A 57,671-nucleotide genomic window follows, 5' to 3' on the forward strand; every position below is an offset into this window, starting at 1 on the left:
AATCAACATCACCGCCGATGGATGTGCATTCTACAGCATTTCTAATCCCTTGCAACACCTTTTTCTATTATTTCATTTCAAGCGCATATTTTTTGGTCAAAAATGTGATTTTTGTCGATTATTAAAGCAATTTTAACCATCACTGTTTATTTTTCGTTAAAATAGGCTCACTTTCGCTGCCAAGCAAAATGAATAATGACAGCTTTTAAATACAAAATTTATTTAACTCTCTTGTCCTGTTTAATGATTTCTCAGGTACAGGCACAGCCGCAACTAAATCTCCCCGCAACCACATTGACGATTTTGAGCTATGTACGTTGGAATACTCCCAATCCCATTTCTTTATGCATTTTAAATAACAACCAATTATCCAATCATTTCATTCAAGTCAATCAGCAACTCAAGAGTGCATATCAAATTCAAGCGGTCAGTTTGTCTGAATTGAATAAGGTTATGTGCAATGCTGTTTTTTTCTCAACCTACACACCACGTGAAGAGCAAAATATTATAAATAACCTAAAAGATGCTCCTCTGACGTTCAGCTCCAACAATACCGAATGCGAATTAGGTAGCGCATTTTGCTTATATCAAAACAAAACGCGAACTTCCTTTAAGGTAAACTTGGCCAGCCTGTCCCAATCCGAAGCACGTGTAGATCCACGTGTTTTATTATTAGCAAAATCTACGGAGCCTTAAGTCAATGTTTCGTAAAAGCTCTAATACTTCCCTACAAAAAATTTTTAGTCAGTCTCAATTGCTGATTTTTGCTCTTACTCTTGGAATTTGTAGTTTAATTTTCGTGGTGATTTCCATCTACACCATGAATACCTACGCCAAGCAAAGCCTTAATATTTTTAGCGCAACCTTAAGTGAGCAAATTCAACCTGCTGTCATTTTCAATGATCCTATTACACTACAGCTAACACTGAACAATCATATTCAGCAATATCCAATTCGTGCTATTCAAGTCATCAACCTACAAGGGAAACCACTGGCCGAAGCATACAAACCTACACCTGAGTTTGCATGGATGGAAAATCTGTTTGATAAGGTCTTCTTTAAACACCCCGTGACACGCACCATCAAACATCAAAATAACCAGTATGGGACATTGATCATTTACGGTAGTGCCACTCAACTCATGAGCTTTTTCTTTCAACTCTTGATTTGTCTCTCCGCTGGGATTTTTGTCATCCTGTTAATTATGTTGTGGTTAGTACATTCTACATATCAAAAACTGATGCACTCAATTCAACCCATGGTCAATACCGTTGAAAGCCTTAATCTTGATACTCAATATCAAGCACGTCTTCCGTCATCCCCCATTTATGAATTTCGCGTCATCAGTGGTGCATTTAATAATTTATTAGACAAGGTGCAGCGCACCAATGAAAAACTACAAAGCGAAAACTCTCAGTTATCACATCAAGCATTGCATGATCAGTTAACCGAACTCCCGAATCGTCATTATTTTTACAATATTTTGTTCAATCAATTTGAGCACCCCGAGAAAAACCAGACGGCTCTTTTTTTTATCGACAACAATAACTTTAAAAACATTAATGATGTTTATGGGCACTTAGCAGGTGATGCCGTGCTCAAAGAAATGGCTCAACGCTTAAAAAAGAATGTTAGAAGCCACGATGTGGTAGCACGATTAGGTGGTGATGAGTTTGCAATTCTGCTCCGTAATATCAAACACTATGATCACCTAGAACTGATTTGTGAGCATTTAATCGAATGCAGTAAAGCACCATTATCTTTTGATCAACATCAGATTCATTTTAGTTTCAGTATTGGCGTTGCTTTTTCAAAATGTGCAACAACGCCTGAAGATTTGATTGCTGAAGCAGACAATGCCATGTATAAAGCCAAAAACTTAGCTCAAGGGTGGTACATCACACCTTGCCTAAATCCTGATCAGGAATTCTCATGTTAAAACATCTTTGTAAATTTATGCTCATCGCAGGTCTTATCACTGCTTTATCTGGTTGCCTGAGTTTAGGGCATCTCAACTATAAACAAGCACGTATGCTGAAAAAACAAGGCTTCACCTTGACTGAAGAAGGCTGGACACTGAGACTGCCTGAAAAATTATTGTTTGGTTTTGACCAATCTGATATTCAAGCCACTCAAAAACCTGCACTCGAAGCACTTTCTAAACAGTTGCAGCAGTATAATTTGAATAAAATTAAAGTGGTTGGACATACAGATAATATTGGTGACCCAAGCTACAACCAAACACTTTCGGAGAAACGCGCATCAACAGTTAGCCAGATTTTTATCGAAACAGGGTTTAAAACTCAAAATATTCAGAGCATGGGTCGCGGTGCATCACAACCTCTGGTAGAAAATAGCAGCGAGGAAAATCGAGCGCTGAATCGTCGCGTGAATATTATTATTATTCCATAAATATTTCTGTTTTATGTTTTATCTTGAGCCTTCGACATGAAGGCTTTTTTATCTATTGCACTAAATTGCAGGCATAAAAAAACCGCTTAACGCGGTATCTTTATCTCGACCATTTTAATAAATGGTCGGAGCAGTAGGATTCGAACCTACGACCCCCTGGTCCCAAACCAGGTGCACTACCAGGCTGTGCTATGCTCCGATTTCAACTTTTTAAAGTTGGGGTGAATGACGGGATTCGAACCCGCGACAACTGGAATCACAATCCAGGGCTCTACCAACTGAGCTACATCCACCATAACGTGTCGGTTCTTAATACCAAGCTACCTAATGGCGCGCCTGACAGGATTCGAACCTGTGACCATCCGCTTAGAAGGCGGATGCTCTATCCAACTGAGCTACAGGCGCATGACCAATAATACGAGGTATTATGGATAACCTTGCCTTGAAGAATTGGTCGGAGCAGTAGGATTCGAACCTACGACCCCCTGGTCCCAAACCAGGTGCACTACCAGGCTGTGCTATGCTCCGATTCATCTCAGCTTTTGTATCGAACATCTCGTTCGGTACGGTGTGCATTCTAGGCGTGACGCTTGATAACGTCAACACCTATATTTAAAAAAAATAAAAAAATCACGTCAAATGTATATTAATCAAGCGTTTCAGGCATTTTTTATACAAATTTTAACGTTTTAGCGATGCACTGAAATCTAACATACGATCTAAAGGTAATTTCGCACGCTCCGCAAGTGCAGGATCTACGAATATTTCCTGATCGCCACGCTGTAATACCTCTAAAATACCATCCAGCTCATTCATTGCCATCCATGGACAATGTGCACAAGAACGACAGGTTGCACCCTCTCCGGCTGTTGGTGCTTCAACCAAAATTTTGTTCGGTACAGCTTGTTGCATTTTGTAGAAAATCCCCCGATCGGTTGCCACAATCAGTCGTTCATTGGGTAGGGTTTGCGCAGCTTTAATCAGTTGTGAAGTACTTCCAACAGCATCAGCAACATCCACCACTGACTCAGGTGACTCAGGATGTACCAGCACCGCAGCATCAGGATAAAGCGCCTTCATTTTCGCAATGCCACGTGCACGGAATTCTTCATGCACAATACATGCACCATCCCAAAGCAACATGTCTGCGCCCGTTTTCTTTTGGATATAACGGCCTAAATGCTGATCAGGCGCCCAAATAATCTTTTCACCTAAACTGTCTAGATGCTCAATAATTTCAACCGCACAACTTGAAGTCACCACCCAATCGGCACGGGCTTTAACGGCTGCTGAAGTGTTGGCATAGACCACTACTGTATGGTCTGGATGGGCATCACAAAACTGACTGAATTCTTCAACAGGACAACCCAAATCTAAAGAACATGTAGCCTCTAAAGTGGGCATCAGAATGGTTTTATTCGGTGATAAAATTTTTGAGGTTTCACCCATAAATTTAACGCCCGCCACCACCAAGGTCGATGCTGGATGATCACGACCAAAGCGGGCCATTTCCAATGAATCGGATACACAGCCACCACTTAACTCGGCCAATTCCTGCACTTCAGGATCGCAATAGTAGTGCGCTACCAATACCGCATCGCGCTTTTTCAACTCTTCCAAGATTAAAGCAAATTTTTCTTGCTTCACTTCTTCACTGAGCTTTGAGTCTTTGGTTTCACCCAAACGGTCCAAATGCGCCTGCACAATTGATTTTGCGTCATTGGCAATTAAATTGGTCGCATTGTTCATCATTCATTCATCCCTTCATGCTTGTCGGCAAGCAAGTCCCGCACTTAATTTATTGGCCAAATGGCTTCTCGGCTTTTGACCAATCATTCAAAAGTCCTTATGGTAAAAAAAGCCTCCAAAGGAGGCTTTTTTTACACTTGTTAAGATTAAGAGCGATAATCCGCATTAATCTTTACATAGTCATAAGATAAGTCACAGGTATACACTGTGTCTTTCGCTGCCCCGCGTCCTAGATCTACACGAATGGTCATTTCAGCTTGTGACATTACACGAGCACCTTCCGCTTCCGTGTAATCGGCAGCTGCGCCACCATCCTTACAGATTTGCACATCATCTAACCAAACTTGGATTTTTTCAACATCTAAATTTTTAACCCCAGCATAACCAATCGCAGCCAAGATACGTCCCCAGTTCGGATCTGACGCAAAAATCGCAGTTTTAACCAAAGGTGAATGCGCAATACTATAAGCAATATCGCAGCATTCTTGCGTGTCATGACCACCTTCAACAGCAACCGTAATAAACTTAGTTGCACCTTCACCATCACGCACAATTAGTTGTGCAAGACGTTTCATCATACGTGTGAGTACATCTAGTACTACGGTATAGCGTGCATCTTGGGTTGAGCTAATTTCAACACCACCCGCTTGACCCGTAGCCGCAAAGATACAGGAGTCATTGGTTGAAGTATCACCGTCAATGGTAATTCGGTTGAACGAAACATTAACCGTTTCGCTCAACAGTTGCTGAACCAACTCGCGGCTGATAGGTGCATCGGTTGCAACATAGCCCAACATCGTTGCCATGTTGGGACGAATCATGCCTGCACCCTTAGAAATACCCGTCATGGTATACATGATGCCATCCAATTCAAATTGCTCAGATGCGCCTTTCGGTGTGGTGTCTGTGGTCATAATCCCGGTAGCAGCAGCACTCCAAGCATCAGCACTCAAACTATTTAATGCAGGCTGTAATCCATTTAACAAACGCTCCAACGGCAATTGTTCACCAATCACCCCTGTTGAAAACGGTAACACTTCCGTTGCTTGCACACCAGCAAGCTCAGCCAATTTTGCACAAGTACGTTCAGCATTCAGCATGCCTGTCTTGCCTGTACCAGCATTGGCATTGCCAGTGTTGATAATAAGGTAGCGCGGATTCGCCACTTGTAAGTGCGCTTTTGACACATGCACGGGCGCTGCACAGAACGCATTTTGAGTGAAAACACCCGCAACATTCGTTCCTTCAGCAAATTCGAAAATGACAAGATCACGTCGGTTCTGATAGCGCACATAAGCTTCAGCCGTTCCGATTCTCACCCCTTTCACCACGTGCATTTGTGGCATTGATACGTCACCTACTGGCATTTTAAACGTCCAATTCATTTGTTAGAAAAAACACAGCTTATTAGAATTTTCAGAAAAAATCGAGCAGAAGACTTTGTTTGCTTTAACTTTTCAATGCACACTCATTTTTGACATAAAAAAACCAATCCGAAGATTGGTTTTATGCAGTAGCATTTGATTAATTTGAAGCAAGCTGTGCTGAGCTAGACAAAAGCGCTTGTTTAGCATTTTCTTGGCTTACAGGAGAAAGCGCTGGGTTTGAAGCCACAATACGGTTCACCGTTGCTGCATTTACAGGAGCTATAGCAGCCGTTTGCAGAACCACTGGGCGTTGATTCGGGTTGGCAAAGGTATAACGAATCCCTGTACGCGGACTTTGTACCGTAATATTGCCATTGGCTTGTGCCGCAGGTGCTGTAGTTGCACCGCGCGCTTGTTGAACTTTAGCTGCGGTAGTGGTATCTGCAAATGCAAAAGTTGGAAGCGCTAAAGCTACAATCATGATTGGTTTTAATACTTTTTTCATTGTCTTTCCACTTTAGAGGTTTAGATGATGAGCAACTAAATAGCATTTAATGCCTAACACTGCAAATGCTATTCACATTATGCAACGCTTTAGCTGTAATCAGAATCGTATTTGGATTGATCTTAACGTCAATTTTCAGTCATGCCAATAAAAAGCAGAACCGAAGTTCTGCTTTTTCACTCGTTCACAGTTTAGATTTTACCGTGACACTGTTTGTATTTTAAGCCTGAACCACATGGGCAAGGCGCGTTACGACTCGCAGGTGCAGCAAACTCTTCTACTGGCTCGTACTGTGCATCTACTTCTGCGAAGTGGCTTTGATCATCGGCCAACAAACCATCAAAGTCTGCATGCGACAAGTTCAATTGCATTGCTTCAGCTTGAGCTTGCTTTTGAGCTTCCATTTCAGCCAGCTCTTCAGCCGTTGGCACATGTACGCGAGATAAATCAGTCACAACATCCGATTTGATAATCGCCAACATATTTACAAATAAGTTATACGCTTCTTTTTTGTATTCTTGCTCAGGATTTTTCTGTGCATAGCCACGTAAGTGAATGCCTTGACGTAAATAATCCATCGCCGCCAAGTGATCTTTCCAGTGACGATCCAGCGAGTTCAACATGAAGTGACGCTCCAGCATAACTGCTGTTTCATCGCCCATTTGCTCACGGCGGCTACGGTAGCGCTGTACCACTTCATCAGTAATACGCTCAACCAAAGACTCTTCATCTAAACGACGGTCATCTTCCAACCATTGGTTGATTGGCAAATCAATCGCAAGGTCTTCACGTAACGCTTTTTCAAGCCCATCAATATCCCATTGGTCATGAATTGACTCAGATGGGATATAGTTAGAAATCACGCCTTTCATCACATCACGTTGCATCTCTTCGATGTAATCTTGTAATGTGCTTTCAGCCAAAACTTCATCACGTTGCGAGTAAATAATTTTACGCTGTTCGTTGTTGACGTCATCGTATTTCAATAAGTTCTTACGAATATCGAAGTTACGTGCTTCAACTTTGCGCTGCGCATTTTCAATCGAACGTGACACCATTTTATGCTCAATGGCTTCGTCTTCTTGTAAGCCCATCGCACGCATCATGCCCACAACACGATCACCTGCAAAGATACGCATTAAGTCATCTTCAAGTGACAAGTAGAAACGTGACACACCAGGGTCACCCTGACGACCTGCACGACCACGAAGCTGGTTATCAATACGACGTGATTCGTGACGCTCAGAACCAATGATGTGTAAGCCACCAGAACTTAATACCATTTCATGGTTTTGTTCCCATTCGGCTTTTAAGCGCGCTTCATCTTCAGGGGTTGGGTTTTCAATTTTTGCCAGTAAAGCTTTCCAGTTACCACCGAGCAGAATGTCTGTACCACGACCTGCCATGTTGGTTGCAATAGTTACTGCACGCGGTGCACCCGCTTGCGCAATAATATCTGCTTCACGTTCGTGTTGTTTTGCGTTCAACACTTCATGCTGAATGCCTGCTTCTTTCAATTTATCCGAGAGAATCTCAGAGGCTTCAATGGTTGCTGTACCAATTAAAATTGGGGCTACACCAGACTCATGCACGCGTTGAATTTCTTGAATAATCGCATTGTATTTACCATTACGATTTAAATAGATTAAATCGTTTTGGTCGAGACGAACCATTGGACGGTGCGTCGGAATGATGACTACATCTAGACCATAAATTTCTTTCATTTCCGCAGCTTCAGTATCGGCAGTACCGGTCATACCCGAAAGCTTTTTGTATAGGCGGAAATAGTTCTGGAAGGTTGTAGTTGCAAGCGTTTGGTTTTCAGGCTGGATTTCTAAGCCCTCTTTTGCCTCAACTGCTTGGTGTAAACCTTCTGACCAGCGACGACCTGGCATTGTACGTCCTGTGTTTTCATCGACAATAATTACTTCACCATCATTGATGATGTAATGTACATTGCGTTGATACAAGTAATGCGCACGAATGGCAGCGGTAACATGATGAACCAAGTTCAAATTGGTTGATGAATACAGGCTTTCACCTTCAGCCAACAAGCCCATTTCAATCAGTTCATTTTCAACCGTTTCAAAACCAATTTCTGTCATTTCAACAGAACGTTGTTTTTCATCGATCCAGAAATGACCGCCATCCGCGACTTTTTCTTCTTTCTGCGCATGCAGTTTGGGTGGAATGCTGTTGATTGCAGCATACAACTGTGAAGAGTCATCACTTTGACCTGAAATAATCAAAGGCGTACGCGCTTCATCAATTAAGATCGAATCGACTTCATCGATGATGGCATAGATCAAACCACGTTGTTTTTTCTCAGCAAGCGAGAACACCATGTTGTCACGTAGATAGTCAAAGCCAAATTCGTTGTTGGTACCGTAGGTAATATCGGCACGATAGGCTTCAGCTTTCTCTGTTGGATCTTGCATGGAATAGATAATCCCGATGCTTAAACCCAAGAATTCAAAGAGCGGACGGTTTAATTCTGCATCACGCTGTGCCAAGTAGTCATTCACGGTAATGACGTGAACACCTTGAGCACTAATCGCGTTTAAATAACACGCCAAGGTACCCATCAGGGTTTTACCTTCACCTGTACGCATCTCTGCAATTTTACCTTCGTGTAAGGTAATACCACCGATCAACTGTACATCGTAATGACGCATGCCCATGACACGCTTAGCTGCTTCACGGCAGACGGCAAATGCTTCCGGGAGTAATTTATCGAGGCTTTCGCCCTTGTTATAACGTTGTTTAAATTCTTCAGTTTTTGCAGATAAGTCTGCATCGCCAAGAGCGGATATCGTCGGCTCGAGCGCATTAATCTTGTCTACGATTTTACGCATGCGTTTGAGTTCGCGCTCATTTTTGGTACCGAAGATTCCTCCGATCAGACTTGCCAACATGAATAGACTCTCTAAATCTTGCTTGTCAAATGAATATGTTTTCTTAGTCGTTATTATGGTGCTAGAAATTTGAAGTACAAGGGCTTTACACAAAACCATTTAAAAAATCTATTCATTGTTTCTAGCCCGTCGAATCTAAGGCAAACTAATGTAACAAATTTTAAACAGCCGATATAGAGATTTCATCCGAACTCATCAGGATTCAAGGTCTTTTTTAAAGTAGTGACTTTAATTGTTTACAGTTATTCAAGGTTTTGCTTTCAAGTGCTTGATTTTGCCGCAGCGCGGCTTTCACCCCATTATTGGACTGACTTGGATTCATGCTCTGTAGGAAACCCAAGAGTTGTTCATCATTGACCCGCATTGCGGTAAGAATCGGAACAAGCTGTACACAAGCAACTTGATAAATATTATTCGCATTCTGACCTCGAGCTAACTCCTGTTCGAGAGCCTGAGACAGTGCCACTTTCCGCTGTGTAAGGCTTTTTTGAGACGCTAGATATTGATCTGTAATTTGTTGTGGCGTTTGACGAGCAGTACTCACTTGGGCTTGTTTCAATTGCCCACCATTCTGCGCATGAGTTACTTCCAGTCCCCATAACACTAAAGTCAGGGCTATCCCTATTTTTTTCATTGTTGGAATGCTCAAGTTTTTATACTTTGTAGAATTACTTTAAAAACAACTATAAATCAATCATGAAAAGAATTGTAGCCAATCATATACGCGATCAATTCTATAGAGCGATACACTTCACAGAAGCAGAAAAAATCTCGTCTAAACACCGTTACCAAATATGCAAATAAGCGATCTCTAGAGCAACAATGAGGTCATCTTTGGCATCCCCAAATACAGAACACCTATCCGACCAATTATGAATATTTTGTATAAACAAATAATAAAACACTATTTTTCATGCAAAAGAAATTGCGCCATAGTGATGTTCATTCCATAGACATAAAGATAATTTGAGGTTCAACATGAGTTTACGTTTAGGCGACATCGCACCCAACTTTCAACAGGCTTCGAGCGAAGGCGAAATCGATTTTTATCAATTTTTAGGCGATAGCTGGGGAGTACTGTTTTCACATCCTGCTGACTACACGCCAGTATGTACCACCGAGCTTGGCTTTACCGCAAAACTCAAAGATGAATTTGAAAAACGTGGGGTAAAAGCCATTGCCCTCTCGGTCGATGATGTCGAATCGCATCATGGTTGGATTAAAGACATCAATGCAACCCAAAACACCACGGTGAACTTCCCGATCATTGCCGACCAAGACCGTAAAGTGTCTGAGTTATATGGTTTTATCCATCCCAATGCCAGTGAAACATTAACGGTTCGCTCTTTAGTGATTATCGACCCAAACAAAAAAGTCCGTTTGATTATTACCTACCCTGCATCAACTGGTCGTAATTTCCATGAAATCTTACGCGTGATTGACTCACTGCAACTGACCGATCACCACAAAGTTGCAACTCCTGCGAACTGGCAACAAGGTGAAGATGTGGTGATTGTGCCATCACTCAAAGATGAAGCTGAAATCGCACAACGCTTTCCGAAAGGTTATAAAGCAGTCACCCCGTATTTACGCCTGACTCCACAGCCTGAGCAAGGATAAAATATTCTGCTGTTGCAGCAGACAAGTGAAGCCCGATGTTTTGACCGAGCAGTCCCATTTAAAACAAAAAATGGGGGCACCAAACTCAAGGCAACCCAAAAGAGGAACCTAAACAATAAAAATACGTTCAGAGTCACCTTGTATGATCGTTTCAAACTCCAATGACGAGCCGGGTTTGAACTTTTGAAAGCCTGTCAATCGACAGGCTTTTTCCTGATTAAAGCAGGCACACATGACTCTTTAACAAAATCAAACTGTTAAAACTCAAATCTTCCGCTATAACAGTCAAAACAATACGATAAAAATGACTTTATGATCTATAACATTCACCATTTACATTGCGGCACCATGTGTCCAGTGTGTGCCCCACTCTTTGGTCAAAAAGGTTTTCAAGCTAAGGTCGTGTGCCATTGTCTTTTGGTTGAAACAGATCAAGGGCTGGTACTGATTGATACAGGCTTAGGCATACAGGACTATCTACACACCAAGCAGCGTTTGGGGCAGTTGGTGGCTCGAATTGGAAAAATTGAACAAAACTTAGAATTAACCGCTATTGCACAAATCCAAAAACTTGGCTTTAGCCCAAAGGATGTCAAACACATTTTGGTTTCACATCTGGATTTTGACCATGCGGGGGGTATTTCCGACTTTCCCAATGCAACAGTACATATCCTGTCTAACGAATATAATGCTGCACAAAACCTGAAGTCATTTAAAAATAAAGCCCGTTATAAAACACAACAATTTCAGCAGCATCGCCATTGGCACTTTATTGAGCCGATTCACGGTGACGCATGGTTTAATTTGACTCAAGCGCAAGGGTTTGACTTATTTGATAATGAGATTCTTTTGATTCCACTGTTTGGGCATACTGAAGGTCACTGTGGCATTGCCATTAAAACCCAACAGGGTTGGAAACTCTTCTGCGGGGATGCCTACTACTCCCACCTAGAGCTTAACCCTCAAAATAAACTTCGTAGCTTAAATACCTTGGAAGTATTTTTTGCCGAAGATAATGCACAGCGCTTAAGCAACCTGCATAAGATTCAAAAATTGGCACAGTCTGAACCAAGTATCGAAATCTTTTGTGCGCATGACCCTGTTGAACTTTCACACCATCAGAGCCTGATCCTATGACCAAATATCTTGTTATGCTTTCTCTGTGTATCAGTGTTTCTGGCTGTATGACTACGCCTGCGCTGCCCGAGACCGAGCGTCCACAACACTGGGGACAGTCGATCCAACCTGCGCATAATTTCTATCAAATCAGTGAAACTGTTTTTCGTAGTGAGCAACCCGATCAAGATTTAGTTCCGAGTTTAAAAGCACAAGAAATTGATGTGATTATTAATTTACGCTCACACAATCAAGACCTGAAAAAACTGTCCAACCAAGGGTTTGAATTGGTGCATATCCCGATTCATACATGGGCGATTGACCGAGAAGATTTATTAAAGGTGATGCAGCAAATTCAACATGCGGAGCAAAACCAGCAAAAAGTTTTACTGCATTGCTACCATGGCTCAGACCGTACAGGTGCGAGTGTGGCTATGTACCGCATTATCTTTCAAAACTGGTCTACCGCTGATGCCTTGGCTGAGATGAAACATGGCGGTTATGGTTTTCATCCAATTTGGCAAAATATTGAGCCATTATTCAGCCCTGAAAATATAAAATGGATTCAACAGCAACTGTTAAATCCATCTTAGTGAAGGCAATTGGTTTTAACCCGATCTTAACGTTTGTCGAGTGGCACCCAGTCAATCACCCATGCGGACTTCATACCCAGGCTCGCATCTGCAGTAATCTTCTTGCGGGCTGCATCGGCAGTATCACGGTCTTTAGATGGCCCCACCATAATCCGTACGCCTTTAGAGGTTGGACTTTTAGTGACCTTATAGCCCTTGGCACGAAGTTTCGCCGCCAGTGCATCCGCATTGGCTTCATTGGCAGCCAATGCCACCTGTACCATCCACTGCTTATCGCCATGTTCAAGCAAATCACGTGCTTTTTCAGCTTCCGCCTTTTTCTTGGCTTCATCAGCTTTACGCTTTTCATCTGCCTTACGTTTGTCTTCCGCTTTTTTCTCAGCATCGGCTTTACGTTCAGCTTCTTTTTTCGCTTCAGCCTTACGCTCGTCTTCTGCTTTACGTTTAGCCTCCGCTTCACGTTTAGCTTTATCTTCAAGCGCTTGCTTTTCTGCTAAGTTTTTTTGCTCAGCCAGTTTTTTTGCAGCCGCTGCTTTTTCAGCCTCAGTACGCGCTTGCAGCTTTTGCTGTTCCAGCTTCTTTAGCTCAGCGGCTTTATCCGCAGCAATTCGCTGTTGTTTGGCTTTTTCATCTTCGACCAATTCTGGTGGAATGTTATCCGAGCTTTGCTGTGCAGCATTACGGTGTGCATTCAAGGCAGCATATTCTTCTGCTGCTTTACGTGCAGCATCTGCTTCGGCTTGCTGTTGCATTGCTAAAAATTCGGCCGCACGAGCTTCTTGTTCAGCAACCGATTTTTCACGTGCTACACGTTGCTGTTCCAATAAACGCTTTTCTGTTTCGACATCAACCGTTAACGGCTGAAGTTGAACCAACTCACCTTCGGCATTGCGTTGCACATTTTGTGTGACTAGCTCTGGTGTTTTAATATTATTTTGATGTATTTCTTCTTTGCCTTTAAGCAGTAATGCCGCCAAAAGGACACCACCACCTAATAAAACAACGCCACCCATCCAACGTTGTTTGCTATTCATTGACATTCTTCCAAATACTCCCATACCGCTTCTAAGGTATGAAATGAACCACATACCAAAATCAGCTGATTATTCTTTGTTTCGTCGAGCGCTGATTTAAAAGCCAATTTCACACTGTCAAAGTGCTGCACATGTTGCCCTTGCAGCGCTTGATCCAATTGTTCAATTGGAGCTGCACGCGGGACCATTAATGCCGCAATTTTCCACGTTTGTATGGAGTCTTTCAATAACTCTGTGACAGATTTCACATCTTTATCTGCCAACATCGAGAAAACACTGACTACTTCAGTGTACTGTTTATTGTATTTTAGGAAATTTCGCAATTGATTTAATAAAAAAGCAACACCATGCGGGTTATGCCCTGCATCAAAAATCACCGTTTTGTTCTGTATTTGGCGAATTTCAAAACGACCTTGCAATTTTGCGTTTTGAATTCCTTCAGAAATAGCCGCTTGAGTGACCGTTAAACCACTCAATAAAACAGCAGCAACAGCTGTTGAAATATTTTCAACCGCCAATGTGCCGAGAGGTAAATTTAAAGTGGTGCCGCTAGATGCAAACATCCATGACTGACTATGCTCACTGCGTTGATAAAAATAGTCACGATTCACTGCATAAAGTTTTGCAGCACAAGCATCTGCTTTATTGATAATCGCTTGAGGGATTTGTTGTAAGCCGCCAAACACCACAGGAATATTGGGACGGATGATGCCTGCCTTTTCAAAGGCAATCTTTTCAATGGTATCGCCCAGCCAGTCAGTATGGTCTAAACCAATATTGGTGATCACCGCAACATCGGGTTCAATCACGTTGACCACATCTAAGCGACCGCCCAGACCGACTTCAAGCACCCAAACATCACATGCTTGGTCTTTAAAAATGACAAAAGCCGCGAGTGTGGTCGCCTCAAAGAACGAGAGGCTTAAATCACAATCACGGCGCGCTTGATCCACTTGTACAAAAGCATCGACCAAGCTTTGGTCATCGACCTCTACACCACGCAATTTGACCCGTTCATTAAAACGGTAAATATGTGGTGACTGATACAGTCCCACCTTATAGCCTTGCGCATTTAAAATGGCAGCCAGTGTGGTGGTGGTCGAACCTTTTCCATTGGTTCCAGCTACGGTTAAAACTTTGGCATCGGGACGCGTTACACCGAGCTTTTCAGCTACAGGAATTACGCGTTCCAATCCTAAATCAATCCCCGTAACGTGAACATGGCCCCAATAATCGAGCCATGTTTCTAAAGAGTCTGTTGCAAGTGGAGCTGTGTTCAAGACAAATTCATCAGTTTCGCGACAATACGATAAACTGTATCACGTAATGCGTGACGGTGAACAATTTGATCGATTACACCATGATCTAGCAAGTATTCCGCACGTTGGAACGGCTCTTCTAGCTTTTCACGCACAGTTTGTTCAATTACACGTTTACCTGCAAAACCAATCATCGCTTTCGGCTCTGCAATATGTACATCACCGAGCATTGCTAAAGATGCCGTTACACCGCCGTAAACTGGATGCGTCAACACCACCAAATAAGGTAAGCCAGCATCTTTCATTTTTTGGATGGCTGCTGAAGTACGCGCCATTTGCATCAAAGACAACATGCCTTCTTGCATACGCGCACCGCCTGAAGCAGCAAAGCAAATCAAAGGTTGTTTGTCCGCAATGGCTTTTTCAGCCGCTTGCACAAAACGGTCACCAACAACAGTACCCATTGAACCACCCATGAAGTCAAATTCAAAGGCACAGGCAATCAAAGGAATACCTTTGAGTAAACCTTGCATCACGACCAAGGCTTCAGTTTCACCCGTTTTGGTCTGTGCTTCACTCATACGCGCTGGATATGGCTTTGAGTCGACAAATTTCAACGGATCTTTGGCTTTAAATTCTTGTCCCAACTCTGTTTGCACTTGGTCAAAGAACCAATTCAAACGATCACGGGCTTTCATACGCAAATGTTCATCACACTGAGGGCAAACATACGCGTTAAATGACATTGCAGTACGTGTAACAAGTGCATGGCACTCAGGGCATTCAATCGTTGGTTCTGTAAACGTCGCCTTGAGTGAGGTTTGCTCATCAGGTACTTGAATACCGGGTACACCACGTTCAGTCCATGGCGTCGATGGGCTTAGGATTTTCCCTGATTTAACATCTTGACTCATACTAACTCATCGAGCGCTGCTCGAAGCTCCTTGACTTTATTAACCGTTTCAACCACGGCTTGTTCTGGTGCTAAGTTTGCAAATTGCTTAACAAAAGCACTCCCAACAATCACAGCATCAGCCACTCCGCCCATTGCTTTGGCAGATGTCGCATCACTGATCCCAAAACCAACACCGACAGGAATATCTGTTTCTGCTTTAATTTTCGCAATTCGGTTTGCAGCTTCAGCAACGTCTAAAGTTGCTGCACCTGTGACCCCTTTTAAAGACACGTAATAGATGAAACCACTCGCCTGTTTCACCACATGTTTAATGCGTTCGTCCGTTGACGTTGGCGCTAGTAAAAAGATTTGATCCATATCAAATTGCTTCAATACAACATCAAGCTCTGCTGCTTCTTCTGGTGGTAAGTCCACCAGTAGAATGCCATCGACACCACATGCATGCGCAGTCGATACAAACTTTTCATAACCAATCACTTCAACTGGATTCAGATAGCCCATCAATACGACTGGGGTCTCTTGATCCTTTTGACGGAACTCTTTGACCATATTCAAAGCATCTAAGGTATTGGTGCCACCTGCCAATGCACGTTCTGCAGCAAGGGCAATCACAGGACCATCTGCCATAGGGTCTGAAAATGGAAGACCGAGTTCAATCACATCTACACCCGCCTCGACCATCTGATGTAACAAAGGAACTGTTACCTGTGGATGAGGGTCACCAGCCATAACATAAGAAACCAAAGCTTTACGCTGTTGAGATTTAAGCTGTCCAAAACGAGTGGCTAAACGTGACATAGGGTTGTGCTTTCCTTAACTTGTTTAAAATTAAAACTACTGAGGAGTTGGCTTTGTAAAAATACAAGACGCTGCATTGTAACGCTATTTTTTACTCATTGAATAGAGCACATCGCGTTCGCGTTCCAATTCATTTTTCGTCAAATATTTTCAGAACAACCGTAAAGCACCATTTACTGATATTTCGGTTTTTTTCTCAATGATCAAAGATGCCTAATTTTAGGAAATACCAAAATGTCTAAGTTTTAGATAAACTTATTTTTATTTGCAAAAAAATGATAAAAATAGACGGCTTAGCTTTTACATTTAAAGTTTTATGAAATAGCAAAACCTGCATTATACTACGCACATTCTTTCATTTCCCTATCTCCTATGACCACCGATAACTCAGGTTTAGTGCAAGCACGTGCGCTTGCGCTGTTACCGCTTATTGTTTTTTTAGCCATTTTCTTAGGCAGTGGTATTTACCATTCTGTGATTGGAACCGAGTTTGCGTTCTATCAAATGAAAGCACCTGTTGCGGCCATTCCTGCCATTATTTTGGCGGTATTGATTTATCGCGGTGAACTGAATCAAGGCATCGAAACCTTTCTGCGCGGTGCAAGTCACCCGAACCTTATCTTAATGTTCATGGTGTTCATGCTGGCAGGTGCATTTGCCAGTACCACCAATGCCATTGGCAGTGTAGATGCCACAGTACAAATGGGCTTGTCTGCAATTCCACACGCCTTTGTGTTACCGATGCTATTTATTATTTCAGCGTTCATTGCAACAGCAATGGGTACCTCAATGGGTACCATTGCGGCCTGCGCACCCATTGCCTTTGGTTTCTCTCAAGCCACTGATATTGCTGCGGTCTATGCCATAGGTGCAGTCGTGGGCGGTGCGATGTTTGGTGACAATCTTTCAATGATTTCGGATACCACCATTGCAGCCACCACCAGTCAAAACGTTCAGCTTCGAGACAAGTTTCGCGTCAATGTCTGGATTGCAGTACCTGCAGCTTTAGTCACGATCGCTATTTATGTCTTTAGCATCCATCAAACCAAAACCATTCAGTCGAAAGACTTTAACCCTTGGCTAGTGTTGCCCTATGTCGTGGTATTTTTCCTCGCCTTCAGTCGTTTACACGTGCTTGCGGTACTTACAGTCGGTGTGGTGCTCTCTGGGGTGATGGGACTGATTGCACAGCCAGAATTTACCGTCATTCAACTCAACACAGCCATCTATGATGGTTTTGTCGGTATGTTTGAAGTCGCTTTACTGTCGATGTTCTTGGGCGGTCTTTCGACCATTATGCAAAAAGAAGGTGGACTCGACTGGCTTATTCAACGCATTTACAGCCTAACCCGTTTATTTAAAGTTGGTCGTGAGCGCGCAGGTGAAATCGGATTGAGCTTTTTAGTGGTGTTTTCCAACATTTTTGTGGCCAACAATACTGTAGCGATTATTTTATCGGGCGATATGGCACGTGAAGTCGCTAAAGAATATGGCGTAGACCCAAAACGTGCAGCCGCTTTGCTCGACATCTTTTCATGTGTTGTACAAGGGCTTATTCCCTATGGTGCACAGCTTCTATTGGCCTGCTCAATTGCAAAGCTTTCGCCTGTTGAACTCATCGGCAGCATTTACTACTGTTGGATACTGGCAATCTTTGCCATCCTTGCGATTGCATTCCGTTTTCCACGACTGAAATCAGCCTGATCATTTCATACATTTCAGCGCCTTCCAAAAGGCGCTTTTTTTATGCCTGCTGTTATTTCAGTTGTCGTTTCAACTGTAATAAGGTCTGTCCACTGTGCTGTTTATAGGCACGCGCTAAAGCAGACTGTCCCGAATAGCCGAGTTGTAAGGCGATTTCAGTTAAGCTTAAATCTTGTTGTAAGAGATATTCACATCGCTTCATGCGCTCTGACTCAAGTACTCGCTTAAATGAACTATCCCAGTCTTGTAACTGGCGTTGTAAGGTCCGCGTTGAAAGGTGTAATTCATTGGCAATCTGTTCGATTTTAGGGGCTTCTGCATGCACTTTAAGATAATCGGCCACGGCGCTATGAATCTGTTGCAATACGCTTTCATAACGAGGCTTGAGTGCAATTGCCACCTCTGCTTGTTTCAGTAAAAGCTGCGTTAAAGATGGATCAGCAAAGCCCGATTTTAACGCCAGACTGTCCGCACTCATCACATAGGCATAGCAGCCTTGATTAAAGCTCACTTCACAGCCATAAAATTTTTGATAATGATACTGTGCCATCTGGGCTGGATGCGCCATTTGGATTTTTAAGAATTGTAATTGATCGGGGAAAATTTTCTTGGCCAAATACACAATGGATGCCATGGTCATTTCATTCAGTGAAGCATATTTATCATTGAGAAAAGGCCAAGTCAGCCAAATTTCATTGCCCCTTTGCTGCATCTGCATGGGACTAACTTCTGCACCATCAATCACCAAACGACTAAAACGCATCACATAACTCAGTGCTTCAGCCACGCTATTACTGCGTGTGGCCATATAGCCCAAAACACCAAAATGCTCAGGTTGAATAAATTTTGCCATCTCCATAATCAACTGAGGGCAATCCAGCTGCTCTCGCGTCAGTTGTAAAATCGTTTGAAAGAATGAAAATGGCGATTGGGTATCAATTGGCAGTTGTAATATATGCTCCAGTTCATACTGATATTGCGCTAAAAAACCGAGTTGATGAAAATCAATTCCTTGCTCTATGAAGTACATGTTCCAAAGTTGAAAATAACCATTGGGGATTTGTAATTCTTGCATGACGGCCTACCCGCTATTTGACATGCGATATTTTCACATTGGCGTAAAATGTATAAAAAATGGCAATATCTGTCAAAACAAACTGCATTTTCTCCGACATACTGCAATCATCCAAGGCAAATGAAGTAAAACAAAATGAATGCCATTGTTACAGCCCCTATTGAACCGATTGTACGAACCCAACTGAATTTTAAGCTCGATGAAGTGCCCCGTTTTTGGTTTGGCGGCGACCCATTTCGAACGCGTATGTTTGATGCACTCAGCCTCACTTTCCCCGATGGAGAACGCTATTTTATTCAAAGCGTGCGTTTGTTTAGGGACCAAATTACAGACCCAAGCTTAGCAGCTCGTGTCAGTGATTTTATTAAGCAGGAAGCACAGCATGGCATTGCCCATGACAAAATGAATCAGGTCATGCGAGAACAAGGCATGCCAGTCGATCAGTTTATTCAGCGTTTAAATAAAATCTTCAAGTTCGAATTAAGCAAACGATCGCCGCAATACAACATTGCTATGACTGCGGCAGCAGAACATTTAACCGCACTGATGGCCGAAACTTTTTATAGCCATAAAGCCACGTTGGCTGAGGCCCACCCCTATGTGCGTGCTTTATTTGCATGGCATGCCATTGAAGAAATGGAACACCGTGATGTCGCGTTTGATGTGATGAAACAAGTCGGACATGTACCTGAAGCGACGCGTCTATTTGCATTGGCCTTTACCACGGTGATGATGTTTGGTTTCACCACCTATCGTGCAGATGTCATGCTCAAACATGATGGCTTTAACCGTATTCAGCGCTTGCAAATGATGCGTAAAGGACTGCCCTGGTTCTTTGGGAAAAAAGGGATACTGTCTCGGATGCGTGGTCAATATCTCGATTGGTTTAAGAAAGACTTTCATCCCAATCAACATCCTGTGATTGAACAGTACGATGTTTGGATCGACACCCTAGCAGAAACGAATGATCCAATTTTAGCAGGTGAAGCTTTTTGGCAAGCAGGGAAATAATTCAGTAAGCGCAACAAATATACACTTTGGATGAGTTTAGGTATCATACGCCCATCTTAAAACATGGGCATATGAAGTTGAATTTGTATGTCCAATTACATCCGAAGTTAAAAATGTCTTTTAAATTCAAACTCCGCGTTCTTGGTTATCTGATCATGGTCAATGCAGTGATTTCGATGCTCATTGCTTGCAGATATTTCCTGTATTTATCTGAGTTTCCAACAGATTTACTGGGATTCAGTTTCTTATTTACTGGAACATTCTCGCACATGACTGTGCTTGCGTCCCTGATTGGCTTGATCTTGATTCCGAGCTTATTTCTACCCAATACGCTACGTCATATTACGCAAGCAAGTATTGCTAGCTTGGCACTCATTGCACTGATCATAGATACCTTTGTTTATGCACAGTACCGTTTCCACATCAATACTGTCATGTTGGAACTGGTGATGTCAGGTCAGGTTGTGAGTTTCTCACTCTCAACATGGCTGATGGTCATTGCTGCGATTACCTGTATTTTTGCGGCACAATTTTACTTCATTCGATTCTTAGAGAAAAAATTACCCACGTTTTCATGGAGCATTGGTAAAAAGTTTACAGGCTTAGTGTTTGTCACGTTACTTTTAAGTAATGGTATCCATGTTTGGGCAGCGGCACATGTGTATCAGCCTGTGACCATGACACAACGCTATTTACCAATGTTTTATCCGATGACCTCGAATAAAACCATGAAAAAATACGGCTGGATTGATGAAGAAGCCTTAGAAAAACAAAAGGCTATGTCTTTAGAACGTAAAAGTGACCTAAATTATCCGCTGACGCCGATTGTTGGAGAAGCTCCAAAGCAACCTACCAATATTATGTTTATCGTGATTGATTCTTGGCGTGCAGACACATTTAATGCAGACAACTCACCAAACCTGTGGAGTTATGCGCAGAACGGAAAGATTTTTAATCAACACTATTCAACAGGAAATGCCACACGCACAGGTATTTTCGGGATGTTCTATGGTATTCCTGGTACTTACTGGCACGGCATGATTGTGAACCGCCAAAGTCCAGTATTTATTGATCGTTTGCAAGCGCTAGATTATCAACTCGGTTTATTTGCTGCAGCCAAATTAACCAACCCTGAATTCCACGAAACCGCGTTTTCAAAAGTGCCTAATTTACGTATTGGTTCTTCTGGCAAAGTGGCGGGGGGTATAGATGAGGAATTAACGCAAGATTGGTTAAAGTGGTATGAAAAAAGAGATCGAAACAAACCGACCTTTTCATTTTTATTTTACGACTCCCCACACGGATACAGCTTCCCTAAAGACTATCCACACCAGTACAAACCTATGCTGGATGAGGTTAATTATCTCAAGTTAAGTAATGATTCTGATCGTTCATTAATGATGAATCGTTATAAAACCAGTGTGCATTACGTCGATAGCATTGTGAAACAGGTTTTAGATAAACTCAAAGAAACAGGTGATGCAGAGAACACGTTGGTCATCATTACTGGCGACCACGGGCAAGAAGTGAATGATAATCTTCAAAATTTCTGGGGACATAATGGTAACTTTACCGACCCTCAAGTCAAAGTTCCCTTTGCAATCATTGGTCCAAAGATACAAACTGATGCACTATGGGATAACCAAGTTTTAACCAGCCATCAAGATATTGTTCCAACCCTGATGAAGAACTATTTAGGTGTAACCACAAAAATTCACGACTATTCAGTGGGTGAAGATTTGTTGGGAGCACAAATTCAACGTGATTGGATCTTAGCATCTAGCTATAGTAAGTATGGCATCGTTACACCTAAAAGCATCTTAGAAGTGGGGGCTGTTGGTCAGTTCGAAATCTTAGACAAAAAGAATCAGCCAATGTCAGATCAAGAACCAAACTATGCTCATGTTCAAGCAGCATTGGAGCAAATTAGTCGCTTTAATAAATAAAGGCGAAAGAAAAACCGGCATGATGCCGGTTTTTCTTATCACAAGTGTTTTTACCACTTTGCATAGTGCTGTTCGAGCAGCCCATATTCATTCAGCAATACAACCTCTTGATCACCCTGCTGAATCGTACCGCTAATCTTGGCTTGCCACTGACTAAACTGACTGCCCACGAGACGCAAGTTTAAATTTTCAAAACGGCGCCAACCCGTAGTCACGGTTAAATTTAAACGTTCATCTAACGAGCGAATGCTCCAACGTCCTTCTTCTTCCATTTGGAACAGAACATCACTCACGGTATAGAGCTTTCCATTCATCCACAGACAGTTTTCATTGCCAAAACTTTCATTCACACCAGAAGCTAAATTGAGCCCAATGCGCTTACCCTGTACATCCCAAAAACTACAAGAGAGCCAAAACCAAGCTGTTTCCGGTCGGAGGAAACCACAGGTATCATCTAGCGCAGCCAAGGTTCGCTCATTAAACTGAATGATCTGCCCTGCTTTATTGGTAAAAAAACCCTCACACGCTAAGGTAGTCAGTTTCTGGGTATAAGTCCAACCATTAATCCCTGTTGGACTACACATACTCAATGGATCAGTACCTGCGCAGAAAATTCGGGCACTCAGCTTAATCTCACCATACTTGGTGACTTGAACATAGCGCACCCCATTGGCATGCTGAATTTCAATTTGAAAAGGTGAATTTGCAAATACACTTTGATTATATAAAGGCTGTTCATCTAATACGGTTTTACGCGCCAGAAAATTGACAGCGTTCCATTCAAGCACTTCATTTTTGAGATGATCATAAATATAAACGAAACCGTGTCCAGCCCAAGCAATATCAGCAATCGCTAAGCCAATGGTGTAGTGTTCATGTTGAATGCTACAAAACTTAAATTTCTTATATTTCAGCTTTTTCCGCCAACCAGTGAGCACTTCACCATATGGGGTTTTATACTGATACTTATTTAAATCAATGGTTTTTGGAAGTTCGCTAAACCGACCATAATGTGGTTGTCCGTTGGACTGAATCAAATCCATTGATGCTTTATCCTTAAGCAAAAGTTAATTAATATCCATAAGCATATTATGCCTATAATTTTAAAGGTGAAAAGTATTTAGTTTGTTTTTTCATCAAATTATTCACTAAACCTGCTTTTTCTTTTTAATACATCACTTAAAAAAATTAGGAATGATTCAAACTGAATTTAACATCAGATATTTATTTTCCCACGTGTTTGCATCAAACTCAGCTTCAACCAAAGCCACATAACGCCCATATACACAATCAATCGCAATACAGTCATCGACGTCTAGAACACGGTCAGTATGTTGCTTTTGCCACTTTTGATAAAAATATTGTTTGCCAAGTTGTTTAGCTTCCGCGGCATGCGGCGCAACGACGAGTACATAACGATGTAACTCACCAAATTCACGTGCGTCATAGCCACCTAAATTTATTAGCCACAGTTTTTCATCCTCTGTCTGGGGTTGGGCATCACTAAACTGTATTTGGTATTTTTTCCCTCGACTTTCAACACCATTCACTTGCGTCCAAGCATCAATATGTAAGCCTTTTTGTTCACCAAACCATGCATTTTTAAGTTGCGGGTAACTGTCTTCTAAACTGTCAGCGACTGCAAATACCACATCATGGACTTCGGTATTGGCACGGGCATGGCGACCACCAAGCATGACCATAAATAGGTTTGGCATTCTATTTCCTTTTTTTTGAAACATTTTTACAGCTAACATGCGATTCACCGAAAAGTCATTCGCAATTGTTCGAGGTAGACCACACTTCGATAGAAATGTTTTTGCAAGTACATTAATCACATGAAAGTATAGGACGATTTTTGCGAATGACAATCCCTTTGGTTACTTTGGGCTTATCCAAAGTAACATTATGAACTCCTTACATTTGAGGTGTAAGCAGCAAGACTCCGTCAAAATGCAGATAACGCTACATGACCAGTAAGATAGATTTGACCAGAGCTTTCATTGGGAGGAAATATCTTACTTTCGTTTCGGCAAAAGTAACAAAACCATCTTGTTGAGCGGACATTACATCCCTGTAAGGCTGCTCAACGAACGACATCCATGTCGCCTTCACTTATTCATGTTTTTGATAAACTTCTATTTCAAAAAAATCGTGCTGAATTGCTTCAACACGATTTTAATATTGTATAGCCTTCTCCACAGAGAGAGGCTTCACATCAGAGGAAAATTACATCTCAACCATTTCCACGCCATCAATACGTGCCACAGTCATCAAATCTTTATCACCACGACCTGAAACAGTCGCAATAATAATTTGATCCTTAGACATCGTTGGCGCAAGTTTAGTGACATAAGCCATCGCATGAGAACTTTCCAGTGCAGGAATAATCCCTTCAATATGGGTTAAATCACGGAAACCTTGTAAAGCTTCATTGTCATTGATTGGTACATAATCCACACGATGCATATCCTTTAAGAAACTATGCTCAGGGCCTACACCTGGATAATCCAAACCTGCTGAAATCGAATGGGTTTCAATAATTTGACCTTGTTCATCCGACATCAAATAAGTACGGTTACCATGTAAAACACCGACATGACCTGCATTCAATGGTGCAGAATGTTTACCTGTTTCAATGCCATATCCCGCAGCTTCAACACCGTACATTTTCACATCTGGATCATTCAAAAATGGATAGAACAAGCCCATTGCATTTGAACCACCACCCACACATGCCACTAAAGCATCAGGTAAACGCCCTGCTTGTTCCTGAATTTGTTTGCGAGCTTCACGACCAATAATCGATTGGAAATCACGAACCAATTGAGGATATGGGTGCGGGCCTGCAACTGTACCAATCACATAGTAAGTTGAATCAACATTGGTCACCCAATCACGCATTGCTTCGTTCATGGCATCTTTCAATGTTTTAGAGCCACTTTCCACAGGCACAACGGTCGCACCCAATAAACGCATACGGTACACGTTCATGGCTTGACGTTTCACGTCTTCAGCACCCATGAACACCACACACTCAAGACCTAAACGTGCCGCAATCGTTGCAGTCGCAACACCATGTTGACCAGCGCCAGTTTCAGCAATAATGCGTTTTTTACCCGACAGTTTTGCCAGTAAAGCCTGACCAATCGTGTTATTCACTTTATGTGAACCTGTATGATTCAGGTCTTCACGTTTTAAGTAAATTTGCGCACCACCCAACTCTTTCGACCATCGCTCAGCATAATATAAAGGACTAGGACGACCTACATAGTAGGCGAGGTCACGGTCGAATTCTGCCAGAAACTGCTCATCATCTTTCATACGGAAATAGAGCTTTTCTAAATCTTCTAATGCTGCCATTAGAGTTTCTGACACAAAACGTCCGCCATGGATACCAAAATGCCCGCGTTCATCTGGGTATTGGGTATAGTCAATCACATTACTTTGCTGATCCACGATGGACTCCTTGCATGAAGTTTTCTATAAGTTGTTGGTCTTTTATACCTTTAGCGGATTCGACGCCTCCGCTGACATCTACAGCATAAGCCCCAGTCGTCTTTATAGCGTCTTCAACATTAGTTGGGGTTAAACCACCAGCTAAAATTAAAGGAATATCCAGTTTGGGGAATTGTGACCAGTCAAAACTGTGTCCTGTTCCCCCTTTCAGTTCAGGATGCCATGCATCTAAGAGCACTGCACTTGCCCCGGCCTGTTGAAAGCGTTGAACTTCTGCCACCACATCCTGTTCAGGTTTCACTTGAATGGCTTTATACCAACGACGTCCTACTTGTGCCGCAATTGCCTGACAGCCTTCTGGTGTTTCATCACCATGAAACTGAATGATATCGAGCGCCACTTGTTTTAACACATCGGCAATGTCATCCGCAGTGGCATTCACAAAAAGTCCAACAGTTTGCACATAGGCAGGCACATGTTGAATCAATTCTTTTGCTTGAGCTGCACTAACATGACGTGGACTAGGCGGGAAAAATACAAAACCAATTGCATCTGCCCCGGCATTGACCACAGCGTGAATATCTTGGCTACGGGTAATTCCACAAATTTTGGCACGGGTTCGCATAGGTTATGACTCTGGCTCAACCCTATTTATAGCTGATCTATAAATAACAGGGCGAATCATTGTAATGCAATTTTTTCGCCTTGCGTAAAGTTCATCCTGAAAAATCTTTACATAGATTGTTTAATTCCCATACAAACCTTATACTGCGCGCAAATGCAATAAGTCTAAGCATTATGCTTTAGGGAAGTTGGTGAGAGTCCAACACTGCCCCCGCAACGGTAAAACGAAACGTATATCTTTTATAAGTGTTTGCACTTACATCACTGCACTCGTGTGGGAAGATGGGTATACCAATATTGTTTGCAATATTTATATTTAAGTCCGGAGACCTGCTTATTGCGCCGTTTAACTCAATCATTCACGGGGGGTGAATGTATGGAGCCAGCATGCCAAATTTATTTCAGCCTACAGCTTTAGTGGGCGCAATCGCTATTGCGATGGGTTTCTCCGCAACAGCATCTGCACAAGATAGTGTTAATGCGTCTTTAGATACACTCGTTGTGACTGCAACACGTTCTGAAGAAAAGATTAAAGACGTACCAGCACGTATCTCTATTATTGAGCCACAAATTGTTGAACAATCACCAATTGCATCTTTACCTGATCTATTAAAAACAGATGCAGCGATCAATATGGTACAAAGCGGTGGTATGGGGCAGCTTGCAGATATCTACTTACGTGGAACTGAATCAGATCACACCTTAATTTTACGTGATGGTGTTCGCTTAAATAATGCTTCTTCAGGTACTGCAAGTCTTGCATTTTTAGATACTACTGACATTAAACAAATTGAAGTCCTCAAAGGTCCAGCATCCGTTTTATATGGTACTGATGCGATTGGCGGTGTAATTCAACTTGTATCTAAAACACCTGAAAAAACCGGTGCTTTTATTACAGGAGAAATAGGTGAGCACAGCACTTATAAATCTGTAATAGGTGCAGACTTAGCAGAAAATGGTTTTTATGCACAAGTTCGTGGTCAACGCTTAGAATCAGATGCAACTAAAGTGACGAATCAAAACACCAATAAAACTGATACTGCATCTTTCGATCAAAAAGGCTTTAGTACCAAATTAGGCGTCGAAAAAGAAGACTATGCTGTATCAGTAGATTACAGCAGTAATAAAGGTACAAGTTTATACGATGCTTACACCTTTGATGGTACGTTACTAAAACAAGATTTTGAAAATGAAATCATCAATCTGCGTAGCCGTTTAAATGTAACGGATCAATTTGAACTCAACACACGTTTATCTCAATTTAATGACGAAGTTGATCAAAAAGATTCAACAGACTACGTCCATAGTAAGACACAAGAAGCTGAACTTTATGGCAAATGGAACTTCACTCCTAGCCAATCTATTATTTCTGGGATTACCCATCGCAAACTTGAAGGCGACATCTTATCTTATGGTACACCTTATAATGAAGATGTAGATTCAACTGGTTACTATGCTCAACATCAATACAACGGTTCAAAACTAAATACTCAAGTTGGTATTCGCCTTGAAGATAACGAAAAATATGGTTCACATACTGTAGGCCAAATGGCGGCACGTTATCAATTATTCGCTAACACAAGTATTTATACAAATATTGGCACTGCTTTTAAATCACCAACATTAAATGAACTCTATAACTCATGGAATGGTAATCCTAACTTAGATCCTGAAGAAAGCACCTCCTATGAAATTGGTCTTGATCAGGTTTTGGCTTACGGTTTCCAAACAGGTTTATCTGCTTATTACACTAAAGTAGACGACTTAATTGCATCTGGTTCAAATGGCTTATTAACCAACATTCAAGAGGCAACTTATCAAGGTGGCGAGCTATATCTAGGTTGGCAACAAGATGATTTATTTACGAAAGCAACCTATAGCTATGTTAAAGCTCAAAATGAAGAAACCAATGAAGACCTAAAACGTCGACCTCGCCAAGGATTCACCTTAACGACTGGTTTACAAAACGAAGTTTATGGCATTAGTGCTTCATTAGTTGCTAAATCTAAAGCCAAAGAATGGAATAAGAACTATAGCACTCCAGGTTATGCAACCATTGATATCAACGCATTTTGGAATGTAAATCCATATGTAAAACTCTTCACGAATATTCAAAATATTGGTGATGTTGAGTATAAAACCGCATATCAAGACCGTGGTTATTACTATATGAATGGCGGCCGCCTAGCTACCGCAGGAGTCACTTTCCGTTATTAATTTAACGTAAAGACTCAAAAAACAATTTAAAACAGCGCAATTTATGGATAATGTTTTGACCGGCATTATCCTTTTTTTCATTCTTTAGGCAGGACAAATTATGGGCCACCGTTTAAGTAAAATTTATACACGTACAGGCGACTCAGGCACCACAGGTTTGGGTGATGGATCACGTGTGACTAAAGATGATCTAAGAATTACCGCACTCGGTGATGTGGATGAGCTTAATTCAACAATTGGTGTGCTTCGTGCTCAAATTACCGCAAGTCAAATCACGGACAAAGCCACATGGGATAAAAGCTTAAGCCTGATTCAGCATTGGCTTTTCGACTTAGGCGGTGAAGTGTGTATTCCAAACTATCACTTGCTGCAACCGGTTTGTATTGAGTTTCTTGAACAAGAAATTGACCGCATGAATGAAGACTTACCCATGCTGAAAGAATTTATCTTACCTTCGGGTTCTTTAGCATGTAGCTATGCACACCAAGCACGCGCGGTATGTCGCCGAGCTGAACGTAGCTTAATGTCAGTGCACACGCGTGATCAAAATATTCAAAGCACCGCACTACAGTTGCTCAACCGCTTATCGGATTGGCTTTTTGTCGCATCGCGTGCTTTACAGCGTGCTGAAGGTGGCTCGGAAGTACTTTGGCAAAAAAATATCAATGAAACTATTTAAACGTTTCTAAGTTTTAGAACGAAATAGATTTTTTCGGAGTCTTCCTGTGATCAATTTACTGGAAGACTTTTTGATATTATTTTCTTTTGGGAATAGAAACCAAAACCATTTGCCAATTGTAAAACTCGTCAAATGCCATCACTTATCGTGAATATAAACATTTCATTCAAATTCAGTCCTACCTCAAACCATTACGAATCACATTTACGCATATCTGATATTTCCACCTTAGAATCTATCCCAATCAGATATTTTTAGCGCTACAATCACGCAAAAGACGTATATAGATCAGGTTCAATATGAGAATCATCGGACATCGTGGTGCACGTGGCGAAGCCCCAGAAAATACACTCGGCGGTTTTCGATATATTCATGATCTAGGCATACGTGCGGTTGAATTTGATGTTCGTCAGCTCAACGACCATGAGCTGATCATTATGCATGATGACAACATGCTCCGAACCACTGGGATCGACCAAGCGCTCTACCCATTAAGCAGCACACAACTCGATAGCTATAACCAAGCACATATTTGGCTAGACTGGGAAAAGCAAAGTACCCCAACACTACGACAAGCACTCCAGATTATGCAGGACTTTGAACATCTTGAAGTTGAAGTCAAAGCTGTAGAAACACAAGCTGAAGCGGAACGACTAACACAAGATCTCACACAGCAACTTAGAGGCTTTGAACACAGTGCGGTCATCACCAGTTTTGATCTTAAAATCCTACAAGCACTCCAAGATCAACACTCAACATTTAAACGTGGCTTATTGATTGAAGACGATATTCAACATCTTGCGATTGAACAAGCGCTCAAATACGACTGTTGCCAAATCGGCTGGATGAACCAACTGGCAACCGATGACTTGTTAAAAGCCACACAACTAGCGAATTTAGCCATTAGTGTTTGGACAGTGAATGATATCGAACGCGCCAAACATTTACGTGACTGTGGTATTGATGGATTAATTACCGATTTTCCTAAAATGATGCTACAACATTTGGCAGATGCACATTGAACAAGCCAACGACTGACTTGAGTTTTACATGAGTAGTGACACTGAAAATATTGATTTTTCATATTGATCGCTCTGCTACGATAAAGCCTAGAAATGCTTCGGTAATTTCGATATCTAAACATTCGTATTCTGTTACTGTTTAGTACAATACATCTGTACAATAATGCTAGTGAACCAAGGTTCGCTCATGCTAATATGCTGTAGCTTAATCCATGCAAAAAGTAATGGATTGACTTTCCATTTATACCTCCCAAGGTTTCAGGAGTGCTGTTGGAGATGAATGCTCCCCTACCCAAAGCCCCATTTAACTGGGTTGCAATTTTTGCATTGGTTTTTCTTCCCATTGTGGCTGTGATTGCAATTCCCTTATATGCCTTTCAGCATGATTTCAGCTTAGCCGCTTGGATCAGTATGTTTGTATTACTGGGTGTTAGTAGCTTAGGTATTACCGCTGGCTATCACCGCTTATGGGCACACCGTGCTTATGAAGCAAGCTTACCTTTAAAAATCATTTTGATGATTATGGGTACCTTTGCCGTGCAAAACAGTATTTTATTTTGGAGTTCAGGTCACCGTACCCATCACCGCCATGTCGATGATATCGAGAAAGATCCGTACTCGATTAACAATGGTTTTTGGTATGCGCACATGGGGTGGATGCTTCGTGACTATCCATCAGCAGAACCTGATTTTAAAAATGCACCCGATTTGCTCAATGACAAATTGGTGATGTTCCAACACAAATACTATGTTCCTTTAGTGATCATCGTCCACACAGGTATTTTATTACCAATTGGTTGGGCTGTAGGCGACTTATGGGGCGTGTTATTGTTGGGCGGATTAATGCGTTTAATCCTCAGCCACCACGTCACGTTCTTCATTAACTCTTTATGCCACATGTGGGGCAAACGTCCATATACTGACGAAAATACCGCACGTGACAACTTCTGGTTAGCTATTGCTACTTGGGGTGAGGGTTATCATAACTACCACCATATTTTCCAATACGACTACCGTAATGGTGTGAAATGGTGGCAATATGACCCAACTAAATGGTTGATTTGGTCATGCTCAAAACTTGGTTTAGCTAAAAATTTACGTCGTATTCCGAGCTTCAATATTAAAAAAGCTGAACTTGCGATGAAGTTTAAATACGCTGAACAAGACTTAGAAGTTCATGGTCTGAATGTCAGTGATGACATTAGTTCCGCGAAAGCTCGTATTGCGCAAGAGTATGATGCATTCACCCAAACCTTGAATGACTGGGCAAAATTGAAAGAACAAGAAATTCAAGCCAAGAAAACAGCAGTGGCTGAAAAAATCCATCAAATGGATGAGAAGCTCAAAATTGAATTTCAATTGGTTGAACAGCGCTTAGGTCATCACCGTCAAACCTTGACCACACTGATGCGCAGCATTAAAAAAGCCCCTGTTTCACAATAATTAATCTCTGATTCAGCATTTCAAAAGAAAGCTCCGCAAGGGGCTTTTTTTAGCAGTTCATAAAAGATAACAACATGGATATTAACAACATTCCTTTCGGTATCACCAACTGGACCGAGATACCAACTACCCGCCATACAGGTGATCAAGGTTATGCCCTATGGCGTACTCAGCAATTTGACGCGATTCGCGTGCGTATGGTGGAGTATTCTGAGAACTATTTGGCCGACCATTGGTGTTCTAAAGGGCATATCCTGTTGTGCTTAGAAGGTGAACTACACACCGAACTAGATGATGGTCGTAGCTTTACCCTCACGGCTGGCATGAGTTACCAAGTTGCAGATCAAGCTGAAGCCCATCGCTCGTCCACCTCAAAGGGTGCCAAGCTGTTTATAGTTGACTAAAACAGTTGGATATATGTCTTAACACTAAAACTTTGCTATATTGATGGGGTCATGGCTTATCCCTTGTGATCCTTCACTATGCAGTTCAATTCACGCTATTCTCTCCTTCCGTCAAAGCTTTATCACCATCAACAGCCCTTGCCACTGAAAGGGACAAAAGCAGGTCATTTCAATGCTGCATTGGCAGAACAGTTGCAATGGTCTGAAGCCGACAAACAGTCTTGGGTAGAGATTTGCAGCGGACAAAAAACCTTTAGTGAATTTGAACCATTGGCAATGGTCTATGCAGGACATCAATTTGGTCAGTGGGCAGGACAGCTCGGTGATGGTCGGGGTTTATTGATCGCACAAATTCTCGATCAACATGGGCAAACCATTGACCTGCATTTAAAGGGTGCAGGTTCTACTCCTTACTCGCGTATGGGAGATGGTCGTGCGGTACTTCGCTCCGTCATTCGTGAGTATTTGGCTGGACATGCGCTGAATGGTTTAGGCGTCGCATCGAGTAATGCTGTTGGCTTTACCTCGTCGACTCAAGGCGTGCAGCGGGAGAAATTGGAACTCGGTGCAATGATGTTACGCACATCAGACTGTCATATTCGCTTAGGACATTTTGAGTGGATCAACCAGTACCAACCTGATTTACTCGACGAATTTACCCAAAAATGCATCGAATGGCATTACCCTGAGTGTTTAGAGGCAGAGCAACCTGTTTTGGCATTTGCAACTCAAGTGATTCAACGGACTGCGATAATGATTGCCAAATGGCAACTGGTCGGTTTCGCACATGGAGTAATGAATACCGATAATTTAAACATTACAGGTTCAACCCTCGATTTTGGCCCTTATGGCTTTATGGAACGCTTTCGTCCGAATTGGATTAACAATCATTCCGACTACCAAGGCCGCTATACCTATCAGCAGCAGCCAAGCATTGGACATTGGAACTTATGGACATGGTTGAATAACCTCATTCCGCTTTGTCCGCAAGACTATGACAAAGAACAATGGAAGCAAGACCTTGCCGATTGCCTAGAGCACTATGAACCCACATTCTTGGAGCACTACAAACTGGGTTTAAGCCAGAAAATGGGCTTACCTCATTTCCACACGGACAGTTTTGACTGTGCCATGACCTTCTTACGAATTCTACAAACCGAACAGCTCGACTACACACAAAGCTTTACGCGTTTACAGAATCAACACTATGAAATGATTAAAGATGACTGCCTTGACCGTCGTCAATTTGAAAGTTTCCTCGCGCAATATGAACAGATTCGTGCAAATCAAGACACAGCAGCACTCAATGCAGCCATGCAACAAGCCAATCCTGTTTATATCCTACGCAATCACATGGCACAAAAAGCGATTGAGGTGGCTGAACGGAATGATTTCTCAGAAGTCGAACGCTTATTTGACCTGCTTAGCCACCCATTTGAGCGAAATGTAGCACTAGAGAAAGCGGAAGATTTAGCACCTTTGCCAACGGATGTTCCAGAGGTGATGGTGAGTTGTTCCTCTTAAGCGTTTTGCTTAAACTGTGGATAAATTAAACAATATCCACAGGGCTTCGCCCACTAGAGTGATGATCACCATGTCCTTACACCTTATTGCTGCAAAAGCTGCACTTGCCCTGCCAGAAGTGACGTGTAGTCAGCCCTTTGGTGAAGGCTGTGATGTCTATAAAGTCATGGATAAAATGTTTTTGCTCAATTCATCATTAAGTGGTACCGCTTTAAGTAACTTAAAAGTTACGCCTGACCACGGCGCGATGCTACGTGATATTTATCCGTATATTCATGCAGGATGGCATATGAATAAAAAGCATTGGATTTCAATTTATGAAGATGAAAACGTAGATTCGGATTTAGTCATTGATCTGGTACAAAGTTCTTATGAGCTCGTAGTATCCAAGCTGAATAAACGACAAAGACAGCGAATCGCTGCGCTTAAAGCCATCACCTAAATATGTATTGAATGAAAAAGATTTTTAATTACGCCTATTACATGTCCTAACGCGCAACCCTATCACTGCATCAAACAGGTCATGGATTTGAAGGTATATTGTCTCGGCTAAACAGTTTTTCAACGTTTTCTACGTATTGCCCATTTGGAACCCAAATTTTGAAAAGAAAAGCGAAATGAGACATTTATAGATGATAAAAAAAGCCCGACATCCTGTCGGGCTTTTTCGTATTGGTTAGCTAGGTATAACTCCTGTTGTACCTCACATCCTAGTGTTGAACTTATCATTTTTGTTTTATGTTTTGGAACTTCCTGTTCTCTATGTCTGCATCATATAAAAAATCTTGGGACTGACCTAGACGCAATCCGCTTGAATTGGTGTAAGCCAAAACGTACATAGAAAAATAAGCTTAATTAGACTTACCCCCAAAATTATCCGCAGAAATTGTGGATAGTTTTCAGGATGACCGAAGCTGAACCTTACTCCTTAAAATTAATTTTTGCGTGATTTAAAAGCAACTTTATAGCTCACTGCTTCAATCTGTCGGAAATACAACCACTCTTTTCTCAATTTTGCCTATTTAATTATCTATACATATCAATCCGAAAAGATGGAGTATGCAAGTCGCTCACTCTCCACCCAAGTTAATCAGCAGGTCATGCCAAACCTCAGATAAAGCCCCATTGAGAATCAGTAAAATCTTAGTCATTTTCATATTCAGTTGCTTATTTGAATGTATTGTCGAAAAGTTTGGACGCTATCTTATAGTCCAACCCTAAGTGACATACATAGGGCTAGCAGAATGCTTCGCTGATTTGAATACAGGCTCATCGACTTTGTCTAAAACAAACGTAAAAGCAAAAAGACAAACTAAAACATTATTTTAGATACTTATCATTTAGCAATAAATCAGAACCCTCAATGATCAAAAGCCCAATAAAAAAGGACTCATAGTGAGTCCTTTTTTAACATCATTACTTACGCTTTAGCTCTTCTTCGGCTTCAATGTTTTAAATAAAACAAATAACACCAGGATCCAGACAGGAAGCATCAACACGGAAAGCATAAAACCATGATTCCACATGATATATAAAATCATCAGCATAAATACTAAAACAAAATAATTGCTAAACGGTGCAAATAACGCTGGAAACTTGGTTTGAATGCCCTGCTTTTTCATACTCTGCCTAAATTTAAGATGGATCAAACTGATCATCATCCAATTCAACACCGCAGCACTGACCACAATATAAATCAGATAACTGAGCGCTTTTTCAGGCAAAAAGTAATTCAACAGCACGCAACCAAAAATCAGTAATGCTGAAAATAAAACAGCCGCAATCGGTGTCCCTTGTCGATTAACCTGCTTAAAAACTTGCGGGGCATTGCCCTGTTCGGCCAGACCTAATAGCATGCGACTATTGGCATACATCCCACTATTACAAACAGAAACCGATGCCGTCAGAATAATAAAATTGAGTAAATGCGCTGCCCAATCAATGCCTATTTGCTTAAAAATCAGTACGAATGGGCTTTTATCTAAGCCCCCCAAATCCAATTGATTCCAAGGCACCAGAGACAAAAGAATCGCCAGCGAGCAAATATAGAATAGGAAAACCCGAATCACCGTTTGATTGACGGCTTTTGGAATGTTCTTTTCAGGATCTTCGGTTTCCGCAGCCGCCATACTGATCAACTCAATACCGCCAAAGGCAAACATCATAAAGGCCAGCATATAAAACAAGCCTTCAAAGCCATGTGGGAAAAACCCGCCATGTACCCATAAGTTCGTGACAGATGCAGTTGAACCGACATCAGCCGTCAACAACAGATAAATCCCGAAGATGATCATGGCGATAATCGCCACAACTTTAATCATCGACAGCCAAAACTCAGACTCCGCATACAGTTTGACATTGGCAAGATTGGCCAGTGTGATCACCACAAAAAACACCAGCACCGAGACCCACGCAGGAATATGTGGCCACCAGTAATTCACATATTTACCAATCGCGGTCAGCTCAGTCATCACCACTAAGATGTACAGCACCCAGTAGTTCCAGCCCGTTAAAAAGCCTGAAAACCGCCCCCAATATTTAAAGGCAAAGTAGCTGAATGAACCCGTCACTGGCTCATGCACAATCATTTCACCGAGCTGACGCATAATTAAAAATGCAATCAAACCGCCAATCATATAACCCAAAATAATCGAAGGGCCAGCAGATTCAATAATATGTGCTGAACCTAAGAACAGCCCTGTGCCAATTGCACCCCCCATGGCGATCAATTGAATATGGCGGTTCTTTAAACGGCGCTGAAGTTTAGGCGTCTCGCTGCTCAAAACACATGCTCATCTGATAAAAAAATGAATTGTACCGCTTGCACAGACGATCAACCAGTCTTGTCCTTTTAAATTGCAGATTGCTCGGTTTCATTTCACCAGTTGGAGATTTAAGCAAACTGCTGATTTTGATTGCTGCCTTTGCTTTAATTCCATAAAAAAAGCGGATAGCCCAAGGCTGATCCGCTTCTTCTATCGTTCAGTAAACTGCATTAATCTTCAGGATATTCAAAACGGTAGCCTACACCATATACCGCCTGAACCCATTCATGACGGTTGCCTGTTTCAGCTGCATCCGAAATCTTACGACGTAAGTTCTTAATATGGCTATCAATCACACGGTCAGCTACTTCAAAGCTATCTGGGTTGATATGATCCAGTAACTGCGCACGTGAATACACTTGACCCACATGCTCTAAAAACAACTCCAGTAAACGAAACTCGGTTGGCGTTAGGTTTAAAGGCTTTTGTTGATACCAAATGCGTTGTTGCGCTTTATCCATACGGAACAAAGACTGATCTTCAGGCTCAGCTTTACGCTCTAAACGACGTAACACGGCTTGGACACGCGCTACCAATTCTTTTGGGCTAAAGGGTTTACACACATAGTCATCTGCTCCCATGTTCAAGCCAAGCACACGGTCAATTTCTTCCGTACGCGCGGTGACCATAATAATCGGTAGATCCGACTGTTCACGAACTTTACGGCAAATGGTCAAACCATCCATACGCGGCACCATCAAGTCTAAAATCATCAGACTCGGTCTACGCTGCGTAAAGCTATCAAATGCGTCCTGACCATCGTGAAACATACTGACTTCAAAGCCCGCTGCTTCAAGATAATCGCGGACTAATTGTGCAAGTTCTACTTCATCTTCAACCAGCATAATATGTTTCATACATACTTCCTTTTGTGTTTCATTTTTTTGGGAACGTTAACTTGCAACGTAAACCACCCAAAGGCGAATGATCAAAACTCAATTCGCCGCCCAAAGCCTGTGCCAGTTTAGCCGATAAAGCCAAACCTAAACCTGTACCACCTGTGCTCCGCGTACGCGAGTCATCGACTCGATAGAAACGCTCACCGAGTCGTGCCAGTTGCTCATCAGTTAAACCATATGGACTGTCATCGACATAGACTGTCCAATCTGTTGCAGACTGTTCCGTATGAACTCGAACCTGACCACCTGCTTCGGTATAACGAATGCTATTACCCAATAAATTGACCATGATTTGCTTAAAGCGGTCAATATCAAGTTGTAACTCAGCGCCCTCACCTTCGACACTGATGCTTAAATGGGCCTGTTCAAATTTAGGCTTAAAGTTTTCCACTTCTTGCTCAATTACCGCCCATGGGTTCACGGTTGCAAAGTAACAGTTTAATTGCTGTGCTTCCGCTTGTGCCAAATCAGCCAAGTCATGCGTGAGTTTTTTCAAGCTGGTGACTTGGCGTAACATCGATTCAAAATGCTCAGGCGTTGGTTTTCGAATACCGTCTTGCATCGCTTCGATCTGCGCTTGTAACACTGCCAGCGGTGTTTTCAACTCGTGCGAAGTATCTGACACCCACTGACGACGCGAAATTTCATGCTGATCTAAAATCACAGCCAATTGATTCAGTTCATTGGACAAATCACCCAGTTCATCGTTTCGATTCACTTTAACTTGATGCTGAAAATTACCCTTGGTTAATTCACGCGTACCATTCAACAAGCGTTGAATCGGTGTCTTAAAATAAGTCGCAAGTAACAACGCCGCAATTAAACTGGCAAAAACGGTTAAACCATAGACCAGCAATAAATAACGTTTTTGGTTACTAAAGAAGTTGATACTCAACGCATCATCTTGATCGAGAACTGGTTTCAGCCCCAAGTAGCCCACCACTTGGTTATTCACTACAATAGGACGGAAAGAAACTTGATCATCCGAAGGTTCACCGACCACGAACTGACGCTGCGTATCGTATAAAGACAAACGCGAGCTAAGACCCAAACGGTCAGGCGTGGAAATAAACTGTTTTTTGCCTGTGTTTTGTTTGCTCTCTTGTTCAATCTCTTCTTTTTTACGATCTGGGCGGAACACATTTTGATTGGCGCTGAGCGGGAACTTTAAACCTTCAAAGGGTTGAAACTCAGAAGGTAAGTTTTCCTCCAAAGCTTGCAGTTCTTGTTCGGTTAAAATCTGCTTTTCATGTTTGACTTCAGTGGTAGAAACATCACTGAGTAAGGTTTTGGTATTTTCTTTAAAATAACGCTGTTGCAGAGCAATATCGTACTGGCGGCGCAACCACCAACGAGAGAGACGGTCATAATCATCTGGCGCGGCATGTCCTTCAATCTGCAAAATTTGCGCTTGAATAGCATTGCCCCAGTCATGATAAGTGCTATAAACGCCAGCCAAGTTATCAATCAGATGATCGAGCTTTTGCATTTCCACGTCCGCCACATATTTGGCAAAATTCTTTTGCATCGTCCAATGCAACACACCTAAACTCACCGTGGTAATCACCAAAGTGGTTAGCAATACAGTGAGGAATAAGCGTAAAGCAATCGGTACGCGGCGAATCTTCAAAAGCAATCTCTCGGTCATTCTTTTGCCTTGTTATTGTATAGAACACTGCACCAAAAAACTCTCCATTGTTTCTACATCTTTATTATTTAATCTTTAATCATCCAAAATCACATGCTCTTGTATGGGGGAGTTGTAGAATGAATAAGATGACAAAATTGGCTTTAGCCACTGCCAGCGTTTTATCTGTAGGTGCGTTGACTGCCTGTCAATCCCCCCAAGCACCGAAAGATATGGAGCAGTCGCAACATATGCATGGTCATTATCAAAAAGACCGTCACATGACACCTGAACAACGCGAACAATTTGAAAAAATGCGTACTGAACGCAAGCAAGTCATGCAAGACATTAAAAAAGCCTGCGATGGCAAAGCGGTGGGGTCAGCAGTCCAAGTCAAAGCAGGTGAACAAACGCTAGATGGCACATGTGCGATTTCGTTTAAACCGAACCGTGATGAAATGAAACGTGGTGAACACCGCCCAATGCGTGGTGATCAAGCCGATCGTGGTGAATTCCGTGGCATGCATATGCAGCGTGGCGAACCACTAACCGATGCGAAACGTGCTGAGTTAACTCAGCAATACGATCAACGTTTAGCTGAACGTCAAGCGCGCCAACAAGCTGCGACCAAAGCCTGCCAAGGTCAAACCGATGGTAAAGTCGTGCAGTTAAAAGTTGGCACACAAACAGTAGATGGCAAATGTATCGTTCACTTCCAGCCTAAAGCCCCTGTTTCAGCACCGAATAAGGCTGCTTAAGCCACTTTAAAAAGCATAAATATATAAAAAAGGCGCAAATTGCGCCTTTTTTATTGGACATAACTTTTTACGCTTTTTGACTATTTATGTCATGCCAAAAGCAGCAAAACTGTTTACACTCAGTGCACTTAGCGATTTTGAATAATATTTATTTGACTTTACAGTCACCAAGAAAAGCACCTGAACCGCTTGTACCAAATTAGAAGATGTTGCACGATTAAGTTATTCCAATCCGTGTCAAAGAAGACACGTTTTTATGTTTATTAGGATTATAAGCTGGTTAAACCAGTATTGAGGAAACCGATATGCCACAATACAAAGCGCCCTTACGTGATATGCAATTCGTACTGCATGAGCTATTGAATGCAGAAGAACACTATTCTAAATTGCCTGCATTTCAGGAAACCGTAAGCCGTGAATTGGTTGACCAATATTTAGAAGCTGCTGCAGATTTCTGTGAAAACGAATTGTCTCCAATCAACCAAAGCGGCGACCGCGAAGGTTGTACTTGGAATGATGGCGTTGTTACAACTCCAACTGGCTTTAAAGAAGCGTATCAAAAATATATCGAACTTGGCTTCCCGTCTCTTTCTGCTGAAGAACAATACGGCGGTCAAGCATTACCTGTTTCTTTGGGTAACGTGATTTCAGAAATGGTCGGTACTGCAAACTGGGCATGGGGCATGTACCCAGGTCTTTCTCATGGTGCAGTTCGTACTTTAGAACATCACGGTTCAGCTGAACAAAAAGATGCTTACTTACCAAACCTTGTTTCAGGTGTTTGGACAGGTACGATGTGCTTAACAGAATCACACGCTGGTTCTGACTTGGGTATTATCCGTACTAAAGCTGAGCCACAAGCAGACGGTAGCTATGCAATCACTGGTGAGAAAATCTTTATCTCAGCGGGTGAACATGACATGGCTGAGAACATTGTTCACATTGTACTTGCCCGTCTTCCTGGCGCACCTAAAGGCACTAAAGGTATTTCTTTATTCATCGTACCTAAGTTTAACTTAAACGCAGACGGTACTGTGGGTGAGCGTAACGCGGTGCGTTGTGGTTCTATCGAACACAAAATGGGGATCCACGGGAACTCAACTTGCGTGATCAACTTTGACAATGCAAAAGGTTTCCTGATTGGCCCTGAAAACCGTGGCTTAAACTGCATGTTCACCTTCATGAACACTGCACGTATTGGTACGGCTGTACAAGGTCTTGCAGCATCTGAAGGCGCATTCCAAGGTGCATTAACCTATGCGAAAGACCGTCTGGCAATGCGTTCTTTGACAGGTCCTAAAGCACCAGAAAAAGAAGCCGATCCAATTATTGTTCACCCTGCTGTTCGTAACATGCTATTAACTCAAAAAGCATTTGCTGAAGGTGGTCGTGCACTGGTTTACTTATTGTCTCTACATGCTGACGTGGTTGAGCAAGGCGCAACTGAAGAAGAACGTAAATCTTCTGACAACATCTTGTCGCTGCTTACGCCAATTGCAAAAGCATTCTTGACTGAAACAGGTTCTGAATCTGCAAAACACGGCGTTCAAGTGTTTGGTGGTCACGGCTTTATTTCAGAGCATGGTATGGAACAAATCGTTCGTGATACACGTATTGCGTGTTTATACGAAGGGACAACTGAAATCCAAGCGCTTGACTTGTTAGGTCGTAAAGTTTTGGGTACTCAAGGTGCAATGTTGAAAGACTTCACTAAGATTATTCACAAATTTGTTGAAGCAAACAAAGACAATGCTGCAATGAAAGAGTTTGTTGAACCTCTTGCTGCTCTAAACAAAGAGTGGGGCGACTTAACCATGCAAATTGGTATGAAAGCAATGCAAAACCCAGATGAAGTCGGTGCTGCTGCGGTCGATTACCTATACTTCTCTGGTTATGTAACGCTTGCTTATCTATGGGCACGTATGGCACTTGTAGCACAAGAAACATTGGCTGCAGGTACAACTGACATTGACTTCTATAATGCGAAAGTCACGACAGCTCGTTTCTACTTCAAGAAGATCCTTCCACGTGTTCGCTCACACGTTGACGTGATTGCTGGTGGCGTAGAACCATTACTCGCATTAGATGCAGAGCACTTTGCATTCTAAGTAATTAATAACTAATTCGATATTCGAAATAGTTGTACTCTTGAGTACAGAAATGAAAAAGGACAGTCATAGCTTTGGCGGTCCTTTTTCTTTATAAATAGAGCGTTATTTCGCTTGGGTCATTTAACAACACTCTCCGTTGTTAATTAAGCTGTCCTAAGTCTACAGAGATTCAAACAATAAACAGGTGAACGAACATGCCAATTTATAATGCCCCACTTGCGGATATGAAATTTATCCTCAATGACGTTTTCAATGCAGATCAGTTCTGGCAGTCTAATGAAAATCTAGCTCATGTAGACAGTGCGACGGCTGAAGCGATCCTCGAGGAAATGGCTAAATTTGCGCAGAACGTGACCCTACCTTTAAACCGTACAGGTGATGAAGAAGGCGCAACATTTAGCAATGGTGCAGTGACTACACCTGCTGGTTTTAAAGAAGCGTTTAAGCAGTATGCTGAAGGCGGCTGGATTGGCTTAGCGGCTGATGAAGAATGGGGCGGTCAAGGCATGCCAAAAATGCTGACGGTTCTTGCAGATGAAATGCTGTTCGCAACTAATCCATCATTCATGCTCTACCCGCTTCTTTCTGTCGGTGCAGGTATGGCGCTGAACAGCTATGCATCGCAAGAACAAAAAGAAACCTATTTACCTAAAATTTACTCAGGCGAATGGTCTGGGACCATGTGTTTAACTGAGCCACATGCAGGTACAGATTTAGGCATTATCAAAACTAAAGCTGAACGTAACGAAGACGGTACCTATAACATTACAGGGACTAAAATCTTTATTACTGGCGGTGACCACGACTTAGCTGAAAACATCATTCACTTAGTTTTGGCAAAAACTCCTGATGCACCTGCGGGTTCACGTGGTATTTCATTATTCATCGTGCCTAAATTCCTCGTAAATGCAGATGGTTCTGTGGGCGAGCGTAATGCGGCAGGTCCAGGTTCGATTGAACACAAAATGGGGATCAAAGCGTCTGCGACTTGTGTAATGAACTTTGACGGTGCCAAAGGTTACTTGGTCGGTAAAGAAAATGAAGGCCTTGCGGCAATGTTCGTGATGATGAACTACGAACGTTTATCGATGGGTATTCAAGGTTTAGGTGCATCTGAATTTGCCTACCAAAATGCTGCACAGTACGCAACAGACCGTCTACAAGGTCGTAGCGCGTCTGGTGTTCAATCACCGGCTAAACCTGCGGACAGCATTTTAGTTCATGGTGATGTGCGTCGTATGTTGCTTAATGCACGTGCGAACAATGAAGCATCTCGTGCCTTTGCAGTTTACGTGGGTCAGCAACTGGATATCACTAAGTTCTCAACAGACCCTGAAGCGGTGAAAGCAGCCAATGACCGCGTTGCACTGTTAACTCCTATTGCAAAAGCGTATTTAACCGATACTGCATTTAACGCAGTAATTGATTCACAAATGGTCTTCGGTGGTCATGGCTATATTCGTGAATGGGGCATGGAGCAATGTGTACGTGACTTACGTATTGCACAAATCTATGAAGGCACCAACGGCGTTCAGTCTCAAGATTTGATCGGTCGTAAAACCATTAAATGTGGTGGTGCATTCATCGCAGACTACATTACTGAAATCCGTGACTTTGCTAACGGCTTAGATGCAGACCTAAACTTCATTAAAGATGCAACACTCGATGCAGCAACTGAAGTGGAAGAAGTGACCAAGTATATCCTTGAACGTGCTGCTGAAAGTGCAGAGTTCCCGAATGCAGCAGCAGTAGATTACTTACATGCAGTCGGCCTACTCAGCTTTGCCTATATGTTTGCAAGAATTGCCAATGCTGCAAAAGCTAAAGATGGTGACTTCTATCAAAACAAACTTGCGCTTGCAGCTTATTTTGCTCAACGCATTTTGCCTGAAATCGACTTACGTATTGCAAAAGTAAAAGCAGGTGCAGAAGTCATCATGAACTTCTCTGAAGACTACTTCACCAGCCAAGCTTAATCGCTTAAAGACTGAATAAAAAAACGCCTGCTTCGTCAGGCGTTTTTTTATTACTCAGCTTTATTTTTGCTTTTATACGTCATGTGCATGAAATTTGCTTATGATGCAATAAACCACCATCAACATATCAGGAGGCAGCCATGACTAACCGTGACCCTAAAATAGAGAAAATAGAAACCCTCCTCGATAAACTGGGCAATACTGCAGTAGAAAGCTTTCACTATGTGGCTTTATTTATTATTGGCTGTATGGTGATTTGGTCGGCAGGACATACCGTTTATGAGATCCTGACCATTAAACAATATGCCTCGATTGATGATATTTTATTGTTATTCATCTACCTCGAACTGGGCGCAATGGTTGGTATCTATTTTAAAACCAACCACATGCCTGTCCGCTTTTTAATTTATATCGCCATCACCGCCCTCACCCGACTTTTAATTTCCGATATCCAGCATGACCACAAAGCTGATATGGATTTGGTGATTATTACGGGTTCAATTTTAATTATGGCGATTGCAATCTTAGTGGTGCGTTATGCATCGTGGAATTATCCTTCAGTAATTCGGGATAAACATGCCGACAAGCCTTTACCTGAAGGGAAAACACCACGCCCACAAGATGATGAACTCGCTTAATTCTTTATTGACCACTAAAAACCCTCCGTCTAAACAATGGAGGGTTTTCTGTATCAATCAAAGATTCATTTATTTTGAATCCGCTTCTAAAGCGTAGCGTCCATTTTCATAGATCCAGTGCATGCCTTCAGGTGGGTCTGGCAATCCCAAACGTCGCCAATCGGTAATCAGCACATAATCACGGCTTTCAATACTGGAGTCGCCATCCCCATACACATAGCTATTGGTTTCCTGACTATAGGTTGAATAGCTGGGTGCTCGGTAAATAATACTCACACCCGGTCGCATCGGATATCCGCCATGTGGTGGATGGTGTGGAGGTGGTCTGTGATGAGGGGGCTCAATTTGAGGCGGTGATGTAGGTCTGGGCATTGCTCCTTGATACGGCCCAGCATAGGTTGGGAAACGCTGCGTTTGCGAAGTCAGCGGTTTTCCATAATAACGCGTCGCTGGTTGAGCAAAACTCAGTGCAGGACATAAGCTGAGTAAACTTATTCCATAGATTATTTTTAAATATTTCATCATCTTCCTCCACTGAGGTGAATATTATTATTTTAAACCTATTTTATGGATAAAAAATGTACAAGTTATCAATTTTAGATCACTGGCCGTTATCACCACTATAAGGTTTGAAGCAGGATTTCTTTGAAAAGCAAAAAATCGTATATGTTTTCAGTTTATACTTAATCTTTGTTTATAAACGTATTGGATGAACAATCGTGGCTGAATTAAGTTTTGATCGACTCTATGAATATTTTGCAAAAGTGCCCAGTATTCAAAAAAATCTGATTGATGCTTATGGCACAGATGGAAAAAGTGCATGGTGGTTTAAGTTTCAAATTGATGTAGATCACCCGTTGGCATGGCAAACGGTACAAGAGCTGGGACATGTACTGAACTATATTTCGAAAAATGAGCGCCTACCGACGCAGTTTTTACCTGTATCACCGCCGCCGTATATGAATGGTGAAGCCAAACAATTCTTGGCATGGGTCATTCAGTGTAACCACCCTGACTTTCCACCCGATGTCATTTGTGACTGGTTAGAAGCACGTCTACCGAGCCCAGTGGAAGATGCCGAAAAATGGAAAATCAAAACTGATCTACATGAACTCGATAACATGACCGATAAAGATTTGGATCAAATCATCCCGCCAAATCCTGAACAGTAAAATCTTAAAAATTAAATCTCCCTAAATCCCTCTTTAAAAAGAGGGACTTTTCATCTTGCACAATAGAGGAAGTACCGCTTTTCATGAAACAGTAAGAAATGACAAAAGGAATTCAAAATTAAAACGTCGACAAACCACTCCACTCCATAAAGCGGTATAACCCATATTTGAGTTTTGACTCATCTTTATATTGCTCATAGCCCACACTCATTTGACGACCATTTAAGTTCGACCATGCCCCATCAAAATATTGCTGTGCATCTGTAAACACCGCTGCGTTAGACTGGCCAATCACACGTAAATTGGTCTCTAAGTTATAATTATTCAAATTCCGTGCGGTAAAATTCGCTGAACCTAAAATAAGCTCTGCTTCTTGTGCATGGCGTTTTAAAATCATTTTGCTATGGCACTGCTCTCCTTGAGTATTACACCACCGCACTGTAATACCTGCATCGTTAAGCTCAGACGCAACTTGACGATTAGGAATTCCATTCTTTTGACGGCCAAATGCATCTTTATTGAGGTCGAGTAAAATCCGAAGTTTAACGCCGCGGTTCTGCGCATCTTTTAAAGCATTGATAATTTGACGCTCAGACAAATAGAACATCGCCAAATCAATCTGGTCATTGGCTTTTGCAGTATTCAACAAGTTGAGGGTTGCATCTAGGATTGCTTTTTCCGTCAACACCTGTACCTGCGGCTGCGATGGAATTCCTGCAATTTCGCCCAAAATCACCATCGGCACATCGCCCTGAGACATATGTGCCACAGTTTGCTCGGTTTTCAATACATCAATTGCGGTATTGCCTGTCACCAACAGGGCTACATTGGAATGTCGCGAACTGCCATCATGTGGATTCGCCGATGTGACCAAGGTTTTCCAACCTTCGGCGGTATCGACCACCAAAGTTTTGCGGTGATTGGCTTTAAAGTTAAATAAGTTTAAATAACTACGTAAGGTAATTTTTTCATCCCCAAACGGGTTTCTTAACCAACCGCCGTCGGGATTATTGCCTGCGTTTTGACAACAGATATACCAAAAACCAGACCAAATGGGATTCGATGCGCGGAGCGGACGTAAATCGGTTTCAATTACATCCACGCCTGCCTGACGTAACTTACGGTAATGCTCAGGTAATAGCCCGCCATACACCGAGTTAATCGGGTCGGTGATGACTTTGATTTCAATATTCGGATGTAAGCTTCGCTTGACAATCAACGCATCGGTCAGCTGACGAGTCAACGCCCGTTGTGATGCTTGAGATGTCCCCACTTCATCGTTAAACAAGAACATATCCAACACAATCGTGGTTTGTGCATCTTCAATCAGTTTAAACACTGCATTGAAAATATGATGATCTTGTTGCTGTTTGCCTTGTACATCGATGTAGGTTTGATCTGCAATAAATTTGACATCGGCATGACGTAACTTGCCAGTATAGTCCAGCCCATCAGGCAGTGGTTTAACGCTATGGTAAACTGCAGACGTTAAATAAGTCAGAGCCAATAAACCCACCACGACACCGACATAACGGGTCGATGTCCAGTTGAGCTTTTGATGTAATTTTCGAAAGATACGCATAACAAAAAACCTAATCCAATATACTCAGACTAGGTTTTATTGTTTGATTTTTCAAGAGGATTTCTGTTGTCGAACGCTTTGCTTAAATCACTTTAAACAGCGTCTTAGAAACTAAAGTCCAGTCCAACTGTGAAGTTACGCCCCACTTGCGGAATGGTCGATAAGAAAGAGGTATGCGAATAAACCGTCTCATCTAAGAGGTTATTGGCTTTGAAATACACGCGATAATCATTGCCCTGCATATACTGTCCATTATACGCCAAGCCGAGATTCACCATGTTATAACCCTCGGTTTCGGTCTCATAGCTTGAAATTCGATCTTGCTCAAACACATGGTAGTACTCTGCCGTTCCTGACCACGTGTCACTAAAGTTCGCATTCACTTTTGTTCCTAAACGGCCAGCAGGCACCCGCGGAGCATTTTCATTGTCAATTTTGCCACGGACATAATCACCAAAGACACTCATTTTATACACATCATTGATGGTATAAGACGCTTCCGCTTCAGTCCCATAAAAACGTGCTTTGTCTTGGATGTAGTCCACTAGACGGAAGTTTTCGTATCGGTCTGCGGTTTGAGCATAAATGTAGTTGTCATACCAATTGTGGTAAACATGAACATGATAATCAATTTTATCCGTATCGTAATGGAAACCTAACTCTAAGTTATTGGACTTTTCGACATCGAGATTTTCATTGCCACGCTCATAGGTATTGGTTGCAAGATGCTTACCATTAGCATAAAGCTCTTGCGCCAAAGGTAAACGCTCTTGATGTGATCCAACCAAAGACAGCTTATAGTTCGGTGCAAACATCCAATTCACAGCACCCGAATAAGACACGGCATAATCATCATAGTCTTTTCGATCTGACTCAATATCAATCGTCTGCTGATCGACACGTGCCCCTAACTCAAAATGGAAGTCATTCCACTGTTTATGTTCTAAACCAAATACGCTCCACTTTTGCGTCTTGGTCGGTTCTAAAATAGACTCTTCACCCGTGATATCTAATCTTTGTTGATTGTACTGTACGCCAACCACACCTTCCCAATCCGCAATCGGCTGATGCACCAGTTCTAGACGCGCATCATACCCTTTACTTTTAAAGGTGGTTGCAACGCTATCACCTTCAATTTCATCATGTTGGTAGTCGGTATAACTGGCATGGGCACGTAACTTCTCAAACCCTGCAATCGGATTTAAAATTTCTGTACGGAAGTCATAACGCTCCGACTTTAAGTCAACCCAAGGCCCTGTCTCATGTTCGTCATGCGCATGGTCGTGTCCTGAGTGATCATGTTCATCCGTATGTCCATGATTATCGCTCCCGTCACAGTGCAAATGATCCTCATGCGGATGACAGCTCTCATATTCATGGCTGTGCCCAGGTAAACCGTATTGATCTTGACGATTGGTATAGGCGATACCCGCAAAACCACGCTCACCAATCCATGAACCACCAACACTAACGGTTTCACCTTTGGCAAAGGTATTTCCAACACGACGTTCTTTTTCGAGTTCACCTTCATGCTCATGGAAATAGTTCGGCGCAATATAGTCATTCGCTTCACGCTTTGAACCTTCAACCCGTAGAGCAAACTGACTGCCCAAAGCAACCGTTGCCCCAGCACTGGCCAACTTTTCATCACTGCCAGAGTTGTAGCGTAATCCAGCCGTACCTTCTAAACCTTTTTCAGGCATGCTGGTTGGAATTTTTTGATCGGTGACATTGACCAAACCGCCCACGGTACCTGCACTATATAACAGGGTTGAAGGGCCCCGGATGATTTCAATTTGTTTGGCCAAAATCGGATCGACCGTCACGGCATGGTCTGGCGATAAACTCGAAACATCGGCTGTTTCTGAAGCATGTTGTAAAACTTTCACGCGTGGGCCATCTTGACCTCGAATCACGGGTCGACTTGAACCTGAACCATACTGATTTGAATATACCCCCAACTCATCGGCCAAAGCATCCCCAATGGTCGGTGCGCGTTCTTTTAAACTTTTTTGCCCGATGACCTGATCGGCGACTGCAAAATCAGCAGCGGTCTGAACGAGTGGATGTGCTTGGCTGGTCAACGTTTCAAGTTGTTGTGTTGTTGTGTCATCTGCAAAAACGGCAGGTGCGACCACCGCCAAAATAGAGAGCGTTATCAAATTTTTATGGAAAGCCATGGAACTCACTCAAGCGTACAATTTTTGAATATTGTTATAATATAACATTTCAAATTCATTGCAATAAAAAAACATTCCAATCATAGAAAAAAGATAAACTGCCCTATCCATCTAAGTCGATGCCAACGCCAACAGATCAATGCCCTTTACCATTTCACATGCCGTTCTCGCACCTCCCTTAGCCAAACTCAGTGGTAACCGATTACCGATTGCTGCCATTGCTATTGGCAGCATGACCCCTGATCTTTATCGACTGTTTACACAAGCCAATTCAAATACTACCCACTACTGGACTTCACTGATCCATCCCGATCTTTGGATTGGACTCAGTTTTTGTGTCTTGTGGTACGCGCTATTACGGCCCTGTTTTTATCGTTTTTTAGGCATTCAGCATGAATTAAGGCTGAGCAGTATGCTGCGTTTTTTTAAATTTTCTGTGGCCGTTATTCTCGCAATACTGCTCGGCACAGCAACGCATCTGTTATGGGATGGACTCACCCATGTTGATCACCGAACTTTATTTGGACATGCATTTTTAAGCCAAAAGATCTCTTTGTTAGGGCACAACTATCCGCTACACCGCATTTTACAAATTGGCACATCGGCACTGGCCCTCCCCTTGTTGGCGTGGATGAGTTGGCGTTATTACCAAACCTATCAGCAACATTTTCCAGTGAGTTTAAAAATCAAACGCTTTGCGATGGGACTGTTCATACTGAGCCTTTTGGGCGGTTTAGTCAGTGTTTGGGACTATGCACGTTATATCCCCACACAAGTTTGGCAGTCAGACCTGTATTATTTTACTGGGCGAAGTATTAATGAGTTTAGCCAAATCGCTTTGCTAATTTTGATCTTTGGCTGCATTCTGTTTTTATTTTTAGATCGAGACTATCGTTTAGGCTGAATTTAGACCAACGCTTAAATGCTATTTCATGCCTTTTTTAAGCTATACCTTGAGAGTCAAAGCCCAAAGAGGCATAATCCTACCTTTATTTCTGGCGGTACGCTGTTTACGTATTCGCTACCTTTAGCCATATAGTTGGATTTTTAACGCCATGATGCGAACTCATTACTGCGGTTCTTTAACCGAAGCTCAAATTGATGAAACAGTAACCCTCTGCGGTTGGGTACACCGTCGCCGTGACCACGGTGGTGTCATCTTCCTTGATATGCGTGACCGTGATGGTCTTGTGCAAGTGGTTATTGACCCAGACACTCCTGAAGCATTCGCAACTGCAGACAAAGTACGTTCAGAATTCGTATTAAAAATTACAGGTCGTGTACGTCGCCGCTATGCAGGCACAGAAAATGCCAATATGGTGAGCGGTCAAATCGAAGTTTTAGGTAAAGAAATCGAAGTTCTTGCTGCATCAGAAACTCCACCGTTCCCATTGAATGACGACAACACCAATATTTCTGAAGAAATTCGTTTGAAATACCGTTTCTTGGACATCCGTCGTCCTGAAATGTTAGATCGTTTACGTTTCCGTTCTAAGCTAACCAACCTCATTCGTAACTACTTCGAAGACAATGGTTTCTTAGACGTTGAAACTCCGATTTTAACCCGTGCAACGCCTGAAGGTGCGCGTGACTACTTAGTGCCAAGCCGTGTTTCAAATGGTAGCTTCTACGCACTTCCACAATCACCACAATTATTCAAACAATTGTTGATGGTGGGTGGTATCGATCGTTACTACCAAATCGCAAAATGTTTCCGTGATGAAGACTTACGTGCAGACCGTCAGCCTGAATTCACGCAAATCGACGTTGAAACATCGTTCATGAGTGACGATGACATCATGGATTTAATGGAAACCTTGACCGTTAAGATGTTCAAAGAACTTCTTGATGTTCAATTCGATAAATTCCCACGCATGACGTATACAGATGCTATGCGTGACTATGCATCGGACAAACCAGACTTACGTATTCCTTTGAAATTGGTTGACGTTGCAGACCTGATGCAAGAAGTTGAATTCAAAGTATTCGCAGGTCCAGCGAAAGATCCTAAAGGCCGTATCGTTGCATTACGTGTTCCAGGTGCAGGCTCTTTACCACGTAGCCAAATCGATGAATACACGAAATTTGTCGGCATCTATGGTGCAAAAGGTTTAGCGTACATCAAAGTAAACGAGCTTGAAAAAGGTATCGAAGGCTTACAATCTCCAATCGTGAAATTCATTGAGCCAATCGTGCTTGATCTCTTGAAACGTGTTGGCGCAGAAAATGGCGATATCGTGTTCTTCGGTGCAGACAAAGCTAAAGTTGTGAACGATGCCATGGGTGCTTTACGTATTAAAGTCGGTCATGACTTGAAAATGTCGACTTGCGAATGGGCACCGCTTTGGGTGGTTGACTTCCCAATGTTTGAAGAAACAGATGATGGCAAATGGACTTCTGTTCACCACCCATTCACGCTGCCTAAATCAAGCGTTGAAGATGTGAAAAATAACCCAGGTGCTGCACTTTCTGTGGCTTATGACATGGTGTTAAACGGTACTGAAATTGGTGGTGGTTCACTACGTATTCATAACCTAGAAATGCAAAAAGCAATTTTTGAAGCATTAGGTATTGGTGAAGAAGAAGCAGAAGAGAAATTTAGTTTCTTACTCAACGCATTACGTTACGGTGCTCCTCCGCATGGTGGTTTAGCATTCGGTCTAGACCGTTTAGTCATGCTCATGACAGGTGGTGCGTCTATTCGTGACGTGATTGCATTCCCGAAAACCAAAACTGCTGAATGCCCATTAACGCAAGCACCTGCACCAGTTGAATCAAATCAACTACGTGATTTAGGTATTCGCTTACGTGAAAAACCAAAAGCTGAAGAAACAAAATAATCTTTAGATTTTGATTAAAGAAACCCTGCCATGCGCAGGGTTTTTTCATTCAAGACCAGACCATCCATTCCATAGATATTATTTTCGCTTCAAATTTTCCAAAATTTCTTTTGAACTTTTGATCTATCCCCCTTACAGTGATTCACGATAGTCTATATTTTATTGCAGCCGTTCTTGCACTAAATCATTCTGTTGATTTATTCATTTATTTTGTTCTTAAGATGCTCATCTTTTTTTGATTTTATCTATCTTAGATTTTTAAGTCTCTTTGCAAAATTTTCTCTCATCTCATCTTTTCAAAAGATTTCTGAGTCAAAATATGGCTATTTATTATCTACTTAAAATCATCTCACTTTTTCCATTGTCCTTTTTACAATGCATCGCACGCGGAATTGCACACCTGCTTTACTATAGTGACTCTTCAATTAAGCGTATCACCACCATTAATCTGCAGTTGGCCTACCCTGAACTCGACCCAATAGCACTCCAGAAACGTGTTCATCTCAGCATTCAAAGCCAGTGCCAGACCTATATTGAATTTTTAAAATGTTGGGGAATGCCACCACAATACAACCTAGATTTATTAAAAAATATTCAGGGGGAATCTGTTCTAACAGAGGCTTTAGCCAATAAAAAAGGCGTGATTGTGGTCATTCCTCATTTTGGTTGTTGGGAGCTGTTAAATGCATGGTTAAATGTCTATACGCAACCCATGATTATGTACAAACCCTATAAAATTAAAGGTGTTAATCGCTATATTTTAGCTGCACGGCAAAAGTTTAATGCAACCCTTGTTCCTACTGATGAAACAGGGATTCGTCAGATTTTTAAACACCTCAAGCAAGGTGGGTTAACTGTTGTTTTACCAGATCATCTGCCAAAACCGAGTGGAGGTATTTATTCATATTTTTTCCAGCAAAATACTTTGTCCACGACACTGGTCTCTAAAATGGCAGCTAAAACGCAATGCAATGTGATTGGATTAAGTTGTATTCGTAATGCTGACGCAACAGGTTTTGATGTGTACTGTACTGAGCTATCTCAAGATATTTTATCGACAGATCTACAGCTGTCGGTGGACAGTTTAAATCTTGCCATGCAAGACATAATTAACCAAGCACCTGAACAGTATATTTGGTCCTATAAACGTTTTAGAAATTGTTATGGCAATATCAATGCTTATCAGATACAGCCACCAATGTAGGCTCCACAAACTCGCACATGATCTCAAGCAGTGCGAAAGCAATAATTTATGTTATTTGCTAAAGGCCTGAATAGAATACTTTTATTCATTTGAGATCAATTCTCAGCAGTGGCATAATAGCGCACTGTTTTAGATAAGTTGTGAGCAACCAAATGGCTATGCGCCCTGAAGTCCGTCGTCGTGGTATTGTGCTAATTGTGTTTGCAATCGTACAATGGTTTTTCATGCGCTATATTCTAGACAATCAATTATTTAATTTAACCACCTATGACCGTATTGTCTTTTTCTGTGTAAGTAGCCTTGCGGGTGCTTTTGTCATTTTTGTCGGTTTAATTTATATGGTCTTAAAGGGAAATGCGGATAAGGAATAATTTCCTATTTTTAGACGATTTGGTTGAATATCTATATGTTTGTTAGTGTTATTGTTCCTTGTTATAACCATGCTCCGTACTTAAAACAACGCATAGAGAGCATATTAAATCAGACCTATCAAAATTTTGAACTTATCTTATTGGATGACGTGTCTCCAGACGAAAGTGCGGAAATTCTACTCTCATATAAAGACCATCCCAAAGTATCACACTGCATCATCAACGAAAAAAATTCAGGTTCTACCTTTCACCAATGGAATAAAGGGATGCAGTTGGCTCAAGGTGAGCTGATCTGGATTGCTGAATCTGATGATGTTGCAGATCTTAGCTTTTTAGAAACCTTAGTTGAACCTTTTCAACAGAATCCAAATCTTGTTTTAGCGTATAGCCAATCCCATCGGATGGATAGTCAGGGTAAGATTACTGGCTCATGGAAAAGCCATACCGATGATTTAGATTCAGAATTATTTAAACATGATTTTGATATGAATGGCTGGGAATACATTCATCGTTTTCTCAATATCAAAAATACGATTCCAAATGCCAGTGCAGTACTATTCAAAAAGCAAACTTATCTTCAAATTGAGGGAGCTTGCTCCCATCTCAATTTAATTGGGGATTGGTCTGTATGGGCAAAAATTGTCTCTCGTGGAGATATCCACTTTTCTAGTCGCTGTTTAAATAATTTTAGATACCATGCGACTAGTGTCATCGCGACTGCCAAACAAACATCTGGGCCGTTTCGTCTTCGTCGACAAATTATTTTATTCAGATCAGAAATTTCTGATTTTTGGCAACAACACCTATTAGACTCAGAACTCACCCCTCGAATTTATAAAAAGAACAAAATATTCTTATACAAAGAAGTAGTTCGCAATTGTTCTTTTGCAATTCGCCGGAGACACTTTGAAGAAATCACTCCTACAATACGTGATGCCTGCAACATTTTACCAGTTTATTTACTCCCTATTTTTATGTTTAAAATGGCTATAAAGTTGATATATTCAATTATTTTTGACGCACCTATAAAAAAATTGTTAAAAAAATAAATTCATCGTTTAAATACTTCGCTATATTTTATTAATATTGAATATGAAACGTTATACTTATAACTGTGCTCTCTATCTTAACTCTAATTAAGACGCTGTATTTTCATGAAAAAATTTATTAATACACTACAATACATCATTTCAACTCAAGGTAGTACAGGTAAAGCATGGCAACTTTACAGAAGAGAGTTTGTTCAAAATGGGAAAGATGGTGTTCAATCTTTATGGCATAAGCATCGTGGAGAGCTAAACTTTAAGCGCTGGAAATACGAAAAAAATAAATCGATTACTATTATTGCCACACCGCACACCATATTTATTGCTGAACTATTATCACAAGCTTTAGACAAAGCTGGACTTCTGTATCAAGTAAAAATTGGCACCAACTTTAAGAGCTTTGATGACTCTTTTCATATCCTTGTTTGTCCTCAGAGCTTTAAGAAACTTCCCGAAAGCTATATCTCCTTTCAGATGGAGCAAACTGTTTCAGACCGTTGGTTCGGTCCGAAAAATATGCAAAAACTGAAAAAGTCATTATTAGTGATGGATTATTCACTGAATAACATCAGTTATTTAAACCAACGCTTCCCTCTTAGCCATATTTACTACACCCCGATTTCACCTATTGATTTGGCAAGTGAATCAAGTGATGACCACGAATATGACGTGCTATTTTATGGAGATACAAACAACCAACGCCGTAAAATATATTTGGATGCGCTGCAAAAAAAGTTTAAAGTAAAAATCATCAATAATGCTTTTGGTGAAGAAATTTGGGATGCTATACGCAAAGCCAAAGTTGTAATTAACATTCATTACTATGAAAGTGCTCTGCTTGAAACCACACGTTTATATGAATGCCTTTCCAATCACGCATTGGTTATTTCAGAAAAAAGTTCCGACTTTGAGCAACATACAGATCTCTGCGGTTTAGTTGATTTTGTTGAAATTGGTGATGTTGAACACATGCTCACAAGAGTACAGTATTGGAAAGAGCAGACCGAGATATATCTTGAGCAAAAAAGTCGTATCAAAGAGTATGTGCAAAAAGATCAAAATCTCTTTAACTTTTACTTTTATCGCGTCCTCTTATCGCTTGAATTAATTGATTTCGATACACTCTATCAACTGACAAACCAAACATGGAATCCAACCTCAAAGTTCTGGTGCTTAGGTCTACCTGAGTCAACAGAGCGACAAGCCGAATTTCATAAAGAAAAATCCAAAATTTCAGCTATTTGGAGCTTTCCCGGTATCCGCCATAAAACACCATGGGTTGGCTGTGGTCTAAGTTATAAATACATACTGCGCTATGCACGGGATCACCAATGGAACAACATAAGTATTTGTGAAGATGATGTGCTATTCCCTGAGGATATCCAAAAGAAACTTGAGGATATCCACCATGTTTTAGTCGATAAGTCTCTCAACTGGGATATTTTTTCTGGTCATGTGACCGATTTAAATACCAACACTAACATTCAGTTATTGGACACAGAACAATCTCCAACCTACGTTCAACTTAATAAAACTACAGGAATGGTTTTTAATATCTACCATCAACGTTTTTATGATTATCTACTCAAGTGGGATGAAAATAATCATGATCTTAAAACCAATGCCATAGACCGCTATATAGAAAAAAAATCTAATTTAAAAGTAATTACCACGCTTCCATATCTTGTTAAACATAAAGAAAATGTACGCACTACTCTATGGAATAGAAAACATACAACTCACTTTAGCTATCATGACATGACCCATAATAGTATTAAAGCTATTCAAGATAAAATAGCTAAAACTTAAAGCAAGAAAAAGCCTGATATTTAATCAGGCTTTTTTAATGAAAAATTAAATTAAGCTATATCAGAGCCACATTACATATTTTTAAAATAATCAGCTTCTTTATCCTTATCACTTACCAAGACTTCTTCTATGCCCTCTAAAGGCCAGCCAATTGCTAAAGTAGGATCATTCCAAAGGATCGCACCTTCACTTTCTTTATGATAATAGTTCGTAGTTTTATACAGAAATTGAGTATTGTCTTCCAGTGCCACAAACCCATGGGCAAAACCCTCAGGAATCCAGAACATAGTTTTATTTTCTGCACTCAGCTCTACACCAACCCATTCACCATAAGTCTTTGACTCAGGTCGAATGTCAACCGCAACATCCCACACTTTTCCTTGTACTACACGTACAAGTTTGCCTTGTGCATAGGGTTCGCGTTGAAAATGCAACCCACGTAACACTCCTTTTTGCGAAAGCGAGTGATTATCCTGTACAAAAGTAGGAATAGGTAAATTTAACTCTTTTAATGCAGTTTCAAATCGCTGTTGATGGAAGCTTTCCATAAACCAACCGCGATCATCCCCAAAAACATTTGGATGTAGAATCAAAAGACCTTCTATTTTAGTGGTTTCTACTTTCACTTCAACTCTTCCAACAATTTAAACAAATATTGCCCATATTCTGTTTTTTTCAACGCTTCAGCACTTTCAGTTAGCTTTTCTCGAGAAATCCAACCTTGCTGAAAACCAATTTCTTCGAGACAAGCCACTTTCAACGACTGACGTTTTTCAATCGTGTATACAAACTGTCCAGCCTCTAATAACGACTCATGGGTACCTGTATCTAACCATGCAAAACCGCGACCCAAAAGCTCAACATTTAAGGAGCCATCTTTTAAGTAGGCATTATTAATGTCAGTAATTTCTAACTCACCACGATGTGAAGGCTTGACTTGTTTCGCAAACTCAACCACGCGGTTATCGTAAAAATATAATCCTGTTACAGCATAGGGCGATTTCGGCTGCGTTGGTTTTTCTTCGATACTCAAAACTTTACCAGAAGGGTCAAATTCAACCACACCAAAGCGCTCCGGGTCTGTCACATGGTAGCCAAATACCGTAGCACCATGCTCAAGATCACTCGCTGCTTTTAACTGTTTACTAAAGTTTTGACCATAATAAATATTGTCTCCTAAAATCAGGCAAACATGATCATCACCAATAAACTCTTCCCCTATGAGGAATGCCTGAGCCAAG

Annotated in this window: 49 protein-coding genes, 4 tRNA genes and 1 riboswitch (1 of these 54 running past the window's edge); of the genes, 27 read left to right on the forward strand and 26 right to left on the reverse strand. The window is 41.7% G+C overall.

Translation table 11 applies throughout. The features are described 5' to 3' along the window. The first annotated feature begins 195 nt into the window (after positions 1 to 195). From PTT44_RS15645 to PTT44_RS15655, 3 genes are read left to right on the forward strand one after another with little or no spacing between them, the layout of a single operon-like run. Positions 196 to 696 carry a YfiR family protein gene (locus tag PTT44_RS15645; RefSeq protein WP_273795702.1) on the forward strand — a complete coding sequence of 167 codons (501 nt, stop codon included), beginning with the start codon at positions 196 to 198 and terminating at the stop codon, positions 694 to 696. 4 nt (positions 697 to 700) lie between these two features. Then, positions 701 to 1,939, forward strand: coding sequence for a sensor domain-containing diguanylate cyclase (locus tag PTT44_RS15650; RefSeq protein WP_168159423.1), 1,239 nt, complete (start codon positions 701 to 703; stop codon positions 1,937 to 1,939). Then, positions 1,933 to 2,412: an OmpA family protein gene (locus PTT44_RS15655; RefSeq protein WP_168159424.1), complete on the forward strand. Its 480-nt coding sequence runs from the start codon at positions 1,933 to 1,935 to the stop codon at positions 2,410 to 2,412. The genes PTT44_RS15650 and PTT44_RS15655 overlap by 7 nt, the downstream gene beginning before the upstream one ends. Positions 2,413 to 2,534: 122 nt before the next feature. Here PTT44_RS15655 and PTT44_RS15660 read toward each other — a convergent pair. From PTT44_RS15660 to PTT44_RS15700, 9 genes are all read right to left on the reverse strand, one after another. Beyond that, positions 2,535 to 2,611: transfer RNA gene (locus PTT44_RS15660), tRNA-Pro, on the reverse strand. Between the two features lie 18 nt (positions 2,612 to 2,629). Next, a tRNA-His gene (locus PTT44_RS15665) sits at positions 2,630 to 2,705 on the reverse strand. Positions 2,706 to 2,740: 35 nt separating this feature from the next. Further along, positions 2,741 to 2,817: transfer RNA gene (locus PTT44_RS15670), tRNA-Arg, on the reverse strand. 46 nt (positions 2,818 to 2,863) lie between these two features. After that, a tRNA-Pro gene (locus PTT44_RS15675) sits at positions 2,864 to 2,940 on the reverse strand. A 153-nt stretch (positions 2,941 to 3,093) separates the two neighbouring features. After that, positions 3,094 to 4,161, reverse strand: a complete 1,068-nt coding sequence (gene nadA, locus PTT44_RS15680) for a quinolinate synthase NadA (RefSeq protein WP_168159492.1) — start codon at positions 4,159 to 4,161, stop codon at positions 3,094 to 3,096. A gap of 146 nt (positions 4,162 to 4,307) precedes the next feature. Next, positions 4,308 to 5,528, reverse strand: a complete 1,221-nt coding sequence (argJ, locus tag PTT44_RS15685; RefSeq protein WP_168159425.1) for a bifunctional glutamate N-acetyltransferase/amino-acid acetyltransferase ArgJ — start codon at positions 5,526 to 5,528, stop codon at positions 4,308 to 4,310. A 157-nt stretch (positions 5,529 to 5,685) separates the two neighbouring features. Continuing rightward, positions 5,686 to 6,033, reverse strand: a complete 348-nt coding sequence (locus tag PTT44_RS15690; RefSeq protein WP_004983653.1) for a hypothetical protein — start codon at positions 6,031 to 6,033, stop codon at positions 5,686 to 5,688. A 191-nt stretch (positions 6,034 to 6,224) separates the two neighbouring features. Then, on the reverse strand, positions 6,225 to 8,948 hold the full coding sequence (gene secA / locus PTT44_RS15695; protein WP_168159426.1) for a preprotein translocase subunit SecA: 2,724 nt from the start codon (positions 8,946 to 8,948) through the stop codon (positions 6,225 to 6,227). A 214-nt stretch (positions 8,949 to 9,162) separates the two neighbouring features. Further along, a complete protein-coding gene (locus PTT44_RS15700) occupies positions 9,163 to 9,582 on the reverse strand; it encodes a hypothetical protein (protein ID WP_168159427.1) in 420 nt (139 codons plus the stop codon). Between the two features lie 344 nt (positions 9,583 to 9,926). Between PTT44_RS15700 and PTT44_RS15705 the strand changes: the two genes are divergently transcribed. The 3 genes from PTT44_RS15705 (at position 9,927) to PTT44_RS15715 (ending at position 12,277) form a co-directional block, all read left to right on the forward strand. After that, positions 9,927 to 10,568 carry a peroxiredoxin gene (locus tag PTT44_RS15705; protein WP_125274393.1) on the forward strand — a complete coding sequence of 214 codons (642 nt, stop codon included), beginning with the start codon at positions 9,927 to 9,929 and terminating at the stop codon, positions 10,566 to 10,568. A gap of 312 nt (positions 10,569 to 10,880) precedes the next feature. After that, positions 10,881 to 11,705, forward strand: coding sequence for an MBL fold metallo-hydrolase (locus PTT44_RS15710; RefSeq protein ID WP_168159428.1), 825 nt, complete (start codon positions 10,881 to 10,883; stop codon positions 11,703 to 11,705). Continuing rightward, positions 11,702 to 12,277, forward strand: a complete 576-nt coding sequence (locus tag PTT44_RS15715; RefSeq protein WP_062031360.1) for a dual specificity protein phosphatase family protein — start codon at positions 11,702 to 11,704, stop codon at positions 12,275 to 12,277. Before PTT44_RS15710 ends, PTT44_RS15715 begins: the two co-directional genes overlap by 4 nt. Before the next feature lie 26 nt (positions 12,278 to 12,303). Here the strand turns inward: PTT44_RS15715 and PTT44_RS15720 are convergent, their stop codons facing one another. From PTT44_RS15720 to trpA, 4 genes are read right to left on the reverse strand one after another with little or no spacing between them, the layout of a single operon-like run. Next, positions 12,304 to 13,311: an SPOR domain-containing protein gene (locus PTT44_RS15720; RefSeq protein ID WP_168159430.1), complete on the reverse strand. Its 1,008-nt coding sequence runs from the start codon at positions 13,309 to 13,311 to the stop codon at positions 12,304 to 12,306. Beyond that, entirely contained in the window at positions 13,308 to 14,591 is a 1,284-nt protein-coding gene (folC, locus tag PTT44_RS15725) for a bifunctional tetrahydrofolate synthase/dihydrofolate synthase (protein WP_168159431.1), read from the reverse strand. Before folC ends, PTT44_RS15720 begins: the two co-directional genes overlap by 4 nt. Further along, a complete protein-coding gene (gene accD / locus PTT44_RS15730; protein ID WP_005401957.1) occupies positions 14,588 to 15,484 on the reverse strand; it encodes an acetyl-CoA carboxylase, carboxyltransferase subunit beta in 897 nt (298 codons plus the stop codon). The genes folC and accD overlap by 4 nt, the downstream gene beginning before the upstream one ends. Continuing rightward, positions 15,481 to 16,284 (reverse strand): tryptophan synthase subunit alpha, encoded by an 804-nt coding sequence (trpA, locus tag PTT44_RS15735; RefSeq protein ID WP_005401958.1) that lies wholly within the window; start codon positions 16,282 to 16,284, stop codon positions 15,481 to 15,483. The genes accD and trpA overlap by 4 nt, the downstream gene beginning before the upstream one ends. A 372-nt stretch (positions 16,285 to 16,656) precedes the next feature. Between trpA and PTT44_RS15740 the strand changes: the two genes are divergently transcribed. Continuing rightward, positions 16,657 to 17,988, forward strand: a complete 1,332-nt coding sequence (locus PTT44_RS15740; protein ID WP_168159432.1) for a Na+/H+ antiporter NhaC family protein — start codon at positions 16,657 to 16,659, stop codon at positions 17,986 to 17,988. A 52-nt stretch (positions 17,989 to 18,040) separates the two neighbouring features. On the opposite strand, the gene PTT44_RS15745 is transcribed toward PTT44_RS15740, so the two are convergent. Beyond that, entirely contained in the window at positions 18,041 to 19,063 is a 1,023-nt protein-coding gene (locus PTT44_RS15745) for an AraC family transcriptional regulator (RefSeq protein ID WP_168159433.1), read from the reverse strand. 135 nt (positions 19,064 to 19,198) lie between these two features. Here PTT44_RS15745 and PTT44_RS15750 point away from each other — a divergent pair, with 135 nt between their 5' ends. After that, entirely contained in the window at positions 19,199 to 20,074 is an 876-nt protein-coding gene (locus PTT44_RS15750) for a metal-dependent hydrolase (protein ID WP_168159434.1), read from the forward strand. A 113-nt stretch (positions 20,075 to 20,187) separates the two neighbouring features. Then, positions 20,188 to 22,020, forward strand: coding sequence for a DUF3413 domain-containing protein (locus PTT44_RS15755; protein WP_171527553.1), 1,833 nt, complete (start codon positions 20,188 to 20,190; stop codon positions 22,018 to 22,020). 50 nt (positions 22,021 to 22,070) lie between these two features. On the opposite strand, the gene PTT44_RS15760 is transcribed toward PTT44_RS15755, so the two are convergent. The 4 genes from PTT44_RS15760 to PTT44_RS15775 all read right to left on the reverse strand — a co-directional run bounded on the left by PTT44_RS15760 (position 22,071) and on the right by PTT44_RS15775 (position 26,104). Continuing rightward, positions 22,071 to 23,063: a DUF2804 domain-containing protein gene (locus tag PTT44_RS15760; RefSeq protein ID WP_168159436.1), complete on the reverse strand. Its 993-nt coding sequence runs from the start codon at positions 23,061 to 23,063 to the stop codon at positions 22,071 to 22,073. 156 nt (positions 23,064 to 23,219) lie between these two features. Continuing rightward, the gene (locus PTT44_RS15765; RefSeq protein WP_168159437.1) at positions 23,220 to 23,738 is read right to left on the reverse strand and encodes a DUF1543 domain-containing protein; all 519 of its coding nucleotides are present in this window, start codon (positions 23,736 to 23,738) and stop codon (positions 23,220 to 23,222) included. Between the two features lie 511 nt (positions 23,739 to 24,249). Then, on the reverse strand, positions 24,250 to 25,479 hold the full coding sequence (gene trpB, locus PTT44_RS15770) for a tryptophan synthase subunit beta (RefSeq protein ID WP_168159438.1): 1,230 nt from the start codon (positions 25,477 to 25,479) through the stop codon (positions 24,250 to 24,252). Next, complete coding sequence (locus PTT44_RS15775; RefSeq protein WP_168159439.1) at positions 25,463 to 26,104, reverse strand: phosphoribosylanthranilate isomerase; 642 nt, start codon at positions 26,102 to 26,104, stop codon at positions 25,463 to 25,465. The genes trpB and PTT44_RS15775 overlap by 17 nt, the downstream gene beginning before the upstream one ends. Positions 26,105 to 26,247: 143 nt before the next feature. Next, a riboswitch (cobalamin riboswitch) is annotated at positions 26,248 to 26,455 on the forward strand. Positions 26,456 to 26,490: 35 nt separating this feature from the next. On the opposite strand from PTT44_RS15775, the gene PTT44_RS15780 reads away from it, so the two are divergent. From PTT44_RS15780 to PTT44_RS15810, 7 genes are all read left to right on the forward strand, one after another. Then, positions 26,491 to 28,320 (forward strand): TonB-dependent receptor plug domain-containing protein, encoded by a 1,830-nt coding sequence (locus PTT44_RS15780; protein WP_168159440.1) that lies wholly within the window; start codon positions 26,491 to 26,493, stop codon positions 28,318 to 28,320. Between the two features lie 100 nt (positions 28,321 to 28,420). Continuing rightward, positions 28,421 to 28,999, forward strand: a complete 579-nt coding sequence (locus tag PTT44_RS15785) for a cob(I)yrinic acid a,c-diamide adenosyltransferase (protein WP_078388464.1) — start codon at positions 28,421 to 28,423, stop codon at positions 28,997 to 28,999. 299 nt (positions 29,000 to 29,298) lie between these two features. After that, entirely contained in the window at positions 29,299 to 30,021 is a 723-nt protein-coding gene (locus tag PTT44_RS15790) for a glycerophosphodiester phosphodiesterase (RefSeq protein ID WP_168159441.1), read from the forward strand. Positions 30,022 to 30,297: 276 nt separating this feature from the next. Further along, the gene (locus tag PTT44_RS15795) at positions 30,298 to 31,464 is read left to right on the forward strand and encodes an acyl-CoA desaturase (protein WP_058951655.1); all 1,167 of its coding nucleotides are present in this window, start codon (positions 30,298 to 30,300) and stop codon (positions 31,462 to 31,464) included. A gap of 74 nt (positions 31,465 to 31,538) precedes the next feature. Beyond that, the gene (locus PTT44_RS15800) at positions 31,539 to 31,868 is read left to right on the forward strand and encodes a DHCW motif cupin fold protein (RefSeq protein WP_004983602.1); all 330 of its coding nucleotides are present in this window, start codon (positions 31,539 to 31,541) and stop codon (positions 31,866 to 31,868) included. Positions 31,869 to 31,946: 78 nt separating this feature from the next. Next, positions 31,947 to 33,392 carry a protein adenylyltransferase SelO gene (locus tag PTT44_RS15805; protein ID WP_168159442.1) on the forward strand — a complete coding sequence of 482 codons (1,446 nt, stop codon included), beginning with the start codon at positions 31,947 to 31,949 and terminating at the stop codon, positions 33,390 to 33,392. Positions 33,393 to 33,462: 70 nt separating this feature from the next. Beyond that, the gene (locus PTT44_RS15810) at positions 33,463 to 33,834 is read left to right on the forward strand and encodes an MmcQ/YjbR family DNA-binding protein (protein WP_168159443.1); all 372 of its coding nucleotides are present in this window, start codon (positions 33,463 to 33,465) and stop codon (positions 33,832 to 33,834) included. 985 nt (positions 33,835 to 34,819) lie between these two features. Here PTT44_RS15810 and PTT44_RS15815 read toward each other — a convergent pair. From PTT44_RS15815 to baeS, 3 genes are all read right to left on the reverse strand, one after another. After that, positions 34,820 to 36,175, reverse strand: a complete 1,356-nt coding sequence (locus tag PTT44_RS15815; protein ID WP_168159444.1) for an amino acid permease — start codon at positions 36,173 to 36,175, stop codon at positions 34,820 to 34,822. A gap of 212 nt (positions 36,176 to 36,387) precedes the next feature. After that, positions 36,388 to 37,074: a response regulator gene (locus PTT44_RS15820; protein WP_168159445.1), complete on the reverse strand. Its 687-nt coding sequence runs from the start codon at positions 37,072 to 37,074 to the stop codon at positions 36,388 to 36,390. 19 nt (positions 37,075 to 37,093) lie between these two features. After that, positions 37,094 to 38,746, reverse strand: a complete 1,653-nt coding sequence (baeS, locus tag PTT44_RS15825) for a sensor histidine kinase efflux regulator BaeS (RefSeq protein ID WP_004697753.1) — start codon at positions 38,744 to 38,746, stop codon at positions 37,094 to 37,096. 137 nt (positions 38,747 to 38,883) lie between these two features. Here baeS and PTT44_RS15830 point away from each other — a divergent pair, with 137 nt between their 5' ends. The 4 genes from PTT44_RS15830 (at position 38,884) to PTT44_RS15845 (ending at position 44,226) form a co-directional block, all read left to right on the forward strand. After that, positions 38,884 to 39,501 (forward strand): hypothetical protein, encoded by a 618-nt coding sequence (locus PTT44_RS15830; RefSeq protein WP_168159446.1) that lies wholly within the window; start codon positions 38,884 to 38,886, stop codon positions 39,499 to 39,501. Between the two features lie 305 nt (positions 39,502 to 39,806). After that, positions 39,807 to 41,609, forward strand: a complete 1,803-nt coding sequence (locus tag PTT44_RS15835) for an acyl-CoA dehydrogenase C-terminal domain-containing protein (RefSeq protein WP_168159447.1) — start codon at positions 39,807 to 39,809, stop codon at positions 41,607 to 41,609. Between the two features lie 197 nt (positions 41,610 to 41,806). After that, positions 41,807 to 43,588, forward strand: coding sequence for an acyl-CoA dehydrogenase C-terminal domain-containing protein (locus PTT44_RS15840; protein ID WP_168159448.1), 1,782 nt, complete (start codon positions 41,807 to 41,809; stop codon positions 43,586 to 43,588). Positions 43,589 to 43,728: 140 nt separating this feature from the next. Next, complete coding sequence (locus tag PTT44_RS15845; RefSeq protein WP_004983586.1) at positions 43,729 to 44,226, forward strand: phosphate-starvation-inducible protein PsiE; 498 nt, start codon at positions 43,729 to 43,731, stop codon at positions 44,224 to 44,226. Positions 44,227 to 44,295: 69 nt separating this feature from the next. On the opposite strand, the gene PTT44_RS15850 is transcribed toward PTT44_RS15845, so the two are convergent. Next, positions 44,296 to 44,751, reverse strand: a complete 456-nt coding sequence (locus PTT44_RS15850; protein ID WP_228260969.1) for an RcnB family protein — start codon at positions 44,749 to 44,751, stop codon at positions 44,296 to 44,298. Between the two features lie 194 nt (positions 44,752 to 44,945). Between PTT44_RS15850 and PTT44_RS15855 the strand changes: the two genes are divergently transcribed. Continuing rightward, on the forward strand, positions 44,946 to 45,398 hold the full coding sequence (locus tag PTT44_RS15855) for a hypothetical protein (RefSeq protein ID WP_058870278.1): 453 nt from the start codon (positions 44,946 to 44,948) through the stop codon (positions 45,396 to 45,398). A gap of 118 nt (positions 45,399 to 45,516) precedes the next feature. Here PTT44_RS15855 and PTT44_RS15860 read toward each other — a convergent pair whose 3' ends face one another. Continuing rightward, positions 45,517 to 46,980, reverse strand: a complete 1,464-nt coding sequence (locus tag PTT44_RS15860) for a phospholipase D family protein (RefSeq protein WP_168159449.1) — start codon at positions 46,978 to 46,980, stop codon at positions 45,517 to 45,519. A gap of 104 nt (positions 46,981 to 47,084) precedes the next feature. Beyond that, positions 47,085 to 49,160 carry a zinc piracy TonB-dependent receptor ZnuD gene (gene znuD / locus PTT44_RS15865; protein ID WP_168159450.1) on the reverse strand — a complete coding sequence of 692 codons (2,076 nt, stop codon included), beginning with the start codon at positions 49,158 to 49,160 and terminating at the stop codon, positions 47,085 to 47,087. 139 nt (positions 49,161 to 49,299) lie between these two features. Between znuD and PTT44_RS15870 the strand changes: the two genes are divergently transcribed. The 6 genes from PTT44_RS15870 to PTT44_RS15895 all read left to right on the forward strand — a co-directional run bounded on the left by PTT44_RS15870 (position 49,300) and on the right by PTT44_RS15895 (position 56,430). Next, entirely contained in the window at positions 49,300 to 50,064 is a 765-nt protein-coding gene (locus PTT44_RS15870; RefSeq protein WP_168159451.1) for a DUF4184 family protein, read from the forward strand. A gap of 151 nt (positions 50,065 to 50,215) precedes the next feature. After that, entirely contained in the window at positions 50,216 to 52,000 is a 1,785-nt protein-coding gene (gene aspS, locus PTT44_RS15875; RefSeq protein ID WP_005401682.1) for an aspartate--tRNA ligase, read from the forward strand. A 319-nt stretch (positions 52,001 to 52,319) separates the two neighbouring features. Then, on the forward strand, positions 52,320 to 53,204 hold the full coding sequence (locus tag PTT44_RS15880; protein ID WP_168159452.1) for a lysophospholipid acyltransferase family protein: 885 nt from the start codon (positions 52,320 to 52,322) through the stop codon (positions 53,202 to 53,204). Positions 53,205 to 53,356: 152 nt separating this feature from the next. Next, the gene (locus PTT44_RS15885; RefSeq protein ID WP_004983573.1) at positions 53,357 to 53,575 is read left to right on the forward strand and encodes a hypothetical protein; all 219 of its coding nucleotides are present in this window, start codon (positions 53,357 to 53,359) and stop codon (positions 53,573 to 53,575) included. Positions 53,576 to 53,610: 35 nt separating this feature from the next. Further along, entirely contained in the window at positions 53,611 to 54,624 is a 1,014-nt protein-coding gene (locus tag PTT44_RS15890; RefSeq protein ID WP_168159453.1) for a glycosyltransferase family 2 protein, read from the forward strand. 105 nt (positions 54,625 to 54,729) lie between these two features. Next, the gene (locus PTT44_RS15895; RefSeq protein WP_168159454.1) at positions 54,730 to 56,430 is read left to right on the forward strand and encodes a hypothetical protein; all 1,701 of its coding nucleotides are present in this window, start codon (positions 54,730 to 54,732) and stop codon (positions 56,428 to 56,430) included. A gap of 71 nt (positions 56,431 to 56,501) precedes the next feature. On the opposite strand, the gene rfbC is transcribed toward PTT44_RS15895, so the two are convergent. Together rfbC and rfbA are read right to left on the reverse strand one after the other, a co-directional pair. Continuing rightward, positions 56,502 to 57,056, reverse strand: a complete 555-nt coding sequence (rfbC, locus tag PTT44_RS15900) for a dTDP-4-dehydrorhamnose 3,5-epimerase (RefSeq protein ID WP_168159455.1) — start codon at positions 57,054 to 57,056, stop codon at positions 56,502 to 56,504. Beyond that, positions 57,053 to 57,671, reverse strand: partial view of a glucose-1-phosphate thymidylyltransferase RfbA gene (rfbA, locus tag PTT44_RS15905; RefSeq protein ID WP_168159456.1) — the 3' portion only. Its footprint extends 266 nt past the window's final position; only the last 619 of its 885 coding nucleotides appear in the window; the start codon falls outside the window, past its right edge; it ends in the stop codon at positions 57,053 to 57,055. The genes rfbC and rfbA overlap by 4 nt, the downstream gene beginning before the upstream one ends.

The organism is Acinetobacter sp. Gutcm_16 (assembly GCF_028649355.1).
Taxonomy (GTDB): Bacteria; Pseudomonadota; Gammaproteobacteria; order Pseudomonadales; family Moraxellaceae; genus Acinetobacter; species Acinetobacter johnsonii.

Bases quoted from the DNA above. Each gene is read 5' to 3' on its own strand.
- PTT44_RS15840 (WP_168159448.1), top strand. From the start codon at position 41,807: ATGCCAATTTATAATGCCCCACTTGCGGATATGAAATTTATCCTCAAT.
- PTT44_RS15845 (WP_004983586.1), top strand. From the start codon at position 43,729: ATGACTAACCGTGACCCTAAAATAGAGAAAATAGAAACCCTCCTCGAT.
- PTT44_RS15820 (WP_168159445.1), bottom strand. From the start codon at position 37,074: ATGAAACATATTATGCTGGTTGAAGATGAAGTAGAACTTGCACAATTA.
- accD (WP_005401957.1), bottom strand. From the start codon at position 15,484: ATGAGTCAAGATGTTAAATCAGGGAAAATCCTAAGCCCATCGACGCCA.
- PTT44_RS15720 (WP_168159430.1), bottom strand. From the start codon at position 13,311: ATGAATAGCAAACAACGTTGGATGGGTGGCGTTGTTTTATTAGGTGGT.
- PTT44_RS15835 (WP_168159447.1), top strand. From the start codon at position 39,807: ATGCCACAATACAAAGCGCCCTTACGTGATATGCAATTCGTACTGCAT.
- PTT44_RS15805 (WP_168159442.1), top strand. From the start codon at position 31,947: ATGCAGTTCAATTCACGCTATTCTCTCCTTCCGTCAAAGCTTTATCAC.
- PTT44_RS15810 (WP_168159443.1), top strand. From the start codon at position 33,463: ATGTCCTTACACCTTATTGCTGCAAAAGCTGCACTTGCCCTGCCAGAA.
- PTT44_RS15800 (WP_004983602.1), top strand. From the start codon at position 31,539: ATGGATATTAACAACATTCCTTTCGGTATCACCAACTGGACCGAGATA.
- znuD (WP_168159450.1), bottom strand. From the start codon at position 49,160: ATGGCTTTCCATAAAAATTTGATAACGCTCTCTATTTTGGCGGTGGTC.
- PTT44_RS15830 (WP_168159446.1), top strand. From the start codon at position 38,884: ATGAATAAGATGACAAAATTGGCTTTAGCCACTGCCAGCGTTTTATCT.
- PTT44_RS15870 (WP_168159451.1), top strand. From the start codon at position 49,300: ATGCCCTTTACCATTTCACATGCCGTTCTCGCACCTCCCTTAGCCAAA.
- PTT44_RS15740 (WP_168159432.1), top strand. From the start codon at position 16,657: ATGACCACCGATAACTCAGGTTTAGTGCAAGCACGTGCGCTTGCGCTG.
- PTT44_RS15745 (WP_168159433.1), bottom strand. From the start codon at position 19,063: ATGCAAGAATTACAAATCCCCAATGGTTATTTTCAACTTTGGAACATG.
- nadA (WP_168159492.1), bottom strand. From the start codon at position 4,161: ATGAACAATGCGACCAATTTAATTGCCAATGACGCAAAATCAATTGTG.
- PTT44_RS15750 (WP_168159434.1), top strand. From the start codon at position 19,199: ATGAATGCCATTGTTACAGCCCCTATTGAACCGATTGTACGAACCCAA.
- PTT44_RS15895 (WP_168159454.1), top strand. From the start codon at position 54,730: ATGAAAAAATTTATTAATACACTACAATACATCATTTCAACTCAAGGT.
- aspS (WP_005401682.1), top strand. From the start codon at position 50,216: ATGATGCGAACTCATTACTGCGGTTCTTTAACCGAAGCTCAAATTGAT.
- PTT44_RS15775 (WP_168159439.1), bottom strand. From the start codon at position 26,104: ATGCGAACCCGTGCCAAAATTTGTGGAATTACCCGTAGCCAAGATATT.
- PTT44_RS15860 (WP_168159449.1), bottom strand. From the start codon at position 46,980: ATGCGTATCTTTCGAAAATTACATCAAAAGCTCAACTGGACATCGACC.
- PTT44_RS15785 (WP_078388464.1), top strand. From the start codon at position 28,421: ATGGGCCACCGTTTAAGTAAAATTTATACACGTACAGGCGACTCAGGC.
- PTT44_RS15705 (WP_125274393.1), top strand. From the start codon at position 9,927: ATGAGTTTACGTTTAGGCGACATCGCACCCAACTTTCAACAGGCTTCG.
- PTT44_RS15710 (WP_168159428.1), top strand. From the start codon at position 10,881: ATGATCTATAACATTCACCATTTACATTGCGGCACCATGTGTCCAGTG.
- argJ (WP_168159425.1), bottom strand. From the start codon at position 5,528: ATGCCAGTAGGTGACGTATCAATGCCACAAATGCACGTGGTGAAAGGG.
- PTT44_RS15690 (WP_004983653.1), bottom strand. From the start codon at position 6,033: ATGAAAAAAGTATTAAAACCAATCATGATTGTAGCTTTAGCGCTTCCA.
- PTT44_RS15885 (WP_004983573.1), top strand. From the start codon at position 53,357: ATGGCTATGCGCCCTGAAGTCCGTCGTCGTGGTATTGTGCTAATTGTG.
- PTT44_RS15780 (WP_168159440.1), top strand. From the start codon at position 26,491: ATGCCAAATTTATTTCAGCCTACAGCTTTAGTGGGCGCAATCGCTATT.
- PTT44_RS15755 (WP_171527553.1), top strand. From the start codon at position 20,188: ATGTCTTTTAAATTCAAACTCCGCGTTCTTGGTTATCTGATCATGGTC.
- PTT44_RS15650 (WP_168159423.1), top strand. From the start codon at position 701: ATGTTTCGTAAAAGCTCTAATACTTCCCTACAAAAAATTTTTAGTCAG.
- trpA (WP_005401958.1), bottom strand. From the start codon at position 16,284: ATGTCACGTTTAGCCACTCGTTTTGGACAGCTTAAATCTCAACAGCGT.
- PTT44_RS15715 (WP_062031360.1), top strand. From the start codon at position 11,702: ATGACCAAATATCTTGTTATGCTTTCTCTGTGTATCAGTGTTTCTGGC.
- PTT44_RS15850 (WP_228260969.1), bottom strand. From the start codon at position 44,751: ATGATGAAATATTTAAAAATAATCTATGGAATAAGTTTACTCAGCTTA.
- PTT44_RS15880 (WP_168159452.1), top strand. From the start codon at position 52,320: ATGGCTATTTATTATCTACTTAAAATCATCTCACTTTTTCCATTGTCC.
- PTT44_RS15890 (WP_168159453.1), top strand. From the start codon at position 53,611: ATGTTTGTTAGTGTTATTGTTCCTTGTTATAACCATGCTCCGTACTTA.
- PTT44_RS15700 (WP_168159427.1), bottom strand. From the start codon at position 9,582: ATGAAAAAAATAGGGATAGCCCTGACTTTAGTGTTATGGGGACTGGAA.
- PTT44_RS15645 (WP_273795702.1), top strand. From the start codon at position 196: ATGACAGCTTTTAAATACAAAATTTATTTAACTCTCTTGTCCTGTTTA.
- PTT44_RS15655 (WP_168159424.1), top strand. From the start codon at position 1,933: ATGTTAAAACATCTTTGTAAATTTATGCTCATCGCAGGTCTTATCACT.
- PTT44_RS15765 (WP_168159437.1), bottom strand. From the start codon at position 23,738: ATGCCAAACCTATTTATGGTCATGCTTGGTGGTCGCCATGCCCGTGCC.
- PTT44_RS15795 (WP_058951655.1), top strand. From the start codon at position 30,298: ATGAATGCTCCCCTACCCAAAGCCCCATTTAACTGGGTTGCAATTTTT.
- PTT44_RS15790 (WP_168159441.1), top strand. From the start codon at position 29,299: ATGAGAATCATCGGACATCGTGGTGCACGTGGCGAAGCCCCAGAAAAT.
- PTT44_RS15760 (WP_168159436.1), bottom strand. From the start codon at position 23,063: ATGGATTTGATTCAGTCCAACGGACAACCACATTATGGTCGGTTTAGC.
- secA (WP_168159426.1), bottom strand. From the start codon at position 8,948: ATGTTGGCAAGTCTGATCGGAGGAATCTTCGGTACCAAAAATGAGCGC.